Here is a 42,891-nt window from a genome sequence, read left to right as displayed (position 1 = left end):
TTCAAACTTTTCTTTTGCCATGACGGAACCTATAAGTTTTGTGTATCTAGATTACATATAAAAATAATCCACGCGCAACAACGGCGGCAGACTAAAATTATTAAGTACAATTATAAATGTTTTTATGACAAATCAAAGGAAGTATTTAGGAAGATCCGAAGACTGGTGCTGATAGGCAGATTTGAACTGCCGACCTCACCCTTACCAAGGGTGCGCTCTACCAACTGAGCTATATCAGCACACCAGAAAACTGGAGCGGGCAGCGGGAATCGAACCCGCATCATCAGCTTGGAAGGCTGAGGTAATAGCCATTATACGATGCCCGCTTTAGGAACCTGTTCTTAACTACCTCTAACCGTCAAGAATAAAGTGGTGGAGGGGGCTGGATTCGAACCAGCGAAGGCAGTGCCGTCAGATTTACAGTCTGATCCCTTTGGCCGCTCGGGAACCCCTCCACGTCAAAAAATTCTTGTCTAAAGCGTTGCTGTTTAAAAACTGGTGCCGACTATCCGAGTCGAACGGATGACCTACTGATTACAAGTCAGTTGCTCTACCAACTGAGCTAAGTCGGCACTGCTTTAGTACGGGGCGAGATATTAGAGGAATGACCGGGACTATGCAACACCCAAAGTAAAAAAAATCACAGATAATTGTTTAAATGGTCACATTTACAGCAAAAACTTGTATTGCAGGCAAATTATTATGCAAACTGCTGATATTTACGCCAGTACATCAGGCCTTGCAGCACTAAAATGTCGTTGTAGACACAAGGACGCGTTAAATGCTGTTGCATTAATTCGCCATACCCGCCTGCACAAACAATCAGGGGGTTGTCGTCAGACTGACCCAAATAATATTCCAGTGCGCCTAAGGTTGCGACAAGTGCGCCATTTTTGACCGCGTTCGGCGTATTGGTACCCAGCTCTGGCAAAAATAAGCTGGTGTCATCACTGAAGACTTTCTGGGTATTGCTGACCAAGCTGCTGATCATCATATCCAGACCAGGCAAGATCCAGCCGCCCAAGTGTTGTCCGGCTTGATTCAGCACATCAATTTTGCTGGCGGTGCCACAATCGAGTATCACGCAGCTTTGTTGCGGATAAAGATGATAACAGGCCACCACCGTCAGCCAGCGATCGATCCCCAGATTCTCAAATTGCGGATAAGCGCAGGTTAGCCCGCCCAATGTTGCACTGGTCTTAGCCTGATAATGTGGAATCGCCAGTTGCTGCGCACGCGCAATCAGTGGCGCCACCAACTCTCCCTTGCCCACCTGCGCAATCAGCACTTCTTCTATCTCTGACCAGGGAATATCTGCCTCAGCGACTAAAGTGATAACGTCCCCTGCCAGCGTTGCCGTTTTCAGTGCCGTGTTGCCCACATCTACCAGCAGTTTCATAATGCTTCCTTACGTACTGAGATTTCGCCGCCGTAATAGGTTTTTAGTTCACCATCCTGACGCAGCACCAGCCCACCTTGCGGGTCTATGCCTTCACAAATACCCCGCCATTGTTTTTGACCTGTGGTTAAAGTCACGGCCTGCCCACGATGCACATTCAGTGCATTCCATTGCTCTGTCATCACACTCAGTCCGTGTCGCTGGTATATCTCCAAACGCTTTTGCAGACACAAAGTCAGCACAGCCACCAGCTGATTTTTATTTACCGCATTAACGTGCTGGCTCAGATCCGTCCAGGCCTGATCGATTTGTCCGGCGGCGCTCTGTGGCATAGCCACATTGAGACCAATACCAATCACCAGATGACAAGGACCTTCAACCTGACCGTCCAGCTCAACCAAAATGCCCGCCAGCTTTTGTTCATTCAGATACACATCGTTTGGCCACTTCAACTGCACATCCAAATCAAACAAGGCGTCAAGCGCATCATGTACCGCCAGCCCGACGGCAATCGACAACCCCATAGCAGCCTGCATACCTTCATCCAGCTGCCAGTAACAGCTGTAGTATAAGTTGGCACCAAATGGAGACTGCCACTGACGACCTCGTCGACCTCTCCCGGCCTGCTGCATTTCTGCAACCAGCACTTGCCCCTTGGGAATAGACTGATGGGCCTGAATACGGCGCATCAGTTCGCTATTGGTCGAATCAATAATAGAATGCACTTCAATCTGACACGGCCCCTCGCTGAGTTTGTCCCAGCTCTGACGGATTTCGGCCTCATCTAATAAAGGCAGGCTGTTGTTAAGGCGATAGCCTTTACCCGTCACTTTAAAAATATCGATGCCCATGTGCTGCAAAGATTTAATGTGTTTAGACACCGCAGCACGACTGATCCCAAGCTGCTCACCGAGCACTTGTCCGGACACAAACTCGCCGCTTCTCAGGGCATGTAAAATGGCCAGCTTATTGCCATCGGGTGCTTTAACCATAGTGCGCTTCCTGTATTGTAATTTCACCCTGTGGGCCTATCAGCCTGACCTCATGTTCCAGCACAATGTCAAACTGAATGAGTATAGTGCGCTGAATATGGCTGATCACCGCCTTAAGGTCCTCACCACTACTGCTGCCTTCATTGACCAGCACCAGGGCCTGACGCTCATACACTCTGATTCCACCCTGTTGATAGCCTTTGAGCCCGGCACATTCAATGAGCCAGCCAGCGGCCAGCTTGCAATGCTGCGCATCGACCGGATAACTGGGCATATCGGGATAACGATTAGCTAAGGCGTCGGCTTGCGCTTTGTCGACCACCGGATTCTTAAAAAAGCTCCCTGCGTTTGCCAGCACCTGAGGATCCGGCAGTTTGCTGCGCCGGGTTGCCATGACGTGTTCAGCAACCGCCTGTGGGGTCACCGTCTCGTGGCAGAGTATTTTTAGCGGGCCATAACTCAGCACAGGCTGCCACTGCTTAGGTAGATGCAGAGTCACTTCAGTAATGATAAAACGATCTTTCAGCGCATGTTTAAACACAGAATCGCGATAGCCAAGCTCACAGGCCGCTTTATCTAAGGTTTGCATGGTGCGACTGGTAATATCAAAGCCCGTCACCTGATACAACACATCGGCCAGCTCCACGCCATAAGCGCCGATATTCTGGATCGGGGCTGCACCCAGAGTGCCCGGGATCAAGACTAAATTCTCCAGTCCGCCAATCCCTTGTGCCAGCAGATGCATTACCAGTGTGTGCCAGGACTCACCCGCAGCGGCGCGTACAACATAATGATTGGCTTGCTCTTCGATTGCCACGCCACGATTGACCATTTGGATCACTGTGCCCGCATAATCGCTCAGGAACACACTGTTACTGCCCTCACCTAAAATATAAAATGGCGTACTAAAATCGTGGTCGTAAAGCTGCGCCGGATCCGTTACACGCAGCAAGGTGCTGCATGACGCCGGTAGCGAGAATGTGTGTAATGACTGCAAAGAATGCACGCCCAAACCCTGTAACAAATGCAAAATTGCCGCTAGTGTAGCCTATCCTTGGCTTTGGCGCATCAAGGTGTCATTTTGGCACTTAAGTGGTATAACAACGGCTCTACTCACATCATGAGCAAGGATAATAATGAAACTTTCTGCCCTAACCTTTGGTCTTGCCTTAGCAGGCTTGTCACATACCGCCCTGAGTGCTCAGGCGGTGGACGAACACACCTATGCCAACCTCAACGACGTGATCAGTACACACCTTCACCTGGATCTGGATGTCGACTTTGCAGACAAACAGCTGGAAGGTTTTGTGGAACACACGCTGGCATGGCAAAACAAACAAGCCAGAACCCTGGTGCTGGACACCCGTGACCTTGAAATAGACAAAGTGATGTATCAGGGCAGCAACGGCAAATGGTATCCTGCCTCTTTCACCCTTGCTCAACGCGATGATGTGAAAGGCGCCAAACTGACTATCCGCTTTAAGCAACAAGCCAAAAAAGCCCGCATTTACTATAACAGCTTGCCACAGGCTTCCGGTCTGCAATGGCTGACGCCAGAGCAAACCGCCAGCAAGTCGCACCCTTTTATGTACAGTCAGTCTCAGGCTATCCATGCCCGCAGCTGGATCCCCGTCCAGGACACCCCGGCGATGCGTGTGACCTATTCCGCCCGTGTTAATACACCCAAAGATGTGCGTGCCGTCATGAGTGCCGACAACAGTGGCGCGTTAATCAAAGATGGCGACTATTGGTTTGATATGCCGCAGGCCATCCCGCCTTATCTCATCGCTATCGGCGCTGGCAACCTCGAATACAAAGAGATGTCACACCAAACCGCCATTTTTGCCGAGCCACAGATATTAGATGCCTCTGTTGCTGAGTTTAATGACACTCAGGCGATGATAGATAAAACCAATGCCATGTACGGCGAATATGCCTGGGGACGTTATGACTTACTGATGTTGCCGCCGAGCTTTCCGTTTGGTGGCATGGAGAACCCGCGTTTATCCTTTATTACCCCAACTGTGGTTGCTGGTGACAAAAGCCTGGTTAACCTGATAGCCCATGAGCTGGCGCATTCCTGGTCGGGCAACCTGGTCACCAATGCCACCTGGGAAGACCTGTGGCTGAACGAAGGTTTTACCTCCTATGTCGAAAACCGCATTATGGAAGAGGTGTTTGGTCGTGAGCGCGCGGTCATGGAACAAGCACTGGATACCGCCCGATTACGTACCGTAGTCAAAGAATTACCGGCACCGGATACGCGCCTGAATCTGCGCCTCAATGGTCGCGATCCGGACGATGCATTCAGCACAATTCCTTACACTAAAGGTCAGCTGTTCCTGATCTACCTGGAAGAAAAGTTTGGCCGTAACGTGTTTGACGCCTTTGTGAAAGGCTACTTTGACGCCTACGCGTTTAAATCGCTGACCACCGCCGAGTTTGTGCAATATATAGAAAAACACCTCATCAACAAACACCCTGGCATTGTCAGCATGGATAAGGTTAATGAGTGGATCCACCAACCGGGATTACCGGCTGATGCACCGAATCCGACCTCAGATGCATTTGATAAAGTCGATGCTGCGACGAAGGCCTGGTTAGCTGGCAACAGCACGCTTAGTACCATTCCCACCGCCAGCTGGACGGTGCATGAGTGGTTGCACTTTATCAATAACCTGCCGCGCGACCTGGAACAGGATAAAATGACTGCGCTCGACCAGGCGTTTGGGCTGACCAATTCAACCAATGCCGAGCTGGCCTTTGCCTGGTTTATGCTGGCTGTCGGTAATGGCTATGACGCAATCTACCCTGCACTTGATAAGCACCTGACCGGGATTGGCCGCCGTAAGCTGATTGTCCGCTTATACAAGTCACTGGTTGCCAATGGCAAACGCGACTGGGCATATCAGGTTTATCAAAATGCTCGCCCGGGTTACCACCCATTGGCACAGGGCACCATAGATGCGATTTTCGCCAAGTAATACCTACCAAGAGCCGCACACTTCGCGACTATCAGTACAGTCTCACTGAGGCTGTACTTTTTTCAAAAATGCCGCTTTTTGAGCTGGACTAGCCTGTTGCCACCAAAACTCTAGCATTGCCGCTGCATCTGGCTTTGCAGGTTGAGGAGCTATGGCTTGCGTTGCGACAGCCTCTGTTACTGGAGGTACAGGTCGCGCTACCGCAGGAGCAACCTCTGGCACTGGTACAGTCTGGATCTTTAACTGCTGTGCAAGTGTTTTGACCGGTGAGCGAGTGCCATCTGGTGCCGTTAACCAAAGCTGGGGCTGTTTGGCAAACCGCTTAGCGGCTTTGAGCGTGTCAGCCCGTGTAAACCCGACGTGATAACTTCCCTGCTCACTCACCTCAACCGTGACCCAAAAAGGCTTAGACTCAATTACTTCGTGGTCGTCATAACCGACTTCATACAAGTCCGTATACTTAACCCGGATCTGATGCATCCCTTGCGAAAGCGTCAATTCTCTTACTTTGTTAAAAAAAGAATGCTCTATCTCCTGCTGCCCCACCTGTAACGGCAGGAGTTCTTCCGGAAAATGCAATTGCGCCGCCAAAACACGCCCACATAACAGGCTGACGCACAGAAAGTAAAAAATGCGTATTTTCTTCATAATTCCTCTTTATTTTGTTGTTAATGTGGCTGACACTTAGCTGTGAACCTAAAATAGCCACAGAGTAATTAAGCGTCCTGTTCGGACTAAAACACTCACCAGCCGGAGATTAGTATCCGCTTGTCGAGTGACTAAACTCTGAACAACACTTTTCGCTTGTATCTTACTCTTTGCACGCTATGCTGATCAGCTAAACTTTCGTATACAAGGAAAAATAATGAGCCAAGAAACAATTTTTACCAAGATAATTAATCGGGAAATTCCCGCCGATATCCTGTATGAAGATGAGTTGGCCCTGGCGTTTAAGGACATCAATCCGCAAGCTCCCTTTCATGTTCTGGTGATCCCAAAAACACCGATCGCCACCATGAATGACATTAATGAAGAAAATGCACACCTGGTTGGGCATTTGTATCTGGTAGCAGCTAAACTTGCTAAAGAGCACGGCTTTGCAGACGACGGCTATCGTGCGGTTATGAACTGTAATAATGATGGCGGTCAAACGGTTTACCACATTCATTTGCATGTACTTGCGGGAAAAGAAATGGGCTGGCCCCCATACCAGGATAAGAAAAAAGTAGTAGGCTAAATTATTCTTTGTTAATGAATGTAATTTACTAACATATTAGCAAAAACAAAAATAACAACATAAATATCAAAGCCTTAGATTCAACCCTAAGGCTTTAATCCGACAACAAGATCAGAAATGCCACAATATATAGCAGAACAATCTATTTATTGATGATATTTCTAATACAAAAGGTCTGAGTCCCGTGATAGCATTGCGTAATCAGACAGAATGAGAGTGTTTTCCACATGAGCAGTACTGCATTTTTATTGCTAGACAAAGAACCTATTAACACCATAGGCGTCAATGTATTACAACCATTACTGAAAACTCAGGGGTTGGACGTAATCACTGGGACCGATATTTCAGAAGTACCAGAGAACACTCGTTTACTCTTCATTGAAACGGCTGTTAATGATGCCTGGGGCAAGTTAAAAGAGCAGCTTGTCAATCTCAAGGTCAGTTGCGACATTGTGTTATTTAATCTCGATGAAAATCCTGAGCTGGCCAACCGCGCCTTGCTTAGTGGTATCCGTGGTGTCTTCTATACTACGGATAATGCGGATGTACTGATGAAAGGGATCCGCCTGCTGATGGAAGATCAGCTATGGTATCGTCGAGAGATCATGTGTAATGCACTGAACCGCATGCTGCAGTTTAACAAAGATGCACTACACAAACTGACAGAAGGTGATATTGAGCCGGTTAAACTCACCAAGCGTGAAAAGGCCATCATTACCTTAATGAGTAAAGGGTCAAAGAACAAAGAAATTGCGGAAGATCTGAACATCAGCCCGCATACGGTGAAAACTCACCTGTACAGTGCGTTCAGAAAAACCAAATGCCGAAACCGGATTGAATTATTGTCCTGGGCGCAACAAAATATCCCAGACGAAATCCGCTAGTTTACGTCTCATTGTGAATGTGCCGATGCTAACTCGGCACAGTTTACATCTTAGCACCGCTTTACTGTTCCCACTCTTCCTTTTATGCTAGCAAAGTTATTTATTGCTAGAGCGCACCATGCTGGATCCTAAAACTCTATATGTTACCAGCGTCGTCATGACTGCCATGATGACCCTTCTTAATTATCTGACATGGCGTGCGAATAAAGACACTCCGGGCACACTGGTCTACATTTTCTACCCTATGGTGTTATTTGCCGGAATCATCGGCTTTGCACTTCACAGTCACTTTCAACAATGGCAGACCATAGGCATCGCTAACGGCCTACTCTTTGCAGCGTCCATGCTGCATTGCTGGGCCATCAGTCAGTTTCTTGGGGTCCGTGATAAAGCCTTTCAGTTATATCTAATCGTCACCGGCGTTTTGTTTTGTGCCCTGGTTTATTTCAGCGCCATAGCACCGGGTCTCAGACAGCGTATTCTGATCTCCGACCTCCAGCACATTGCCGAAGCGTTGCTATTGCTCTACTACTTTGTCCGCTATGCCCATCCTTTGTATCCCAATGGCAGTATTGTTTATCTCATAGTGCTGAGCTTTATTCTCTGTGTCTTTACCGGTCGTACTTTGCTCATGGGAGACATTCACCATGGTAACCTGCTCGACAGCCCCTGGTTTACCATTACTCTCTTTTTTAATGGTGTGCTAGCACCCATCTTTTATGCCACCGGCATGGCAATTTTATGTAATGAAAGGCGCGAACATAATCTTAACCGCCTGACCGAAAAGGCGCAGCAAGATCTGGAGATCCGCGGCTTATTCCTGTCCACGGTCAGCCATGAGATCCGCACACCACTAAATGGCATACTAGGCAGCGCTCAGCTGGTGCTAAATCGCATTGGAGATCAGGCCAGCAAAGCCTACTGCGAAGCCATTATTAATTCAGCCGAATCGCTTAACCTGCTCATCGACAAAGTACTGGATTACGCCAGTCTGGAACAAAGCGACGAGGTACTGGCCGCTGAGGACATTGAATTTAAAAGCTGGCTCAACAATTTGTGCCTGCTGATGACGCCCATGGCAGAACAGCGCGGGCTGACCTTTACTCTGGTATACGACATGCCTGAGCAAGTTTGCTACTACTGTGATCAGCAAAAACTTCGTCAGATCCTGTTAAACCTGGTGGGTAACGCCATCAAGTTTACCGATCAGGGTGAGGTAAAGGTCTGTGTTGAGATGATCAAAGAAGGCAATATGGAACATAGAGTGCGTTTCAGTGTGATCGATACCGGCCCCGGCATTGAAGAAGAAGACATCGAGAAGCTCACCGAGCCCTATGTACAAAGCAGTGCCGGCAAAACAAAAGGTGGGACCGGGCTTGGACTCGCCATTACTGCGCGTCTGCTGGATAAAATGGGCAGCCAACTGGAAATTCTCAGCGAACTGGATAAAGGCAGCTCTTTTAGCTTTGATTTAACACTGACAGTCGGAGAGCTCAGCCTGGTCGAGAAACGTCATCACAATGTCGATTATGCTACCGGTCTGGATATTTTATTGGTCGAAGACTTGGATCTGAACCGTAAGATTGCCATTGAATTTATGGCCAGTGACGAGCACAGGATCAAACTGGCCAACGATGGCGAAAGTGCCATAGAGCAGCTTACCGAGCATGCATTTGATGTGGTGTTACTGGATATGAACTTACCCGATTTAACCGGCCAGGACGTACTCAAGCGACTTAAAAATATTGAACACAAAAACCGCCGAACGCCCTTTCTGGCTTTTACTGCCAGCCTTAGTCCGGAAGAGATTAAGGAGTATCTGGCTCTGGGGATCCGTGATGTAGTCGGTAAACCGATCAAACAGGACAAACTGCGCCAGGCCATCAGTAATTCGCAAAAGGCGCAAAAACCAGATATCAGTGTCGAACTCAGCGACACCCTGTATGATGAAAGCGCAGTGAGCTCGCTCAGCGGCTTCAGTGAAGATGAAGTCTCATCCATCTATAACGAATTTGTCTTGTCTGCCCGGACTAAACTGCGCCACATTCAGCAATTGCTGGATGAGGATGACCAGCAGTGTATTAAACTCTTACATCGTCAGGCCAGTACCGCGCTGCAGCTCGGCTTTAATCGCTACGGCTTAATGCTCAAAAAAATCGAGCGCAGACTACTTGATAAAAAACGCTGCGATGAAGAGCTAGCGGATGCCATGGTGTTATGGCAGCAAAGCCTGGAAGCCTATCTGCAGTATGTGCGCCATCACACGCTCAACTAGGCAGCGTCATGCAAACGCGTAAAGCATTACTTTTATCGCCAGAATGTCGACTTTATGGGAAAAGTTAGTCATTCTAGCTGACACAGGGTGCTGTGCGACCCAAATAACAAGAAATCTGAAGGAAATTTCATTATGACACTACTTAAATCGCCGCTGGCCATTGCCATCGGTGCGGCCATGATCGGCCTCAGCACGCCCTCAGTGGCGGCAACCACAGATAAAGCTGAACAAGCCAGTACTAAAGAGTGGAACGTGCTGACTCCGCCGGGTGACAAGCAAACCATCACCATAGACACCAACGAGACAACCTGGAGTAACCTGGATGTCAGCCCGGATGGTAAATCCATTATTTTTGACATGTTAGGTGACATTTATGTGATGCCAATGAGCGGTGGTAAAGCCACAGCGATCACCAGTGACAGAGCATGGAACTTCCAGCCTAAATTCTCTCCCGATGGCACAAAAATCGCCTTTATCTCAGACCGTGAAGGGGCAGAAAATCTGTGGGTGATGGACGTCAATGGCGACAACATGCGCAAAGTCTCTGATGAATCTCATAACCTACTACATAACCCAGCTTGGTCACCGGATGGTCAGTACATCGCGGTTAAACAAGGTCAGGTAACGGGTCGTACGATTCCGGGTGGTTCAATCCGCATGTACCATATTTCAGGTGGTAAAGGCGTGGTGGTGAGAGACCGCTTACATGGTGCTAAGTCACAGAAAAACATCGCAGAACCTGCTTTCTCAACCGATGGCAAGAAACTGTATTACTCTGTCGATGCCACACCAGGTGTTACCTGGGAATACAACAAAAATGCGCTGGGTTCCGTGTTCGAGATCCGCTCATGGGATTTGGCCACCGGTGAAGAAGAAACCGTGATTCGAGGCTCTGGCGGCGCCATTCGCCCAACACCTAGCCCGGATGGTAAATCACTGGCGTTCGTAAAACGCATTGAAAATGGCAAGGTCATGCAAAGCGCCTTGTACATCAAAGACCTGAAATCAGGTATCGAAACTGAGATCTTTGCCGGTCTGGACCGTGACCTGCAAGAAGCCAATGGTGCGCAGGGTAACACCCCGGCATTTGCCTATACACCGGATGGTAAAGCCTTAGTCTTCTGGGCTGGCGGCGTATTCCATAAAGTCGACATTGCCAGTAAACAAGCCAAAGTGATCCCAACTCGCGTTGTTGCTGAAAAAGAAATATCGCCTGCGCTTAAATTTGCGGTCGACGTGGCACCAGATACCTTCAAAGTAAAACTGGCGCGCTGGTCACAGATTTCTCCAGATGGTAAAACCGCGCTTTTCCAAGCGCTGGGTCATTTATACACCAAAGACATCGCTTCAGGCAAAGTGCGTCGTGTAACAAAACAAAACGATCACTTCGAGTTCTACCCGAGCTTTTCACGCGATGGCAAATACATCGTATACACCAGCTGGGACGATCAGGACTTAGGTGCCGTGCGCATAGTGTCAGCCAGTGGCGGCACAGGTCGAGTGATCACCCAAGACCCTGGTCACTACATCAACCCGAGTTTCTCACCAGATGGTAAGCACGTGCTGTATCGCAAAGTGACCGGTGGCTATCTGCTCAGCGGTGATTGGTCGATGGAACCGGGTATCTATCTGACCAGTGCCAAAGGTGGTGAAGCCAAGCGCATCATCAAGCATGGCGACAACCCTCACTTCGGGGCAGAAAAAGACCGCATCTATTTCAACGTCATGAGCGATGATACACACCGTGAACTAAAATCTGTTGACCTCAATGGTGAAAAACAGCGTTCACACTTTAAGGGCGACTACATTTTTGACTACCGCGTTTCCCCTGATGGTAACTATGTTGCCTTCATCGAAAACTTCAACACCTTTGTGGCACCATTTACCAGCACGGGTAAAACTCTGTCTATTAACAAAGGGACTAAATCGTTCCCTGTCCAGCAAGTTTCAAAATATTCTGGTGACTTCCTGAACTGGAAAGCAGACAGCAGTGCGCTAACCTGGGCCTTTGGTCCTACTTTGTATCAGCGTAAGCTCACTGATACCTTTGCATTCTTAAAAGGCGCCGCAGCAGAGCCGGCAGAACTTACTGCGCAAGGCATTGACCTGAGCTTTGAGAAAAAGGCTGACAAACCAGAAGGCGTATTGGCCTTAGTTGGCGGTAAAGTCGTCACAATGCGTAACGCGGACGAGCAGCAAGAAATCATCGAAGATGGGGTGGTACTGATTGAAGAAAATCGCATTATTGCGGTAGGTACTCGTGCTGATATTGAGATCCCAAGTAAAGCCAAAGTGATGGATATCACCGGCAAAACTGTGATCCCAGGCCTGGTAGATGCACACGCTCACGGCAGCTACGGCAGCCATAATCTGCAACCAGAGCAAAACTGGAATCAGCTATCCAACGTCAGTTTTGGTGTTACCACGATTCATGATCCATCCAATGACTCGAACGAAGTTTTCTCTATGGCTGAATTGCAGCGTGCCGGTTTGACCGTCGCACCGCGTATTTACTCCGTAGGTCGCATTCTTTACGCAGGTAATGCTCCGGGTTACAAAACCCCAATCAGTAATCTAGAAGATGCGCAATTCCATGTTAAGCGCCTCAAAGATGCCGGTGCAATCACAGTGAAAAGCTACAACCACCCACGCCGTGATACGCGCCAGCAAGTGCTCGAAGCTGCGAAACAAATGGAAATCATGGTGGTACCGGAAGGCGGTTCTAAGTTCCAGCAGAACATGAATATGATCATTGATGGTCACACCGGTCTTGAGCATGCCCTGCCGATCCCGAACATCTATTCTGACGTCACGCAAATGTGGAGCCAGACCAAAGCCGGTTTCACCCCAACGTTTAACGTAGCCTACGGTGGTATCAAAGGGGAGGATTACTTCTATGACACCACAGATGTTTGGAAAAATGAGCGTCTGGCCAGCTTTGTTCCAGACTACATTCTGAATCCGCGTTCAGTGCGCCGTGAAAAGGCACCAGAACACCACTATAACCATATCAATGCAGCAAAATCTGCAAAACAACTGCGTGACAAAGGCGTAACAGTACACATTGGTGCGCACGGTCAGCGTGAAGGACTTGGCGCGCACTGGGAGTTGTGGTCAATGGCACAAGGCGGCTTTACGCCTTGGGAAGCCCTGCGTAGTGGTACCATCGATGGTGCCAAATACCTGGCCATGGACCACGACATTGGTACCATTGAAAAAGGCAAGCTGGCCGACTTAGTGATCATCGATGGTGACGTACTGAACGACATCCGCGAGTCAGAAAAAGTCGCTTATACCGTTCTGAATGGTCGTGTCTATGATGCTGCGACTATGAACGAAACAGGTAACTATAATGTGAAGCGTCAGCCGCTGTTCTTCGAAAATGGCAGTAAGACACCAATGCATCCGGCAACGGAAGCGTATATGGAAGAAAAAGCACATAAATATCACTGGAAACACTAAAACCAGATCATTTCATTGCTAAAGCAGCCGAAAGGCTGCTTTTTTTTCGCCTATCTCCTTATATGCGCATTTATCTTCTGGCAACAATGCCTTACATACCTCAACTTGTCCCGCTCTGCACGCTGGATATTGTCGAGAACTGTTCTAAACTGTGTCACTGAATAGGATACTCTGTCGTCAGGCTCATGCTATGATGGCGGCGCAGCGAGGCCGCGTGTACAGGTGCCGCCAGCACAGCCTCACGGGTATATCAGCTAATACAAGGAGCAGGGAGCATGTCTGATCTCAGCCACTTCTTTAAGTCACTTAACCTGACACAAAAATTGATCTCGGCCTTTCTCTTGGTCGCCCTGATCCCAACCGCCATTGTCATCACTATGGCCCTGGTGCAGTCATCCGATGCCATGACCAGACAGGTCTATGCTCAATTGGGAGCAGTCGGCGAAATTAAAGAAAGCGCCATTGAGCGTCATTTTAATGGTGTGCAGGATAAACTGGTATCGCTGGCGGTGAACCCCTATGTAAAACAGGCCGCCAGCGACTTCATCCGGGCCTATGCCGAAGTAGAAGACGCCGTTGCGACACCCGCCAGCCTGACGCGCTTTTATCGCGAGCAGTTTGCACCACGCTTCAAGTCACTCAATGAGCAAGCTGCACCACCTGCAATACTCTTAGACGACCTGTCCCCTCAGGGGATCACTTTGCAAACCCGTTACCTGGCCGAAAACCCTCACCCTCTGGGCGAAAAGCTTAACCTGCTCAGCAGCCCGATTGACGACACATACGATCAAGTGCACAGACAATACCATGAGTTTTTTACTAAAATTGCCGACGTTTACGAGTTTTACGATATTTTTATTGTCGACAACCTGAACGGTAATATTATTTATTCTGTCTATAAAGAGAGCGACTTTGCCACCTCTCTACTCTATGGTCCCTATTCTCAAAGCAATATTGCCAAAGCGTTTCTCGCAGCCCGGGAGTTAAGCGAGGAAGGCGAGATGGCGTTTGTTGATTATGAGCAATATTTACCTTCTTACAATGCCCCCGCCAGTTTTGTCGCGGCCCCTTTGGTCGTTGATGGTCAGGTATCAGCCACGTTAATCTTCCAACTCTCGATTGACGCCCTGAACACCATTATGACGGAACGTCAGGGTTTGGGAGAAAGCGGAGAAACCTACTTAGTTGGTCCGGAAGGCTTGATGCGCTCAGACTCTTATCTGGATCCGGTTCATCACTCAGTGACGGCCTCATTTCGTCATCCGGAAAAAGGCACTGTGAATACCGAAGCATTCAAATTAGCCATGCAGGGACAACAAGGACAGAAAGTCGTACTCGACTATAATGGCAACCCTGTATTGTCGGCTTATACCTCAGTCGATGTGTTTAACGTGCGCTGGGCTCTGCTGGCAGAAATCGACGAAGCCGAAGCCTTTGCACCGATCAATACCTTGCGTACCCAGCTACTTATGGTGCTGGGGGTCTGTGTTATTATGATTATTCTGGCTGCTTTCTGGTTTGCTCGTACTCTGACCCGCCCGGTCCACGCGCTGGTAAATACCATTCGTAAAGTGGAACAAGAAGGTGACTTCGCTTTACGCACTGAAATAAATACTTTGGATGAAATTGGCCGGTGTGGCCAGGCATTTAACTCCCTGCTGGACGCATTGCAGCTGTCTATTTCAGAGACAAACCGAGTGATGAACCGCATGGCTGCTGGCAGATTTGACGACAGGATCAGCGCGCCGTGTAAAGGGGAGCTGGATACCCTAAAACGTGCCACGAATGACTGCGCGCAAAGCCTGCAAACGGCATTGAGTGATGTGGGGCAAGTGATCCATGCAATGTCAGAAGGCCAGTTTGACAAGCAGCTTCAGTCTGAAATGAGTGGCGATCTGGCTACGCTCAAACAGCATATCAACACCTCCATGCATTCTATCAATGCGACTATGACAGAAATTGTCAGCGTGATGTCGGAGATGGAGCAAGGTCACTTCAGGGGGCAAGTACAGGTTGAGGCGCAGGGCAGCCTGCAACGGCTAAAAATAAGCGTAAATAACTCCGTAAGCAGTGTTGCTGGGGCCATTGATGGACTGGCGGCGATGATGAGTGCACTGCGTCAGGGCGACTTTAGCCAGCGTCTTGAATTACCGTTACGCGGCCAGCTTGAGGAACTCAAAGACGACACTAACTCCAGCGTGGAAAATCTCGCCGCCATTATCGAAGACATCGGTCACACTATGGCTGCCGTCAGCGAGGGCGACTTCAAACAAACCGTATCAACGCCAGCTCAGGGACAGCTCGGGGAGCTCAAGGAACACATAAATGTCTCGGTACGCAGCGTTGATGAGGCCATCAGTGAAATTTCATCAGTCATGATGGCAATCAGCCACGGTCGCTTCGACCGTACCATCAATTCACCTATGTGTGGTCAGCTGGATACACTTAAAGGCGATATCAACCATTCGGTAAATAATCTCAGCCGCGTCATAGAAGAGCTGGCCAGTGTCATGTCGGCGATGAGTCAGGGAGATTTTACTATCCAGATTGAGTCCGAGTTGCAAGGCCAGCTATTGCAGCTAAAAGAAGACGTTAATACCTCTACAACCACGGTATCCGATGCCATCAATGAAGTTACTCGGGTATTGGGCGCGCTGGCTAAAGGGCAGCTGAATGAACAGATCAATGGCCACTATGAGGGCGTATTTGAAACACTACAACGCGATGTCAATGCTACCATTGCTAAGCTGACTGAGGTGATCGAAGGGATCCAATATGCAGCGGGTCAGGTTACCCAAAGCGCCGGCGAGATTGCAGCCAGCAATACAGAGATCAGCCAGCGCACCGAAGAGCAGGCAGCCAATCTGGAAGAAGCCAGTGCCAGCACCAGCCACATGCTGGAAGAACTAACCTTAGTGGCCAAGCAATCAGGCACAGCGGTAGAGCTGGCGAGCAATGCGGAAACCATAGCCAAAGAAGGCGGCTCTCTGTCACAGGACACAGTGACAGCCATCGGTGAAGTGAACCGGGCCAGCAAAGACATTAATGAAATTGTGTCGGTGATCGATGCGCTGGCTTTTCAAACCAACCTGCTGGCACTCAATGCCGCCGTAGAAGCAGCACGGGCAGGTGAAAATGGCCGGGGTTTTGCGGTGGTTGCAAACGAAGTGCGTGAGCTGGCGGGTCGCAGTGCCGCTTCTGCCAAGCAAATCAAAGAGATCATTGCCAATAGTAACGAGAAAGTGGAACAAGGTACGCAGCTGGCTAATCATTCGGGTGAGAAACTCGACCAAATAGTCGAAGCCGTTGCCGATGTGAGCCAAAACATAGTGAAAATCAATCTGTCGACCACCACACAACAGCAATCGATCAAAGAGGTGGATATCGTTGTGCAACGCCTGACAGACTTAATTCAGGAGAACTCGGCTATCACGGAAGAAACGATGGCGGCAGCACGACAAATGTCAGAGCAGGCCAATGCGATGCGTGAATTACTCGGTTACTTTGAAGTGAATGCGCGTCAACAGAGCGCCCTGGCGTCACCTGAACAGGAGCTGCTGATCCACAGTTATAATGCTTCTTAAACTTGCTCGTAAGTCAGTCGGTTTATATACAGCGCGGTTTAGGTTTCGCCGCGCTGCGGCTGATTTCTTATTGCAGGGAAAATGAGTCCGCATCCAGGTGCGCAGGGAAGCCCTGTTTAAAAGACGCCAAAGACGCCTTGTTCAGGCTGACCACCAGCACATCGGCTGTATCATCCGCGACCCCCGCCAGTAAGGTGCCGGTGTAATCATATGCGGCTGTTCCGCCATTGTGTGCTGTGCCATAGCCATCCTCACCAACTCGGTTACAACCCAGCACATAACACTGGTTTTCAATCGCTCTGGCTTGCAATAACGTATCCCAGATGCGACGTCGGGCAGCAGGCCAGTTTGCCACATTGATCATCACATCATAGTCATTGCGATTACGCTGAAATACTGGGAAACGCAGGTCATAACACACCTGAGGTAAGATCCTGAAGCCATTTACCTCGAATACCACACGCTCCTCTCCGGCAATGACATAATCCCCTTCTTTACCGAGGCAAAACAGATGGCGTTTATCATAGTAACGCACTGTGCCATCCGGCCAGCACCAGTAAAAACGATTGGCTTTCTTGTTACCTTGCCTCACCAGTACGCTGCCCGCCACAACTGCCTGCCAGCGCTGTGCCTGCTGTTGTAAAAAAGCCAGGGCCTTCCCCTCCAGGGGGGATTCTGCGCAGGGTTCGGCCAACGCAAAGCCAGTCGCGAAGGTTTCCGGCAAAATGATTAGATCACAGCTGTGTAATTTATCCTGTTGAGCTTGCAGCTGAGTATCCAGCAGAGCAAAGTTATTCTGAGGTGCCAGCCAGTCAATCGACTGCTGCACCAGTGCAACGGTTAAAGTTGACATAGACGCTTCGCAGCCTCCTGTAAGGTGCTATCCTCTTTGGCAAAACACAGACGGATCACCTTATCTGTACTACCACCTGCATAGAATACACTGAGGGGGATCGCCGCAACGCCGACTTCCTCCACCAGGTATTCACAAAAGCGTACATCATCCAGTGACGAAATAGCACTGTAGTCCAGTAGCAAGAAATAGCTGCCTTCACTGGGCAAAATAGTAAATCGGCCCGGCTGAAGTGCTTCAACCAGCAGGTCACGCTTATGCTGATAGAAATCAGACAATGCATCGACATGCTCCGGCTCCTCTTTGAGCATATCGGCCAGCGCCAGCTGCGCCGGAGTAAAACAAGAGAATGTGACATACTGATGGATCTTACGAAACTCATCACTGAGCGTCTCAGGTGCAATGCAATATCCCAGCTTCCAGCCAGTGCAATGAAAGGTCTTTCCAAAGCTGGCCACTACCATAGCTTTGGCAGCCAGGTCAGGGTCCCGCAGCGCACTCATATGCGGCTGAGTATCAAAGGTAATGTGCTCATACACTTCATCGCTGATCAGATACAGGTCATGCTCATTCACCAGCGCCTTTAGCGCTGTCATGTCCGCGGCCTTGAGCGTTTTTGCACTTGGGTTGTGCGGTGTGTTGATAATAATCGCGCGCGTTTTTGTCGTCACTGCGGCCGCAACCTGTTGCCAGTCAACCCGATAATCCGGTGCCTGCAGCGCGATATGTACACTGGTACCGCCGGCCAGCTTAATGGCTGGATGATAAGAATCATACGCGGGGTCGAACACTATCACTTCATCACCCGGACGCACCAGCGTCTGAATGGCCACAAACAGTGCTTCTGTGGCACCTGCTGTCACGGTTACCTGAGCGTCTGCCCGGATCTTGGCCCCGTATTTTCGTTCAACCAGTGCGGCAATTTGTTGTTGCAAAGCCGGCATGCCAGGCGAAGGCGCATACTGATTCATACCCGCCTGGACATACTGAGTCAGTCTGAGTTTGAGCCGCTCAGGCGCATCAAATTCAGGAAATCCCTGAGACAAATTGAGTGCGCCATGCTGATTGGCCAGCGCGGTCATTTTTGAAAAAATACTGGTGCCTACATGAGGTAATTTACTTTCCACGGCCAAGTCCTCGTTTGCGTGTGGTGTAACGGCCCAAGCGATGCTATCATTGCTGCAAATAGAAGTATAGCCGTCTAAAATCATTCACGATATTACTCGTGAGAGGTAAGCGTATGCAATCAGCACAAGCAAAACATGCCCTGATAGAAACCGGACGCTGGCTCAGCGAACAGGGCTGGGTACCGGCAACCGGAGGCAATTTCTCCATTAGAACAGAGCAAGGCTTTGTTGTCACGGCCAGTGGTCATGACAAGGGAACATTGCAACCTGAGCATTTTCTGGAATTCGACACAGAGGGCGCACAAACATCCGGCACTGGTCATCCCTCGGCTGAAACCGAGCTGCATCTTGCGCTTTATGCACTCAGCCCTCGCACCCACTGTATCTTACATACTCACTCTGTTGCCGCCACAGTCTTGTCACGCCTGACAGCAGATCACAGCCTGGACATCACAGGGTATGAAATGCAAAAAGCCCTGCATGGCTATACCAGCCACCTGGAAACTCTGGCCATTCCGGTATTCGACAACGATCAGGATATTCCCGCCCTGGCTGGTCGGGTAACTGAATATCATGCCCATACGCCTATCCAACACGGCGTGCTGATCCGCGGGCATGGGTTGTATGCCATGGGTGCCGATATCACCGAAACCCGGCGTCATATCGAGGCGCTGGAATTTTTGTTTAACTGCGAGCTGACACGCCGACAACTGGAAAAAAACGGATGATCAAAGCAATTCTGACCGACATCGAAGGCACCATTACGCGTATCTCTTTCGTTAAAGAGATTTTGTTTCCCTATGCCGCGAACAACCTGACAGATTTCGTCACTCAGTATGCGCAACAACCCGAAGTCAGTGCACAACTGGATGCCGTGCGCGCTGAACTGGACGAGCCACACGCTTCGCTGGAGCAGGTTATTCAGGCGCTACTTAACTGGATCGCCGAAGATAAAAAAATAACCCCGCTGAAGCAATTACAGGGCATGATCTGGCAGCATGGTTATCAGAATGGCGACTTTACTGGCCATATTTATCCGGATGCTTACCAGTTTTTGTGTACCGAGCATGACGCCGGCAAGGCGCTCTATGTGTATTCATCCGGCTCCGTTCAAGCTCAACAACTGCTGTTTGCGCATTCAGACTATGGCGATATGCGACCCATGTTCAGTGGTTATTTTGATACTCGGGTGGGCGCCAAACAACAGCCCGAAGCCTATCAAACCATTGTCAGTCAGTTATCTTTTGCGGCGCACGAGATCCTCTTCCTGAGTGATGTGGTGGCCGAACTGGATGCCGCCAAAGCAGCCGGTATGCAAACGTTGCAGCTGTGGCGCGATGCACAGCCACGCGCACAACAACACAAATATATCGAAGATTTCAGCCACTATCACGCACAGGAGTCGTTATGAGCCAGTTGAGCGTTTTCCGCGATCAGTACCCGACTAAAATAGAGTTTCAGAGTGAAGCACATGACCAGATAGCTGCCCGGCTTAGTGAAGTAGGCGTGCGCTTTGAACAATGGCAGGCCGCTTATGATGTTACTCAGGCGGCCTCTCATGACGATATTCTTTCTGCTTATCAAGCAGATATTGCGCGACTAACAGCACAAGATGGATATCAAACGGTAGATGTGATCTCCTTACCCAAAGGTCACCCCGACGCAGCCTCACTGCGCCAGAAGTTTCTCTTTGAGCATACGCATAGCGAGGATGAAGTCCGCTTCTTTGTGCAGGGCCAGGGGTTATTCTGCCTTCACATTGGCGAGCGGGTATACCAGGTGCTGTGTCAACAGGGCGACCTGATCTCAGTCCCAGCTAATACACCTCACTGGTTTGATATGGGCAGCGATCCTGAGTTTACGGCGATCCGACTATTCAACAATGAACAAGGCTGGGTAGCACAAAGTACCGACAGCCCAATTGCAGAGCGCTTTCCGTTACTGGATTAAAGCGCCCTTACGGCACGGACTTCTCATACCGTGCCTAATACGCCAGCTGCAACCTCCTGCGGATAATACACTCCGGTATCGAGTACCCAGGCCGTGATTAACGCGGCAGGCGTGACGTCAAAGGCAGGATTGTACACTTTCGCCTGCTCCGGCGCCCACTGGCAACGACCAAAGCTGCCACTCACACCGGTGACTTCTGTCTCTGCGCGCTGCTCAATAGGAATGTCCTGCCCGGATACACAGCTGCTGTCCAGGGTCGTCACTGGTGCGACAACATAGAAGGGGATCTGATGGAAATGCGCCAGTACAGCCAGGTTATAAGTCCCTACCTTATTAGCAAAATCGCCATTAACGGCAATGCGATCTGCGCCGACAAAAATCTTATCGACTTTACCCGCTGCCATCAGGCTGGCTGCCATATTGTCGCAGATCAGCGTATAAGGGATCTGCCACTGAGCCAGTTCATAGGCCGTCAGGCGCCCCCCTTGCAACAGTGGCCGGGTTTCATCTACCCAGATGTGAATATTCGAGTGCTGCCTGGCTGCATGATGAATAACCCCTAATGCCGTACCAACACCTGCGGTAGCCAGTGCCCCGGTGTTACAGTGAGTGAGAATATTGTCTCCGGATTCAACCAGCTCAGCTCCGAATGTGGCCATCCGTTCACACAAGGCGCAGTCTTCCTCAAACAGACGCTCCGCCTCTTCAACTACGGCCTGCACATAATCAGGCTGTTGCAGCGCCTCGCGCAGTCTGGTCATGCAATGCATCAGGTTTACTGCGGTCGGACGCGTAGCGGTCAATTCATCAATGGCATCGTTCAATTGCGCTTTACTGCTGCCCTGCTCTGCCAGATAAGCCACCAGCAAACTGGCCGCCAGGCCAATCAAAGGTGCCCCGCGTACTTTAAGCGCTAAGATCAGCGACTTCATCTGCTCGATATTCTCGCAGTGATGCCATGTTTCCTGGTGTGGCAACAGATACTGGTCCAGCACTTGGACCATGCCATTTTGATACTTAAGACTGCGTGCGATTAACTCTTTCAACCTTGCTTCCTCCGGCTTGTTCCTGAGTAATGCCAATCATCAACCAGATCTGCTCGCTGCGCGTGATCCCATGATGAAATGGCTGCAACCATTCTACATCAAGATCTAAAGATGTATAGACTTCTAAACGTTTGCAGGTATAGAATGCTGATCTATTTTTTATTCTATGTGGATGATCCGGATGAGTGCTTATCAGGCGTTTGACAATGAAATGGCCATTGAATACATCAACAACCTGGGGGGGATCTTCCCGCCAGACGCACAGCTAAATTGCTATGAGTTTGGCGATGGCAACTTAAACCTGGTGTTTAGGGTCATTGATCAGCATAACCACAGTGTGATCCTCAAGCAGGCACTCCCGTATGCTCGCTGCGTTGGTGAAAGCTGGCCGTTAACGCTGGACAGGGCGCGAATTGAAGCCAATGCATTGATCCGCCATGGTAAGGTCTGTCCAGCGCACACCGTCCAGGTGATACATCATGACAGTGTGCAGGCGGTCACTATACTTGAAGATTTAGGCCACCTGCGCATACTGCGTGGTGAGCTCAATGCCGGACGTACCTTTGCGAATCTGGGGCGGGATGTTGCCCGATACCTGGCCACAACCAGCTTTTATCACAGCGATTTCTATCTCAGTGCGGCCGAAAAAAAATCCCTGGTACAGACTTTTACCAATCCGGAACTTTGTGCCATTACAGAAGCGCTATTTTTTGATGACCCTTATCAGGATTCTGAGCGCAACCACTATCCCGACGCGCTAAGCCCTGAGGTCAGCAAACTTCGTCACAATAAGGCGCTAAAACTAGCAATCGCACAGCTAAAGACGCGCTTTTTATCTTCGCCACAGGCACTATTGCATGGTGACGCACACAGTGGCAGCCTGTTTGTTGATGACACGACAACCAAACTCATCGACCCAGAATTTGCTTTCTTCGGCCCAATAGGGTTCGATCTGGGGTCTTTCATCGGCAATTTACTGCTGAACTTCTGCGCCCAGCATGGTCGCATCAATGAGCCATCAAAGCGCCGTGATATTCATACATATTTACTGCGCACCATAGATATTTGCCTGAGTGAATTTGAGCAGCAGTGGCTCAGTTTGTGTACGCAACAAGGCAAAGACCGCACTTTGCAGGTACCTGGATATGCTGAACACTTTTTACATGACGTCTTTCAGGATGCCATTGGCTACTGTGGCAGCGAAATGATCCGACGGACAATAGGTCTGGCCCATGTCAGTGATCTGGATGAAATTCAAGATGATCAGACTCGCCTACGAGCACAGCGTCTGGCACTCGAAGTGGGTGAGCAGTTGATCCTGCACGCGCGTAGCTGTCACAACAAAGATGCCTGCTACCAACTGATCATCAGTGTATTGCAGTAATTCAGGGCGGGGAGTAAGCCGGATCAACCTATATATGGAGGTTGATCCGCTTGTCATTTAACGGGTTTGATCCGCTTTCTGCACCGATGCAATGTAGTTATCGATCTGCGATTCCAGCACGTTTAATGGCACAGAGCCATGACGCAGGATCTGATGATGGAACTCACGAATATCAAAGTCATCGCCTAACGCTGCCTCTGTTTTTGCGCGTAAACGTTTAATCGTTAACTCTCCAACCTTGTATGAAAGAGCCTGCCCCGGCCATGAAATATAACGGTCGGTTTCAGTTTTAACATTGTGCAATGACAAGGCCGTATTATCGCGCATAAAATTCATCGCTCGTTCGCGGCTCCAACCATACATATGCATACCGGTATCCACAACCAAACGTGCCGCCCGCCACATTTCATAAGTCAAACGCCCAAAGTTACTATATGGATCCTGATAGAAACCCGCTTCCAGACCCAGGTATTCCGCGTACAGTCCCCAGCCTTCACCAAATGCTGAGATATATGAATCGCGACGGTAGTCAGGTAAATAGTCTAACTCCTGATTCAGTGAAATTTGCAAGTGATGCCCAGGCACAGCTTCATGCAAAGTCAGTGCTTCTAGTACATACAAGGGACGTTTATCCAGGGCATAAGTATTCACCCAGTAGTAACCTGCATCTGTATCTTTGTCCGCGCCCAGATAGCGACCTGTGGTGTATTTAGGTGCGATCGCATCTGGTACCGGGGCCACACCATACGGGCGGCGCGGCAGCGTATGGAAGAGTTTAGGTAGCTGAGCATCCATTTGCTTCGCAATATATGCAGCTTCTTTAAGCAGCTCTTCGGCACTGTTGGCATAGAATTGAGGGTCCGTTCTCAAAAACTGTACAAACTCGGCAAAGTTTCCTTCAAATTCTGTTTGCCTGATGATTTGCATCATCTCACCTTTGATCCTGGCAACTTCTTTCAGCCCTAATTCATGGATCTCTTTAGGTGTCATTTGCGTGGTAGTGAAATGCGCGGTGCGATTACGATAAAACTCGACACCATTTGGTGTACTGGAAATACCGATATCATCCCGAGCACCCGGTCGATACTCTTCGATGAAAAATCTCAGATACTCGCGATATGCAGGAATAACCTGCTGTGACAAGACCGTTTTTGCCTGTGTCTGGATCGCTGCAAACTCCTGCTCAGGCAAGTTATGCTGATTGACAGCAAAAGGTCTGAAAAATTGCGATTGCGTTACATCATCGACAATGAACGCTTCAATGGACGATTCATACCCGGCTAGTACAGCTTTAGGTTGAGTCAGCCCCACAGCCAGTCCCTTGCGCATCCAGTCAATATTTTGCTGGAAATAACGCGGCACCTCAGCAAGCTTGCTCAGATACACCGCGTATCCCGAAGGCCTGCTCAAATCCACATCATTAAACAACCAGGGCAGACTGCTGTGAAATCCACTTTCAGACTTGAGCGGCATGTAATGTGCGTTGAAACGATAGCGATCTACTTGGTCCTGGATCTGGGCGCGCAAAATCGTCAGATTGATGCGGTTTTCTTCACTTAACTTTCCCGTATCCAGTGCGTCTAATTGCTGGAGAAAGCGTTCACGCTCCGCATTTTTGGCCGCCAAAGCTGTCGCACTTAGGTCAGGTAGCTGAGTTTTAACCAAGGTTCGATTGTCGTTACGAAACGTCATTACTTGCTCAGCCAGACTGGTAAATTGCTGATCAGCACTGACCTGAGTCAGCTCACATCCCGTCAGTCCCAGTGCCAGAGTCACAGCACACACAGTGCGAGATAGAGTGGTTTTCAGTGAAGCATTCACGCGAGTGATCCTTTAACAATAATGTGAAATTTACGCAACACCTAAACACGCCAGTGAAAGGCTTGCAACTTAAAGCGACCAGTCGCCGAAAGGCACCTGCCAGGTATCAATAATGCAAGGCTTACAAGACAAAGGAAAAAGTGATTACTAATTCATCAGCCCCCGGGGAAAAGCAATAAATTTGTCACTTAACACTGATTTTTGCTTTGCAAAACTCGGTAGAGCGATTAATGTAGCCGCTGCGGAGCAGGCACCTCACAGGTGCTATGTCAAACGCTTCGGCGAGTCGTACAACAGCAACTGATTATTGTGGTAAGTAAAATGATGTTCCATGATTCCATGGCAATAGCACAAGAAAAAATGACTAAAGTTTGTCAGTTTCTGGAACAGAATCATCTGCCTCCTACGCCATTGAATTATCACATAGGGTATGTCTATATCAGCCAGACCAATCGTGATTTGACTGAACGACTGGATCGGGACATCCGCAATCGTGTCCCCATCGACAGTATTTACGTCGAGCAGCTCTATTATGAGTACCTGCAAAAAGAGCATCAGACTGAAGCCAATCTAATCCAGCAAGTCGGCGGTATGATCGACCAGCTCAATGATTCAGCGCAACAGTCACAACAAAGTCTCATCGGGTTTGCCAAACAGATCAGCCATTGCATTCATAATCTGGATGAACACAATGTGGTCAAAACACGGGCCGCCCTGAAGGATTTTGGCGGACATACCGAGCAGCTATTAAAACAACACCAGCAGTTTAAAAATGCCTTGCGAAGAGCACGTGAAATTCATGAAAAGCAGCAACAGCAGTTATTGAAACTGCGCAAACAGCGCATTTTAGACCCACAAACCGGCCTGTATAAGCGCCATTATCTGGGCCATAAAACACAACTTTGGCTGACTCAGGATAAATCAATCTGCGCCATTTCAATACTAATTGAAAATCTGGATGCCTTCAGCCAGGACTTTGGTGACTTGGTTGGAGAGACCGTGTTACAACGCGTAGCAAAACGCATCCAGAAGTACGTGCTACAAAGTGGCCTGCCAGGCAGAACGGGTAAACAGGAGTTCACTATAGTGCTGGCTGACTGTGAAGCCGACACCGCAGTGGTGGTGGCAGAAAAAATACGTCGCGGCGTGACCAGGCTGAAGTTTGTCAGTGCCAAAGGCGATGTGTCGTTTCCTGATATCGATTTGGCCATCGGGATTGCACAACATCAACCCGACCACGACTTCAACACCCTCGCACAGCGCGCCGCTTTTGCAGCCAAAAAAGCCCAGTCTCTGGGTCAGCATTATTACATTTCTGCGCCCAATTAGTGGCGGCCACTCACCCAGTGATTCATAACAAGGTGTCCACACCAGGGGCTATTGATTAATCTGGTTAAATTGCTGACACCGATTGCGCTCACTGAGTGCGATCAAGTACACTATTGACACCCAGATCCGGCACAAACAACACACATGAAAGAAGCAAATCGCGACACCACACACTTTGGCTATAAAACAGTAGCAACGCAGGAAAAGGCCTCCATGGTGGCTGATGTTTTCCATTCCGTGGCTGCAAAATATGATGTGATGAATGACCTGATGTCATTTGGGATCCATCGCTTATGGAAACGCCAGACCATCGCGTGTTCAGGTGTTCGTCAGGGCCATAAAGTTCTGGACCTGGCAGGTGGCACCGGAGATCTGACAGCCAAGTTCAGTGAATTGGTCGGTGAATCAGGTCAGGTGATCCTGGGCGATATCAACGACTCTATGTTACGTGTTGGACGAGACAAACTACGTGACCTCGGTCGGGTTGGCAATATCGAATATGTGCAAATGAATGCCGAAGCCCTGCCCTTCCCGGACAACAGTCTGGATGTAATCACCATTGCCTTCGGACTGCGTAATGTCACCGACAAAGATAAGGCGCTGCGCTCCATGTACCGCGTATTAAAGCCCGGAGGCCGGCTACTTGTTCTTGAGTTCTCGAAAACAGACAACGAGGCGCTGTCCAAGCTCTACGACTTCTATTCATTCAACATTCTGCCCACCATGGGTAAACTGGTTGCCAATGACAGTGAGAGTTATCGTTACCTGGCTGAATCTATCCGTATGCATCCGGATCAGGAAACGCTCAAGTCAATGATGGAAGAAGCTGGTTTTGAACAGGCAAGCTATCAAAACCTCACAGGCGGTATCGTGGCACTTCACCGAGGCTTTAAATTCTAACTCCGGGGAACAGAGGAAACAGTATGTGGATCACGCTGCTCACAGCCGTTGCCGAAAGCGCATTGGAAAAACTGCTGGACAAAGAGCCGTCTCTGGCCGTGCAGCTTTCCTCTGCACAGCACAAAACACTGGCTATTACCCTAACGGATCTGGAGCTATGTTGTGCGCTACATTATGTGGGTAAACAGCAAGGCAAACCTCGTTGTTTCGTTTATGGTCATTATCAGGACCAGGCGGAATGCCACATCACCACGACCCTGTCGACCTTAGGTGAAATTTCCGACCCAAGTCAGCTGACACGCCTGATCCGTGAAGAAAAGCTGGATCTGGATGGCGATCTGCAACTGGCACAAAGCTATAGCAAAGCCTTTTCAGGATTACAGATAGACTGGGCTGAGCACCTGTCCACTCACCTTGGTGATGGGCCGGCGCAACTGCTTGTCGAACGCTGTAAGGCGGCCACCGAAAAAGGGGCTGGCCATCTAAAAATACTGCAACGAACCTTTACTCAACTGTGTCAGGACGAGCTAAAAGTGGCCGTTCACCCACTTGAAGTTCGTCAGTTCAAAACCCATACACGACAGTTGGCGCAACAGCTCGCGGCACTGGAACAACGCATTAACGCTTTAAGCGAATAATAAGGAGCTGGATTTGTCCATCGCTCGTCTGTATCAAATCGGTAAAACGTTTCTCAATTATGGCCTTGACGACTTGCTGCCAAGGCAAAAACAACCCTGGTATGCCCGAGCAATCAGACGTAGTCTGTTTTGGCTGCCTAACCAGCATCGCGACAAATCCGTTGGCGCACGACTCAGGCTGGCGCTACAAACTTTGGGGCCGGTGTGGATCAAGTTTGGCCAGATGCTCTCTACACGCCGCGATCTGCTGCCGCCAGATATTGCCGAAGAACTTGCCCTGTTACAGGACAAAGTGGCCCCATTTCCCGGCGACCAGGCACAAGCTCTGATAGAAAAAGCACTGGGACTGGATACGATTAGCGATTGTTTTGTTGAGTTTGAGCAAACACCACTGGCATCAGCCTCCATTGCACAGGTTCATTGCGCCAAACTCATGATTGATGATGAACTGCGAGAAGTCGTGGTCAAAGTGATCCGGCCAAATATTGAAAAGCAAATTCTGGCAGACTTATCCCTGATGGAGCGCTTTGCCCGCCTATTGGCGAGCCTGATCAGCGCAGGGCGCCGCTTGCGCCCCGTGGAAGTAGTCAGAGAGTATCGTAAAACCCTGCTGGATGAACTTGATCTGATGCGGGAAGCTGCTAACGCGATTCAGCTACGCCGCAACTTTGAAGGGTCTGACTCTCTGTATATTCCTGAGGTATACAGTGACTACTCCAGACGCAATGTGCTGGTGATGGAACGCATTTACGGCATTCCAGTTTCAGATACAGAGTCGCTGCTGGCACAGGGCACGAATATGAAGGTACTCGCAGAGCGGGGAGTCGAAGTATTTTTTACCCAAGTCTTTCGCGACAGCTTTTTCCATGCGGATATGCACCCGGGCAACATCTTTGTCTCTCGGGAAGACCCCCATAACCCGAAGTATATTGGCATTGACTGTGGCATCGTTGGTACCTTGAACCGCGAAGACAAGCGCTATCTGGCAGAAAACTTCATTGCTTTTTTCAACCGGGACTACCGTCAGGTAGCACAATTACATGTCGATTCTGGCTGGGTACCCGCAGATACCTGTGTTGAGGAGTTCGAATTTGCCATTCGCACAGTATGTGAGCCGATTTTTAACAAGCCTCTGGCTGAAATCTCATTCGGTCATGTGCTGGTTAATCTGTTCAATACAGCGCGACGTTTTAATATGGAAGTCCAGCCGCAGCTGGTGCTGCTACAAAAAACCCTGTTATACGTCGAAGGTCTGGGCCGCCAGCTTTACCCGCAACTGGATCTCTGGAAAACCGCCAAGCCTTTTTTAGAAAAGTGGGTACAGGATCAGGTCGGCCCTCTGGCTGTCGCAAAAAAACTTTACACTAATTTGCCGTTTTGGGCAGAAAAAATGCCAGAGCTACCGGATCTTATTTATCAGAACCTGAAACGCAGCCAACGCCAGAGCATGCCTGTTGCGCCCAGTCACGGCAGTGACACACGCGCACTACTACTGGGTATTGCCGCAGCCGCCCTCACGATTGTGGCCGGTTTGTGTTTTATTGACGAACGCCAGCTCGCCAGCAGTGTCTGTTCAATACTGGCAATCGCAATATTTATCAAAGCTTGGCGTAAAACAGGGTGATATTTTACACACTCGGCGTATAATCTTTATTAATTTAATAACACAATAAACGGAGTAAACATGGGTTTTGGTGGTATCAGTATTTGGCAATTGCTTATCATTCTGGCCATTATTGTGCTTTTATTCGGCACTAAAAAACTACGTGGCATCGGCAGTGATTTAGGCAACGCAGTAAAGGGCTTTAAAAACGCGGTTGCAGAAGACGAAGAAGAAAAAAAGTCGGATAAAGCTGAAAATAAAGAGCAATTGACCGATCAAGCTACACAAGCTAAAACGGCCAGCGAAAAAGAAAAAGACAAGGTGTGATCTGACATGGGGATGTGGGAACTCGTTGTAGTGATGATCGTGGGCCTGATAGTACTTGGGCCTGAACGCTTACCTGTTGCAATCAGAACGGTCAGCCGCTGGATCAACACCGTCAAGTCTGTCGCCAACTCTGTCAAAGCAGAAGTCAACGAAGAATTGCGCGTACACGAGTTGCATAGCAACCTTAAAAAAGCCGAAGAACAAGGCCTGGACAACATAGCGCCGGGTCTGAAGCAATCGGTGGAGGAGCTACAACGCGCGGCAGAATCGGTGCGCCATAGCTATAGCAAGTCTCCAGATTCGTCAAAAAACGACAAAGATCCGTCCTCTCCAAACTAACTGTCTACGAGTTTTTGCATGTCAGATATGACAAACAGTGGCTTTATTGGCCACCTTATTGAGCTTCGAAATCGTCTGATCAAGGCGCTGCTCAGTGTCCTGATTATATTTGTATCTTTGGTTTACTTCGCCAATGATATTTATGCTTTTGTTGCGGCGCCGCTGGTTGAAAGCCTCCCCGCCAACAGCACCATGATTGCGACGGATGTTACAGCACCTTTCTTTGCGCCTTTTAAGCTGACTCTATTCGTGTCATTATTTTTGGCGGTCCCTATGATACTGCATCAAATCTGGGGGTTTTTGGCCCCTGGCCTGTATCAGCATGAAAAGCGTATGCTGATGCCTATTTTGTTATCCAGTATCCTGCTTTTTTACGCTGGTATTGCCTTCTGTTATTTCGTTGTGATGCCCATCATACTCGGCTTTTTCACAGCTGTTGGCCCAGATATGATGACCCTCTCCCCAGATATCAGCAGTTACCTTGGCTTCATTTTAAAGCTGTTTTTTGCCTTTGGCGTCGCGTTTGAAATTCCGGTCGCCATCATGTTGCTATGCTGGAGTGGTGTTACGACCACCGACAGCCTGGCACAAAAGCGCCCTTACATAATTGTTGGTGTCTTTGTGATTGCCATGTTCTTAACGCCACCGGATGTGTTATCACAAACCCTGCTGGCAGTGCCAATGGCGCTGCTGTTTGAACTTGGCCTGTTACTGGCCAGAATATATTCCCGTACACCTAACCGTCAGGATAATAATAATGCATAACTCGCTAAGAAACGTCATTCTCACCCTATGTGCACTTACCGCCATGCAGAGCCATGCTCAGGCTTTGAATGAACAGGCACTCAAGGCCTGTACTCTGGTTGAAAACGATTTTAAAAGATTAATGTGCTTTGACCAGGTCATGGCCAATGAAACTCCGCAGATCGATAATCAGGCACATCGTGAATCCGTTAAAGCGGCAACACCTGCAAAGACCGAAGACCAGTTCGGCCTGGAGCATATCTCAGTCATAGATGAGAACAACACGTCTCTGACCGCGCAGATTACCAAAGTGAAGAAATCCCCTTTGGGTAAAGTAACGGTTACACTCAACAATGGACAAACTTGGAAGCAAGTAGATTCCGACTCATTCCGTGCAAAGTCAGGTGATGAAGTCGTTATCAGCCGTGGAACCCTCAATTCATTTTTGATGAAAAAAGTGGGAACTAATCGTGCTATTCGCGTTAAACGGTTGCAGTAAATGCCTCATTTCACTGATGCAGGGGTTAACCTAACCAGCACACAGTTTGACGCCGACCGTGACGCGATTGTGACTCGGGCCGCCAGTCAGGGGGTCGAGTCTATGCTATTGATTGGCTGCGATTTACAAAGCAGTGAATATAGCCAGGTGCTGGCAAAGCAATATCGTCAGTACGCCACGGCCGGGGTTCACCCTCACGATGCCAAAGATGTGCCGGATGATTTTATTGCCCAACTGCGTACCCTGGCCACACAAGACAGAGTTGTGGCCATCGGCGAATGCGGACTCGACTTTAACCGTGACTACTCCCCACGACCAGTACAACAACTGATCTGCGGGGTACAACTGGAACTGGCTCAGGCACTTAATATGCCTGTTTATCTGCACGAGCGTGACGCTTTCGACACGTTAAGCTCTATGCTGGATGATTTTTCCCTGCGCGGTGTATTGCATTGCTTTACCGGTGACAAGCGCGCACTACGTCATTATCTGGACTACGGCCTGATGATCGGTCTGACAGGCTGGTTGTGTGATGAGCGCCGGGGTGAAACCTTGCGGGAGCTGGTACGTTACATACCTGAAGATCGGATCCTGCTGGAAACCGATGCACCATTTCTGCTCCCAAGGACGCTGAAACCCAAGCCTAAATCGCGCCGTAACGAACCTGCATATCTGCCAGAAATTGCACACCATGTTGCCACACTCAAAAATACTTCTGTGTCGCAACTGGCTCAACAAACCACTGAGAATTTCAAATCCTTGTTTTTAGCTCACGGGGTAGCCGGTTAATGCTGTGGCGCTTGGTGTTACTCATGACGCTGCTTTCAGGTGCTTGTCAGGCCCTTGAAGTGTCAGCTGAGTTTAAGCAACACCAATCGTTACAGTATCAATATACCTACAGCCGGGCCGATAATATTCAGGACTTATTGATCACTGAGCCGCAGTGGCACGCCGGTCAATATCAGCCCTTAGCGCCGCCAGCCAAAACCTATGCCTGGATCCGGGTTTCTTTGCACAACCCAGGTTCCATTGAGGTGCCTTTGCTCCTAAGCATAGATAACAACTTATTGGACAAGATCACCGCCTATATCCGCCATGATGAGGCATCTTTTCTTACCCTGGCACTGGGTGATGCGCTCCCACTCTTGCAGCGCCCGATTAAGCATGAAGCCCAATTGATCCCTTTGGAGCTGCCGGCCAACAGTCATAGTCAGGTGTACTTGCAGATCAACCATCATGGCACCCTGAATGCCCCGCTAAGCCTTTGGCATCCAATAGAGTATCTGAAGTATAAGAGCAAGTTTAATCTGCTGTACGGAATTTTAGCCGGCTTTATCCTGGCCATGATCGCCATCAACTTCACCCTGTACAGCTTTACACGCCGACGTTACTTTTTACATGGCACTGTGATTATTGGGCTGTTCTGGCTGCTTATTGTGCACCTCTATGGATTTAGCTATCGTTACCTGTACGGAGACAACGTCTGGTTACAGCAATACGGACAAAGTCTGCTGGTGATGCTTTCCACTCTGGCCCTGATCCCTATTCAGCGCAGCAAAGCCTTGCCTAACCTGCTACAGGCAAAACACGACCGCAAACTTACTCAGTTGCTGATCCTGGGTGTGATACTGACTTTGCTTAGTCAGCTACTACCCCTGCCTGTGGCGACTTTTGTCGCTTATGGTATGGCATTGACATTGGTACTGGGCTATATCATTTGCACAGTGCGTAGCCGTTACCGCCGCACAACCAAAATAACCGCCATACTCATGTACACCATCATGTTGATCACGCTGAGTTACCAGTTTGGCTTTGAGCTAGGTGTCTTTGGCGGTGCACAATTGGATCGCCCGGTGACCTATGTCTGCTATCTGATCCTGAGCCTCTATCTTAGTTTTGTTCTGACCCGCCAGTTCATACTCGAGCGCGAAAAGCACATCAAGACCCAACAACACAAACTGGCTCGCACTCAGGCAGAGGATGCCCTGCTCAAGGAGAAGTTAAAACTGCAGGAGCAGGCACAGCAAGAACTGGAAAACAGCATAGACGAGCGAACTTTTGAACTTCAGGTCACACTTCGGGAGCTAGAAGAAAAAAACCACGAACTTGAAAAGCTCAACATGGAAGATCCCATGACCAAAGTGAAAAACCGTCGCTATTTTGATAAACGCCTGATGATGGAAGTTCGTCGCTCACGACGGGAGCAAACCACGCTGAGCCTGATCATTCTGGACATCGATTTTTTCAAGAAGGTGAACGACAATTACGGTCACTTGGCGGGGGATCACACCATTTGTGCCTTTGCGCGCCTGATAGAACAACACCTGAAAAGACCCCATGATGAAGTCTTTCGCTATGGTGGCGAAGAGTTTGTGATCCTGCTGCCTAACACCTCACAGGATGGTGCCCTGGAGCTGGCAGAGCAAATCCGTCAGGCAACAGAAGCACACGAGCTAAAAGTCGCTGGTCACCATATAAAATTTACCACCAGTGCGGGGGTTTACAGCGCCATCGCACAGGATACAGGTAACCCAACTCTATTCACCGATATGGCTGATAAGGGCCTGTATATGGCCAAACAGCAAGGCCGCAATCGGATCTGTATTTACCAACCTAAGCAGGAGACTTAACGTGGCTCAATCAGGACTGGATCTTTTTCCTTATACGCGTATGCGCCGTATGCGCAAAAACGACTTTTCTCGCCGTATGATGTGTGAAAACACACTAACGGTAAACGATCTGATCTATCCGGTATTTGTTCTGGAAGGCAAAAACCGCAAAGAAGCCATCCCTTCCATGCCAGGCATTGAGCGCCTGTCGATTGATTTATTGGTAGAAGAAGCGAAAGAACTGGTAGCGTTAGGCGTACCAGCCATAGCGATATTTCCGGTTACCCCAGCAGATAAAAAATCCTTACACGCTGAAGAAGCCTACAACCCTGAAGGGCTGGCTCAACGCACAGTACGCGCACTGAAAAGTGAATGTCCTGAGCTGGGGGTGATCACCGATGTGGCACTGGACCCATTCACCACCCATGGTCAAGATGGCATCATTGATGATGATGGTTATGTGATCAATGACGTCACGACGGAGATACTGGTCAAGCAAGCGCTGTCTCATGCCGACGCAGGTGCTGATATTGTTGCCCCATCAGACATGATGGATGGGCGCATAGGCGCAATTCGCGATGCACTGGAAGAAGCAGGGCATATTCATACGCGCATTATGGCTTACTCCGCCAAATATGCCTCCAGCTATTACGGTCCATTCCGTGATGCCGTCGGTTCTGCTGGGAACCTTAAAGGGGCAGATAAGAAGACTTATCAGATGGATCCCGCTAATTCAGATGAAGCACTGCGCGAAGTAGCATTAGACTTACAAGAAGGTGCTGACATGGTGATGGTCAAGCCCGGCATGCCCTATCTGGATGTGGTACGTCGCGTAAAAGACGAGTTCGGCGTGCCCACCTTTGCCTATCAGGTGAGTGGCGAATATGCTATGCATAAGGCTGCCATAGATAATGGCTGGCTGGCAGAAAAACCAACCATTATGGAGTCATTACTCGCCTTTAAACGTGCTGGTGCCGATGGCATTTTGACCTATTTCGCAAAGCAAGCCGCTATCTGGTTGAATGATAAATAAATAATAGGTAATTATTAAAAAAGGAGCAATAAATTGCTCCTTTTTTGCATTTTTCTGATTAACATTGTGTCATTTTTGTGTAACATAGCCCCCGTAAGCTTATGTACCCATTTGGGTTTAAACTACACACGGGAAAAAACATGATAAAAACAAAATTCACTCCACTGGCACTTCTTGTGGCCGCAGCAACTGCCCCTGTGCAGGCTCAGGTCATCATGTCAGAGTACATTGAAGGTAGCTCAAACAACAAAGCAGTTGAGCTTTTCAATACTTCAGAAAACGCAATATCACTCGATGGCTACACGCTGAGTTATTATTCAAATGGTGGTACCGATCCCTCTAATACGATTGAGCTTAGCGGCGAAATTGCTGCAGGCGGTACCTATGTGATTGCTAACAGCAGTGCAGTCGACACCGTACTCAACGCTGCTCAGCTGACTATTGGCGGCAGCTGGTACAATGGCGACGACGCAATTGTGTTACGCAATGGCGATACTGTTGTGGACAGCTTTGGCCAAGTTGGCTTTGATCCAGGCAGCAACTGGGAAAACAACGGCGTCGCGACAAAGGACAAAACACTGCGCCGCAATATCGAAGTAACGACAGGCCGTACCGCCTTCGATGCTGAGTTTGATCCTAGCGCCGAGTGGGTACAGTTCGATAAAGACGATTTCAGTGGCCTAGGTAGCCATAATGGCGACACCGGCGGTGGTGGCGATGATGATAAGCCGGAGCCGTTGGTCTGTGGCGATGCAAGCACAAAAATTAATGAAATTCAGGGCAATACAGATGAAAGCCCGCTAAAAGATCAAGTTGTGACGATTGAAGCCGTTGTGACTGCTGATCTTCAAGAAGATAACCAACTTAAAGGCTTCTTTGTTCAGTCACTGACAGCGGATATGGACGAAGACAGCATGACCTCAGAAGGTCTGTTTGTATACTACAAAGATGTCGATGTTAAAGTAGGCGATCAGGTTCGCGTACAGGGCACCGTTCAGGAGTTCTACAACGCGACGCAATTAGGCAATGTCACTCAACTTGAAGTATGCGGCAACGCCGATGTTCAGGCACAGATGCTGACTCTGCCTGTGAAAGAAGTAAGCGATCTGGAAGCGGTTGAAGGTATGCTGGTTAGCCTGTCTCAGGATATGGTTGTAGCGGATACATACAACCTGGGCCGTTATGGTGAAGTTGGCCTGGCAACAGAACGCCTTTACCAGGGCACACAGGTGGCAATGCCTGGCGATGCAGCCAACGCGTTAGAAGCTGAAAACACCAAAAAATTCCTACTGATGGACGATGGCTCTACTGTTCAGAACCCAGAAGTGATCCCTTACCCAAGCACAGGTCTGGATGCCTATAAAACAATCCGTCTGGGTGACACAGTCACTAATCTGGAAGGGGTTATTGCCTATAGTTTTGGTCAATACCGCCTAAACCCAACAAAAGCGCCGACTTTCAGCAACACCAATGAGCGTACTGAAGCACCTGAACTCAAAGGTGAAGGCGATCTGCGTATTGCCAGCTTCAACGTTCTGAACTATTTCAACGGTGACGGTCAAGGTGGTGGCTTCCCAACCCCTCGCGGTGCAGACACAGCTGAAGAACTGGTGCGTCAGGAAGCGAAGCTGGTCTCCGCAATTACGGCACTGGACGCAGACGTGATAGGTCTGATGGAGCTGGAAAACGACGGTTTCGGTGAGCACAGCGCAGTCGCAGACCTGGTGGAGGCCATTAATGCTGAATCTCAGTATACCTATGCCTATGTCGATTTTAACGCCTCTCAGATTGGTACAGACGACATCACAACCGGTATTATCTATCGTACTGATACTGTTGAAGAAGCGGGCACAGCCAGCTTTACAACTGCGGCACCGTTTGACTACAGTAACCGCCCGCCAACAGCACAGAGCTTCCGTAAGCTAGATAACAACGAAGAGTTCACAGTTGCGGTTGCACACCTGAAGTCTAAGGGGTGTGGTAGTGCCGAAGGTGACAATGCAGACCAGGGCGACGGTCAGGGCTGTTGGAACGCCATCCGTACCGAAGGGGCCAATGCGTTTGCAGACTGGCTTGCCACTAACCCGACCGGTAACGACGATGCTGATGTAATCCTGGTTGGTGACATGAATGCGTACGCAATGGAAGATCCTATGCGCGCGTTCGAAGACAAAGGCCTGAGCAGCGTGATTGCGCATGTGGATAGCAATACTCTGGGCTATTCTTACAACTACTCTGGTCGTCTGGGCAGTCTGGATCACGCCGTTGCTTCTCAATCGTTACTGAGCAAAGTAACCGATGCAACAGATTGGCACATCAATGCCGATGAGCCGCGTATGCTGGATTACAACACGGAATACCGTACAGATGCACAAATTGCAGAGCTGTATGCCGACCACGCTTATCGCGCATCAGATCACGACCCTGTGATCATCGAAGTGAAAACCGTTGCAGGCGAACCACCTGTTGATCCTCGCCCGGTCATTGCTGAAGGTCAGCGCTTCACTGTTGATGAGAATACCCCGTTACAAACGGTTATTGGCATGCTGGACTTCTCTGATGCAGACTCAGCGGTCACTCCTGTTGAACGCTTTATTGTCACTGGCACCAATGTCATCACCGTCAACGCGTCAGGACAGCTGCTTGTCGCTGGTGAGCTAGACTACGAGTACGATAATCGTATCGAATTCATGGTTCAGGCACAGGACAGTGCTGGCAATCTGTCAGAGCAGGTTGAAGTGGTTGTCAATGTCAGAGACGTTAAACGAGGCGATGACAACGACGATGATGATTCAGGTAGTTTCGGCTGGCTTGCACTGTTTGCAGCGCCTCTGGCATTCCTGCGCCGTCGCACGAAGTAACACAACCGTATAAATGGACAGGCTTAATCATCAGATTAAGTCTGTACTGTACGAATAGAAAAAATGCGCCAGAAGGCGCATTTTTTGTTTGCTCTCAGTTTATACACTTAATCACCCTGTTTGGTGATTTGGTATGTTCAAGCTTTTACTTGGCTGCTACTTTCCAATACAGGAACAGATAACAGCTGAGCAGCTTTTTGCAGCTCAACATCATCAATAGACCAGTAAGGAAATGCTAATCTTCGGTTGTTACTAAGCACAACCCTTAAACAGCTCAGCGGACCCAGCTTTTGTCGCTCGAGTGATACTATTTCATCTGCGTGCACATACTGTGTTTTCATCCATGTACGATAGCAAATTCCCGCTTTATCGATATGTACAAAGCGCTTATTGGTCAGTGTCGTCAATACAACCAATGCAACAACCAATAACGCTAAAACCATCAATGACGACGCAATCCCATTTAGGGCCACCAATGTCATCATCCCATAACACAATGAAATACCACATAACGTGGCTAACACGGCAAACCAGCTGATATCCAAATCTATGGTTCTCATGAGTACCTCCCAATTTTACTCAATTACAGGCAGAATCAACAGAATCTGAGTTCTAATGATAAAGTTGCAGAGTTCCTAAATCAAGTCCATTTGTGTTATTTTAGCAATAATTAACTGCTGATTTACGCACAGGTTAAGCGGTATAATTTTATTTATATTTGTACCCCGATAGAAAGCGAACGATCTAAATGAGTGATGAGGGAGGTTTTGGAGCCGCTGGATTCAACACTCCACATCTTGCAGTGACAGGCAATAAAAAAGGCCGCGAATGCGGCCTTTTTTCAGAAAAAAATCACTAATTACTTAGCTGCTTTTTTCTCTTTCTCAGCTGCAATTACTGCATCAGCAACGTTTGCCGGGCAAGGTGCATAGTGAGAGAATTCCATTGAGAACTGACCACGACCAGACGTGATAGTACGCAGGTGACCAATGTATCCGAACATTTCAGATAGTGGTACTTCACCCTTGATACGTACGCCAGTTGCGCCAGCTTCCTGGTCTTTGATCATACCACGACGACGGTTAAGGTCACCGATTACGTCACCTACGTTGTCTTCTGGAGTGAACACGTCAACCTTCATCACAGGCTCAAGAAGCTGAGGACCTGCTTTAGGGATTGACTGACGGAATGCGCCTTTTGCTGCGATTTCGAACGCGATTGCTGATGAGTCAACTGCGTGGAAACCACCGTCGAACAGCTCAACTTCAACGTCTAGTACCGGGAAGCCAGCCAGAACACCTTCGTCCATCATCATCTTGAAGCCTTTCTCAACTGCTGGCCAGAATTCCTTAGGAACGTTACCACCAACAACTGAAGATGAGAAAGTGTAGCCAGAGTTAGGCTCACCAGGCTTGATGCGGTAGTCGATCTTACCGAACTGACCAGAACCACCAGACTGCTTCTTGTGCGTGTAGCTGTCTTCGATTTCCTGTGTGATAGTTTCACGGTAAGCAACCTGAGGCTGACCAACAATCAGGTCTACGCCGTAAGTACGCTTAAGGATATCAACTTTGATGTCCAGGTGAAGCTCACCCATACCTTTAAGGATGGTTTCGCCTGAATCTTCGTCAGTTTCAACCTGGAATGACGGATCTTCTGCAACCATCTTACCAATTGCGATACCCATCTTCTCGTTACCACCTTTATCTTTAGGTGCTACCGCGATAGAGATTACCGGATCAGGGAAGATCATCGCTTCAAGTGTACACTCATGCTTAGGATCACACAGTGTGTGACCAGTTTGAACGTTCTTCATACCCACAACCGCGATGATGTCACCCGCTTGTGCTTCAGTCAGTTCGTTACGCTCGTCCGCCTGCATCTCAACCATACGGCCGATACGCTCTGTTTTACCAGTTGCAGAGTTAAGTACAGTGTCACCTTTTTTCATGCGACCAGAGTAGATACGGATAAAGGTCAGGGCACCGAAACGGTCATCCATGATCTTAAACGCAAGCGCTTTAAGCGGCTCATCAGCATCTACAGTTGCTACTTCACCAGTAGGCTCACCTGTTTCTGGATCAGTCAGAGGCTGAGGATCAACTTCTGTTGGTGCAGGCAGGTAATCAACAACTGCGTCTAGTACCAGCTGAACACCTTTGTTCTTGAACGCTGAACCACAGTAAGTTGGGAAGAATGCCAGATCACGAGTACCTTTACGGATACACTCTTTGATTTGCTCTACAGAAGGCATTTCACCTTCCATGTACGCTTCCATCAGGTCGTCGTCTTGCTCAACTGCAGTTTCGATTAGCATTTCATGGTATTCTTCGACTTTGTCAACCATGTCTGCTGGAACGTCTTGCACTTCGTAGTTTTCTGGAAGACCTGTGTCATCCCATACGTATGCTTTCTTAGAAAGTACGTCTACCACACCACAGAACTCGTCTTCGATACCAATTGGCAGCGTCATAACCAGCGGGTTAGCAGCAAGTACGTTTTCAACCTGACCTACTACGCGGTAGAAGTCTGCACCCATACGGTCCAGCTTGTTTACGAAGATAACACGAGCAACTTCTGACTCGTTCGCATAACGCCAGTTAGTTTCAGACTGAGGCTCAACACCGCCAGATCCACAGAATACACCGATACCACCGTCTAGTACTTTCAGTGAACGATATACTTCAACAGTGAAGTCAACGTGTCCAGGAGTATCGATAACGTTTAAACGGTGGCCTTTCCACTCACAAGTTACCGCTGCTGATTGGATTGTAATACCACGCTCAGCTTCCTGCTCCATGAAGTCAGTAGTAGACTCACCGTCATGTACTTCACCCGTTTTGTGGATTTTACCAGTAAGCTTTAGAATACGCTCAGTGGTGGTAGTTTTACCCGCATCAACGTGCGCGAAAATACCAATGTTTCTGTATTTCGATAAATCTGCCATTGTTTTACTCTATTTAAAGTAGAAAAATTATTCGGCGGGAGTATATCACCTCTTTAGGCGAACATCATCCTTCAAGTCGTCTAAAATGCAATCAATTTGAGAAAAAAGTGATTTATAGTGGAATGTATTTTGCTTATAGGGCTTTTGTATGCTCCTAAACACCGTCAGATAAAGGCTGCCCCTGTTTTAATGAGTAATAAAAGCCCCGCGAATGGCGCAAATAAACGGCCATTTTTACGATTAAAATGGCCCGCTCACCCTGCTCAGACTTACCCAAATCAGGGTCTTAACGACCTAATTCGACGCCGTCACAGGTGTCTGCCTTTAAGTCACTTAAAACCATATAAATAACCCGAGAATAAGCCCGACGCCCAATAAAGGGACCAGGACCGTCAGTACCGCTAATGGCCAGTAGGCATCCTGATGCTTCTCCCCGCAGATTGCTCGCACGGTCGTCACAACATACCCATTGTGTGGCAAGGTATCGAGTGCTCCAGAGCTGATAGCCACCACCCTGTGTAGTTGATTGGCATCGACGCCTAAGTCCATATAATGTGGCGCGACCAGTGGCAGCGCAATGGCCTGTCCGCCCGACGCTGATCCTGTCAGTGCCGCGATTACACTCACCGCGATGGCGGCGCCTAGCAGCTCATTTCCTGGAATGCTGGTCATCAGGGCAACAGCTTCATTAAACGCCGGCGTGCCTTTGGCTACTGCGCCAAAACCGACCACCGCAGCCGTATTCCCGATTGCCACTAAAGCGCCGGTGGTACCAAGATTGACCGCCTGAGATAAATTGCGAAAGTGCTTAAAATTAATTGCTAAAATTGTGAGTACCCCGCCCAGCAGAGCAACGATCAGCGCGTTTTGTTGCAGTGCGTCATGCAAAGTGAAGGACAATATAAGTACGACCAGTAAGGGCAACAAGCCTGTAACCGGATGCGGCAAGCGCCTCTGAACCTGCTCGGGATCATCATGGCGGGACACAAAACACTCTCCGTTCGCCACAGCCCGACGGATCATCCAACTCAACAGCATATACCCTAATCCCGCCATAAAAATGGCTACCACCAGACTCTCCTGCCAGGCGGCATAGGGCGATGTACCGAGGTACTTAATGGGGATCCAGTTCTGAATTTCAGGAGAGCCTGCAGAGGTCATCGTAAAGGTCACTGAACCAAATGCCAGCACCGCTGGGATAAAACGTCGGGGCAAATTCGCATCTTTAAACAAACTCAAAGCCATCGGATAAACAGAAAAAGCCACGATGAACACACTGACCCCCCCATAAGTCAGTAGCGCACACGCCAGTACCACGGCAAGTACCGCGTATTTCATCCCGATTTTGCCTATCACGTAATGGGCGATGGCATCAGCCGCCCCCGTGTCCTCCATGAACTTGCCAAACAAAGAGCCCAGCAGAAACATCAAAAACCAGGCTTGCAAAAATCCGGCAAACCCAGCCATATAAAGAGACACAAAAGGTTGTTCCGAGGTGCCATTAAAAATGGCAATATCACTGGTCAGCGCCACGATTAATGCACACAAGGGCGCGGCGATGAACAAGTTAACCCCGCGTAGGGTAAGGCCAATCAGCAATGCCAATGCACCGATTAAGCCAAGCAAACTTAGCATAAATTTCCTGTTTATTTTTTGTTATTTAAGGTTAGTTATACGGCAATTTGGTACTGGGATCGAGCACCCATCATGGAATATGTCTGACACATACTGTCGACGGTAAAACAATCAATAAGGAGTCTAACAATGGCGAAGCGCCACATCTTTCTCGGTTCGATACTAGCACTCACGACCAGTGTTGCCATTCAGGCATCTGAACGCGCAACCTGGCTGTGGAAAAAAGGGGACGACCCGCTGGGTGCTTCCTCTATGATCACCGCACAATCTGAACAACAAACCTTGATTGATTTACTGCAGCAACAGAATATTTCTGTTGTCTATGGTTCCTACGGGCAATATACATCGACTCACCCTCAGGCCGTCGCACAGTGGAATCAAACACTTGCAACGCAGGGGATTCGGTCACACTATCTGATGGCACAAAAC

General features: G+C 49.1%; 34 protein-coding genes and 4 tRNA genes (1 of these 38 running past the window's edge). 23 read left to right on the top strand and 15 right to left on the bottom strand.

Going from position 1 to position 42,891, the window contains the following annotated elements; genetic code table 11:
* Nucleotides 1–163 precede the first annotated feature (163 nt).
* The 7 genes from CWB98_RS17595 to murB form a co-directional block, all read right to left on the bottom strand.
* Nucleotides 164–239: transfer RNA gene (locus tag CWB98_RS17595), tRNA-Thr, on the bottom strand.
* 12 nt (nucleotides 240–251) lie between these two features.
* Nucleotides 252–326: transfer RNA gene (locus CWB98_RS17590), tRNA-Gly, on the bottom strand.
* Between the two features lie 44 nt (nucleotides 327–370).
* A tRNA-Tyr gene (locus CWB98_RS17585) sits at nucleotides 371–455 on the bottom strand.
* A 41-nt stretch (nucleotides 456–496) separates the two neighbouring features.
* A tRNA-Thr gene (locus CWB98_RS17580) sits at nucleotides 497–572 on the bottom strand.
* Nucleotides 573–700: 128 nt separating this feature from the next.
* Nucleotides 701–1,399: a type III pantothenate kinase gene (locus tag CWB98_RS17575; RefSeq protein ID WP_138546045.1), complete on the bottom strand. Its 699-nt coding sequence runs from the start codon at nucleotides 1,397–1,399 to the stop codon at nucleotides 701–703.
* Nucleotides 1,396–2,391 carry a bifunctional biotin--[acetyl-CoA-carboxylase] ligase/biotin operon repressor BirA gene (gene birA / locus CWB98_RS17570; RefSeq protein ID WP_138546044.1) on the bottom strand — a complete coding sequence of 332 codons (996 nt, stop codon included), beginning with the start codon at nucleotides 2,389–2,391 and terminating at the stop codon, nucleotides 1,396–1,398. The genes CWB98_RS17575 and birA overlap by 4 nt, the downstream gene beginning before the upstream one ends.
* Nucleotides 2,384–3,397 (bottom strand): UDP-N-acetylmuramate dehydrogenase, encoded by a 1,014-nt coding sequence (murB, locus tag CWB98_RS17565; RefSeq protein ID WP_138546043.1) that lies wholly within the window; start codon nucleotides 3,395–3,397, stop codon nucleotides 2,384–2,386. Before murB ends, birA begins: the two co-directional genes overlap by 8 nt.
* A 130-nt stretch (nucleotides 3,398–3,527) precedes the next feature.
* Between murB and CWB98_RS17560 the strand changes: the two genes are divergently transcribed.
* A complete protein-coding gene (locus CWB98_RS17560) occupies nucleotides 3,528–5,375 on the top strand; it encodes a M1 family metallopeptidase (RefSeq protein WP_138546042.1) in 1,848 nt (615 codons plus the stop codon).
* A gap of 42 nt (nucleotides 5,376–5,417) precedes the next feature.
* On the opposite strand, the gene CWB98_RS17555 is transcribed toward CWB98_RS17560, so the two are convergent.
* Nucleotides 5,418–6,023 (bottom strand): DUF2057 domain-containing protein, encoded by a 606-nt coding sequence (locus tag CWB98_RS17555; RefSeq protein ID WP_138546041.1) that lies wholly within the window; start codon nucleotides 6,021–6,023, stop codon nucleotides 5,418–5,420.
* Between the two features lie 217 nt (nucleotides 6,024–6,240).
* Here CWB98_RS17555 and CWB98_RS17550 point away from each other — a divergent pair, with 217 nt between their 5' ends.
* From CWB98_RS17550 to CWB98_RS17530, 5 genes are all read left to right on the top strand, one after another.
* Complete coding sequence (locus CWB98_RS17550; protein WP_138546040.1) at nucleotides 6,241–6,612, top strand: histidine triad nucleotide-binding protein; 372 nt, start codon at nucleotides 6,241–6,243, stop codon at nucleotides 6,610–6,612.
* 227 nt (nucleotides 6,613–6,839) lie between these two features.
* Complete coding sequence (locus tag CWB98_RS17545) at nucleotides 6,840–7,496, top strand: helix-turn-helix transcriptional regulator (protein WP_054016069.1); 657 nt, start codon at nucleotides 6,840–6,842, stop codon at nucleotides 7,494–7,496.
* Nucleotides 7,497–7,614: 118 nt separating this feature from the next.
* On the top strand, nucleotides 7,615–9,771 hold the full coding sequence (locus tag CWB98_RS17540; RefSeq protein WP_138546039.1) for an ATP-binding protein: 2,157 nt from the start codon (nucleotides 7,615–7,617) through the stop codon (nucleotides 9,769–9,771).
* A gap of 132 nt (nucleotides 9,772–9,903) precedes the next feature.
* Nucleotides 9,904–13,233: an amidohydrolase family protein gene (locus tag CWB98_RS17535; RefSeq protein WP_138546038.1), complete on the top strand. Its 3,330-nt coding sequence runs from the start codon at nucleotides 9,904–9,906 to the stop codon at nucleotides 13,231–13,233.
* 275 nt (nucleotides 13,234–13,508) lie between these two features.
* Nucleotides 13,509–16,817 (top strand): methyl-accepting chemotaxis protein, encoded by a 3,309-nt coding sequence (locus CWB98_RS17530; RefSeq protein WP_138546037.1) that lies wholly within the window; start codon nucleotides 13,509–13,511, stop codon nucleotides 16,815–16,817.
* Nucleotides 16,818–16,884: 67 nt separating this feature from the next.
* On the opposite strand, the gene CWB98_RS17525 is transcribed toward CWB98_RS17530, so the two are convergent.
* Entirely contained in the window at nucleotides 16,885–17,670 is a 786-nt protein-coding gene (locus CWB98_RS17525) for an amidohydrolase (protein WP_138546036.1), read from the bottom strand.
* Nucleotides 17,658–18,752 (bottom strand): methionine aminotransferase, encoded by a 1,095-nt coding sequence (locus CWB98_RS17520; RefSeq protein WP_249364713.1) that lies wholly within the window; start codon nucleotides 18,750–18,752, stop codon nucleotides 17,658–17,660. The genes CWB98_RS17525 and CWB98_RS17520 overlap by 13 nt, the downstream gene beginning before the upstream one ends.
* Before the next feature lie 158 nt (nucleotides 18,753–18,910).
* Between CWB98_RS17520 and CWB98_RS17515 the strand changes: the two genes are divergently transcribed.
* The 3 genes from CWB98_RS17515 to CWB98_RS17505 are packed head-to-tail and all read left to right on the top strand — an operon-like array spanning nucleotide 18,911 to nucleotide 20,747.
* On the top strand, nucleotides 18,911–19,525 hold the full coding sequence (locus tag CWB98_RS17515; protein ID WP_138546034.1) for a methylthioribulose 1-phosphate dehydratase: 615 nt from the start codon (nucleotides 18,911–18,913) through the stop codon (nucleotides 19,523–19,525).
* Nucleotides 19,522–20,208 (top strand): acireductone synthase, encoded by a 687-nt coding sequence (gene mtnC, locus CWB98_RS17510; protein ID WP_138546033.1) that lies wholly within the window; start codon nucleotides 19,522–19,524, stop codon nucleotides 20,206–20,208. The genes CWB98_RS17515 and mtnC overlap by 4 nt, the downstream gene beginning before the upstream one ends.
* Nucleotides 20,205–20,747 carry a 1,2-dihydroxy-3-keto-5-methylthiopentene dioxygenase gene (locus CWB98_RS17505; protein WP_138546032.1) on the top strand — a complete coding sequence of 181 codons (543 nt, stop codon included), beginning with the start codon at nucleotides 20,205–20,207 and terminating at the stop codon, nucleotides 20,745–20,747. The genes mtnC and CWB98_RS17505 overlap by 4 nt, the downstream gene beginning before the upstream one ends.
* 23 nt (nucleotides 20,748–20,770) lie before the next feature.
* Here the strand turns inward: CWB98_RS17505 and mtnA are convergent, their stop codons facing one another.
* Nucleotides 20,771–21,793 carry an S-methyl-5-thioribose-1-phosphate isomerase gene (gene mtnA / locus CWB98_RS17500; RefSeq protein WP_138546031.1) on the bottom strand — a complete coding sequence of 341 codons (1,023 nt, stop codon included), beginning with the start codon at nucleotides 21,791–21,793 and terminating at the stop codon, nucleotides 20,771–20,773.
* 181 nt (nucleotides 21,794–21,974) lie between these two features.
* On the opposite strand from mtnA, the gene mtnK reads away from it, so the two are divergent.
* Entirely contained in the window at nucleotides 21,975–23,177 is a 1,203-nt protein-coding gene (gene mtnK / locus CWB98_RS17495; RefSeq protein ID WP_138546030.1) for an S-methyl-5-thioribose kinase, read from the top strand.
* A gap of 57 nt (nucleotides 23,178–23,234) precedes the next feature.
* On the opposite strand, the gene CWB98_RS17490 is transcribed toward mtnK, so the two are convergent.
* Nucleotides 23,235–24,998, bottom strand: a complete 1,764-nt coding sequence (locus CWB98_RS17490) for a DUF885 domain-containing protein (RefSeq protein WP_138546029.1) — start codon at nucleotides 24,996–24,998, stop codon at nucleotides 23,235–23,237.
* A gap of 321 nt (nucleotides 24,999–25,319) precedes the next feature.
* On the opposite strand from CWB98_RS17490, the gene CWB98_RS17485 reads away from it, so the two are divergent.
* From CWB98_RS17485 to CWB98_RS17430, 12 genes are all read left to right on the top strand, one after another.
* Nucleotides 25,320–26,327 (top strand): GGDEF domain-containing protein, encoded by a 1,008-nt coding sequence (locus CWB98_RS17485; RefSeq protein ID WP_138546028.1) that lies wholly within the window; start codon nucleotides 25,320–25,322, stop codon nucleotides 26,325–26,327.
* A gap of 144 nt (nucleotides 26,328–26,471) precedes the next feature.
* Entirely contained in the window at nucleotides 26,472–27,227 is a 756-nt protein-coding gene (gene ubiE / locus CWB98_RS17480) for a bifunctional demethylmenaquinone methyltransferase/2-methoxy-6-polyprenyl-1,4-benzoquinol methylase UbiE (protein ID WP_046005834.1), read from the top strand.
* Nucleotides 27,228–27,250: 23 nt separating this feature from the next.
* Nucleotides 27,251–27,865, top strand: coding sequence for a ubiquinone biosynthesis accessory factor UbiJ (locus CWB98_RS17475; protein WP_138546027.1), 615 nt, complete (start codon nucleotides 27,251–27,253; stop codon nucleotides 27,863–27,865).
* 13 nt (nucleotides 27,866–27,878) lie between these two features.
* A complete protein-coding gene (gene ubiB / locus CWB98_RS17470) occupies nucleotides 27,879–29,489 on the top strand; it encodes a ubiquinone biosynthesis regulatory protein kinase UbiB (protein WP_138546026.1) in 1,611 nt (536 codons plus the stop codon).
* Nucleotides 29,490–29,549: 60 nt separating this feature from the next.
* Nucleotides 29,550–29,795, top strand: coding sequence for a Sec-independent protein translocase subunit TatA (tatA, locus tag CWB98_RS17465; protein WP_138546025.1), 246 nt, complete (start codon nucleotides 29,550–29,552; stop codon nucleotides 29,793–29,795).
* A 6-nt stretch (nucleotides 29,796–29,801) separates the two neighbouring features.
* Nucleotides 29,802–30,134: a Sec-independent protein translocase protein TatB gene (gene tatB / locus CWB98_RS17460; protein WP_138546024.1), complete on the top strand. Its 333-nt coding sequence runs from the start codon at nucleotides 29,802–29,804 to the stop codon at nucleotides 30,132–30,134.
* Between the two features lie 18 nt (nucleotides 30,135–30,152).
* The gene (gene tatC, locus CWB98_RS17455; RefSeq protein WP_138546023.1) at nucleotides 30,153–30,899 is read left to right on the top strand and encodes a twin-arginine translocase subunit TatC; all 747 of its coding nucleotides are present in this window, start codon (nucleotides 30,153–30,155) and stop codon (nucleotides 30,897–30,899) included.
* A complete protein-coding gene (locus tag CWB98_RS17450; RefSeq protein ID WP_138546022.1) occupies nucleotides 30,892–31,377 on the top strand; it encodes a hypothetical protein in 486 nt (161 codons plus the stop codon). Before tatC ends, CWB98_RS17450 begins: the two co-directional genes overlap by 8 nt.
* Nucleotides 31,378–32,166, top strand: a complete 789-nt coding sequence (locus CWB98_RS17445; protein WP_138546021.1) for a TatD family hydrolase — start codon at nucleotides 31,378–31,380, stop codon at nucleotides 32,164–32,166. It begins immediately after the preceding gene.
* 23 nt (nucleotides 32,167–32,189) lie between these two features.
* On the top strand, nucleotides 32,190–34,007 hold the full coding sequence (locus tag CWB98_RS17440) for a sensor domain-containing diguanylate cyclase (protein WP_249364710.1): 1,818 nt from the start codon (nucleotides 32,190–32,192) through the stop codon (nucleotides 34,005–34,007).
* A gap of 1 nt (nucleotide 34,008) precedes the next feature.
* Entirely contained in the window at nucleotides 34,009–35,019 is a 1,011-nt protein-coding gene (gene hemB / locus CWB98_RS17435) for a porphobilinogen synthase (RefSeq protein WP_138546019.1), read from the top strand.
* A gap of 140 nt (nucleotides 35,020–35,159) precedes the next feature.
* Nucleotides 35,160–37,880 carry an ExeM/NucH family extracellular endonuclease gene (locus CWB98_RS17430; RefSeq protein ID WP_138546018.1) on the top strand — a complete coding sequence of 907 codons (2,721 nt, stop codon included), beginning with the start codon at nucleotides 35,160–35,162 and terminating at the stop codon, nucleotides 37,878–37,880.
* Nucleotides 37,881–38,017: 137 nt separating this feature from the next.
* Here CWB98_RS17430 and CWB98_RS17425 read toward each other — a convergent pair whose 3' ends face one another.
* From CWB98_RS17425 to CWB98_RS17415, 3 genes are all read right to left on the bottom strand, one after another.
* Nucleotides 38,018–38,440, bottom strand: coding sequence for a hypothetical protein (locus CWB98_RS17425; protein WP_138546017.1), 423 nt, complete (start codon nucleotides 38,438–38,440; stop codon nucleotides 38,018–38,020).
* A gap of 299 nt (nucleotides 38,441–38,739) precedes the next feature.
* Nucleotides 38,740–40,827, bottom strand: a complete 2,088-nt coding sequence (gene fusA / locus CWB98_RS17420) for an elongation factor G (RefSeq protein WP_138546016.1) — start codon at nucleotides 40,825–40,827, stop codon at nucleotides 38,740–38,742.
* A gap of 333 nt (nucleotides 40,828–41,160) precedes the next feature.
* Nucleotides 41,161–42,462, bottom strand: coding sequence for a GntP family permease (locus tag CWB98_RS17415; RefSeq protein WP_138546015.1), 1,302 nt, complete (start codon nucleotides 42,460–42,462; stop codon nucleotides 41,161–41,163).
* Nucleotides 42,463–42,591: 129 nt separating this feature from the next.
* Between CWB98_RS17415 and CWB98_RS17410 the strand changes: the two genes are divergently transcribed.
* On the top strand, nucleotides 42,592–42,891 hold the beginning of the coding sequence (locus CWB98_RS17410) for a hypothetical protein (protein ID WP_138546014.1). Its footprint extends 582 nt past the window's final position; the window shows 300 of its 882 coding nt (coding positions 1–300); the start codon lies at nucleotides 42,592–42,594; the stop codon falls past the right edge of the window.

Source organism: Pseudoalteromonas rubra (assembly GCF_005887115.1).
Lineage (GTDB): Bacteria > Pseudomonadota > Gammaproteobacteria > Enterobacterales > Alteromonadaceae > Pseudoalteromonas > Pseudoalteromonas rubra_F.
Note: the sequence above shows the minus strand (reverse complement) of the source record. Positions and strands in the feature narration are given on the sequence as shown.

What these genes read in the sequence shown, in the direction of transcription:
- CWB98_RS17575 (WP_138546045.1), bottom strand. Translation starts at nt 1,399, where the DNA reads ATGAAACTGCTGGTAGATGTGGGCAACACGGCACTGAAAACGGCAACG.
- birA (WP_138546044.1), bottom strand. Translation starts at nt 2,391, where the DNA reads ATGGTTAAAGCACCCGATGGCAATAAGCTGGCCATTTTACATGCCCTG.
- CWB98_RS17560 (WP_138546042.1), top strand. Translation starts at nt 3,528, where the DNA reads ATGAAACTTTCTGCCCTAACCTTTGGTCTTGCCTTAGCAGGCTTGTCA.
- CWB98_RS17555 (WP_138546041.1), bottom strand. Translation starts at nt 6,023, where the DNA reads ATGAAGAAAATACGCATTTTTTACTTTCTGTGCGTCAGCCTGTTATGT.
- CWB98_RS17550 (WP_138546040.1), top strand. Translation starts at nt 6,241, where the DNA reads ATGAGCCAAGAAACAATTTTTACCAAGATAATTAATCGGGAAATTCCC.
- CWB98_RS17545 (WP_054016069.1), top strand. Translation starts at nt 6,840, where the DNA reads ATGAGCAGTACTGCATTTTTATTGCTAGACAAAGAACCTATTAACACC.
- CWB98_RS17540 (WP_138546039.1), top strand. Translation starts at nt 7,615, where the DNA reads ATGCTGGATCCTAAAACTCTATATGTTACCAGCGTCGTCATGACTGCC.
- CWB98_RS17535 (WP_138546038.1), top strand. Translation starts at nt 9,904, where the DNA reads ATGACACTACTTAAATCGCCGCTGGCCATTGCCATCGGTGCGGCCATG.
- CWB98_RS17530 (WP_138546037.1), top strand. Translation starts at nt 13,509, where the DNA reads ATGTCTGATCTCAGCCACTTCTTTAAGTCACTTAACCTGACACAAAAA.
- CWB98_RS17525 (WP_138546036.1), bottom strand. Translation starts at nt 17,670, where the DNA reads ATGTCAACTTTAACCGTTGCACTGGTGCAGCAGTCGATTGACTGGCTG.
- CWB98_RS17520 (WP_249364713.1), bottom strand. Translation starts at nt 18,752, where the DNA reads ATGACCGCGCTGGCCAATCAGCATGGCGCACTCAATTTGTCTCAGGGA.
- CWB98_RS17515 (WP_138546034.1), top strand. Translation starts at nt 18,911, where the DNA reads ATGCAATCAGCACAAGCAAAACATGCCCTGATAGAAACCGGACGCTGG.
- mtnC (WP_138546033.1), top strand. Translation starts at nt 19,522, where the DNA reads ATGATCAAAGCAATTCTGACCGACATCGAAGGCACCATTACGCGTATC.
- CWB98_RS17505 (WP_138546032.1), top strand. Translation starts at nt 20,205, where the DNA reads ATGAGCCAGTTGAGCGTTTTCCGCGATCAGTACCCGACTAAAATAGAG.
- mtnK (WP_138546030.1), top strand. Translation starts at nt 21,975, where the DNA reads ATGAGTGCTTATCAGGCGTTTGACAATGAAATGGCCATTGAATACATC.
- CWB98_RS17485 (WP_138546028.1), top strand. Translation starts at nt 25,320, where the DNA reads ATGATGTTCCATGATTCCATGGCAATAGCACAAGAAAAAATGACTAAA.
- ubiE (WP_046005834.1), top strand. Translation starts at nt 26,472, where the DNA reads ATGAAAGAAGCAAATCGCGACACCACACACTTTGGCTATAAAACAGTA.
- CWB98_RS17475 (WP_138546027.1), top strand. Translation starts at nt 27,251, where the DNA reads ATGTGGATCACGCTGCTCACAGCCGTTGCCGAAAGCGCATTGGAAAAA.
- tatA (WP_138546025.1), top strand. Translation starts at nt 29,550, where the DNA reads ATGGGTTTTGGTGGTATCAGTATTTGGCAATTGCTTATCATTCTGGCC.
- tatB (WP_138546024.1), top strand. Translation starts at nt 29,802, where the DNA reads ATGGGGATGTGGGAACTCGTTGTAGTGATGATCGTGGGCCTGATAGTA.
- tatC (WP_138546023.1), top strand. Translation starts at nt 30,153, where the DNA reads ATGTCAGATATGACAAACAGTGGCTTTATTGGCCACCTTATTGAGCTT.
- CWB98_RS17450 (WP_138546022.1), top strand. Translation starts at nt 30,892, where the DNA reads ATGCATAACTCGCTAAGAAACGTCATTCTCACCCTATGTGCACTTACC.
- CWB98_RS17445 (WP_138546021.1), top strand. Translation starts at nt 31,378, where the DNA reads ATGCCTCATTTCACTGATGCAGGGGTTAACCTAACCAGCACACAGTTT.
- CWB98_RS17440 (WP_249364710.1), top strand. Translation starts at nt 32,190, where the DNA reads ATGACGCTGCTTTCAGGTGCTTGTCAGGCCCTTGAAGTGTCAGCTGAG.
- CWB98_RS17430 (WP_138546018.1), top strand. Translation starts at nt 35,160, where the DNA reads ATGATAAAAACAAAATTCACTCCACTGGCACTTCTTGTGGCCGCAGCA.
- CWB98_RS17425 (WP_138546017.1), bottom strand. Translation starts at nt 38,440, where the DNA reads ATGAGAACCATAGATTTGGATATCAGCTGGTTTGCCGTGTTAGCCACG.
- fusA (WP_138546016.1), bottom strand. Translation starts at nt 40,827, where the DNA reads ATGGCAGATTTATCGAAATACAGAAACATTGGTATTTTCGCGCACGTT.
- CWB98_RS17415 (WP_138546015.1), bottom strand. Translation starts at nt 42,462, where the DNA reads ATGCTAAGTTTGCTTGGCTTAATCGGTGCATTGGCATTGCTGATTGGC.